Source organism: Shewanella bicestrii, from assembly GCF_002216875.1.
GTDB classification, from domain to species: domain Bacteria; phylum Pseudomonadota; class Gammaproteobacteria; order Enterobacterales; family Shewanellaceae; genus Shewanella; species Shewanella seohaensis.
In genome coordinates, this window is record NZ_CP022358.1 from 4,611,544 (window position 1) to 4,669,214 (window position 57,671).

The following is a 57,671-nucleotide window of genomic DNA, read 5'->3' on the forward strand; positions in this document are numbered from 1 at the left end:
TTGTAGCGCGAGCGACCCGCTGGCAGGGCTAAATCGGCTTGAATACTAAATTCATTGTCACTGCTCCAAGTGGGTGTTTTAGCGCCTTGCCCTTGGATATAACACATGACTTGTTTGGCCGAAATATCGCTCATATCCAGCTTAACCTTAAGCTCTGGGCGCCAATGCCCGCCCTTCAGTTCAGGATCGCTAGGCGTTTGCTCAAGCACTGGCATATTGAGGCTGTATAACTTGGCTTTTAGGCTCTTTAGATCCGCATATTGTCCCGCCACAGGGAAGCGCGGCAGCGCCGTGAGTGGCGAGTACGGCCCCGCCGCACCAGACTGCTGGCCAAAGGCAACGAAGCCATTTTCGGTCAACATATCCTGAATCGCCTGATTGTATTCGCCATAGGGATAGGCCAGCATTTTAAAGTTCTGCCCCGTCGCCTCACGAATCGCGTTTTCGGTGTCCTGAATATTGGCTTTAATTCGCGCTAGCCATTGGCTTGGGGATTCATTGTCAAGTTTGCGGATCAGATGCTCATGGGCCCAGCTGTGGTTAGCAATGTCGGCTCCTTCCTTGGAGAGCTTAATCAGATCTTCCCAGGTCATCATCTCGGTAAACTTTTGTTTAATCGGCTCAATCGCCACAAATAGGGTGTAGGGAAAACCAAATTCCTTTAGGATAGGGTGCGCTGTGGTCGCAATGCTGCGATAACCATCATCGAAGGTGATCGCCACCGTTTTTGCGGGTAAATCTTGCTTGTTTTTGATCGCCTCAACCACTTGGGATAAGGGAATAACCTTAAAACCATCGTCCGCCAGAAACTGCATTTGCTCACGAAATTGTGCAGGCGTGACGCTCGTCGCCGCCGGCGTGGTTTCTGACACATGGTGATACTGTAAAATGACCACAGCATGGGCCGAGAAAGTCATCAGCCCTAAGAGTGCCAATAACGCACGTTTAACCATAATGTGAATACCTCTGAATCAATGACTACCGCAAAATCCACCGCACTCGCGCTCCTGTTGAATGGCACCAAGAATCGCCAGCTGCTCGCGCTTGCCCTGCCGATGATCCTCTCCAATATCACGGTTCCGCTGTTAGGATTAGTCGATACGGCTGTCATCGGGCATTTAAGTGACGCCTATTATTTAGGGGGCGTTGCACTCGGGTCAACGATTATCACATTAATCATTTGGTTATTAGGCTTTTTACGGATGGCGACCACGGGATTGGTCGCACAGGCCTATGGCGCAAATGATGTTAACGCCCAATTAAAATTGCTGGTCCAAGGCGCCATGTTGGCGACAGGGTTGGGTATCGCGGTGATCCTATTGCAGATCCCGATACTGAATTTAGCGCTTAGCCTCTCCGAGGCGAGTGTCGAGGTGGAGCGTTATTGCCGAGAATATTTTCAAGTCCGAGTCTGGTCGACGCCATTCGCCCTGCTCAATTTAGTTATGCTCGGCTGGCTCCTTGGCAGACAACAACCCAAGGCGGCCATGTGGCAGCTTATCTTCGCCAACTTAGCCAACATTATCCTCGATGTACTGTTTGTAATAGGATTTGGCTGGGACGTTAAAGGAGCGGCATTCGCCTCAGTATGTGCGGATATCACCGCCTTTAGCGTTGCGCTCTACATGGTATTACAACAGCTTAAGCTGTCGTCTCAATTCACATTTGACCACTTGCGTGTCCATCTAACTTTTGGCGGTTACGGCAAACTGCTTAAACTCAATACCGATATTTTTATCCGCAGCCTATGCCTGCAAACCGCCTTCGCTTTTATGACCTTTCACGGCGCAGGCCTTGGGGATAATACGGTCGCAGCCAATGCGGTGTTATTGAATTTACTGTTATTAATCGCCTACGCCCTCGATGGCATTGCCTATTATGCCGAGGCGGAAGTGGGCAAAGCCTACGGACAAAAACGCACTCAACCACTGCGCGAAGCAGTACTCCTCGCTTGGTGTTGGTCCGCCATCTCTGCATTGGGTTTCAGTCTGATATTTTATCTTTTCGGCGACCGTATCATCGGGCTGCTAACCAATATTGATGAGGTGAGAACCACAGCGCAAATTTATCTGCCTTGGCTGATATTACTGCCGCTTTGGTCTTTTAGTTCCTATCTGTTTGATGGAGTTTATATTGGCGCAGCGCAGGGCAAAGTGATGCGTAACAGTATGATTATCGCCACATTTGGCGCCTTCTTCCCAACATGGTATTTGCTGCAATCGCTGTTGCCTTCCGAACAAGCTAACCATGCACTATGGGCGGCCATGACGGCCTTTATGCTAACGCGCAGCCTCACCCTAGCGACACATTACCGCTTTAGCAAGGCATTTATTCTTAATTAGTTCTGTAAAGACAGTAGCTTACTTAATGTTATCCCATTAAGATACGCGCCATTATTGTAATGAAATTGTGATGCGCTATGAAAAGGATTTTACCTTTGTTACTCCTGTGGCTAAGTCTGCCACTGCTTGCTCAAACCGTTCCTCAGCTACCCGTCGAGGCCTTTGCCAGTATTCCCGATGTCAGCTCAGTCCAACTGTCGCCCGATGGTAAAAAAATTGCCTCTATCGTTCGGGTAGACCAGCCCAAACTTAAGGGTACCGTTGTCAGCATCCTCGATTTAGAAACAGGTGCAAAAGACGTTGCAGTTCATACCGATAATCAGAAGTTTGTCCTGCTGTCATTACAGTGGGCAAATGACACTACTTTGCTGATTAGCGCTAAGTTTCCGGCAAACCGCTACGGCACACCAACGACCGAAACTCGCTTGGTAAAGTACGATTTAACCACACGAAAAACGACGAGTGTTCTTGCCCGCAGTGTTGTGGAGCGACTCAGTTGGATCCCCCAACATCAGGGACAGATTATCGATATGATGCCGGATGATCCCGATCATATCTTGCTCTCCCTCGATGGTATGGGCGAAGCAGTGGGAGAAGATAGCGTGCTTAGAGTCAATCTCTCTCAGGGAAAATCCGCCTTTATTCAAAACGCTAAGCGTAAAGTCATCGGTTGGATTGCCGACAGGCAGCACAAGATCCGAATTTCCATCTATAACGATGACACTGAGTACCGAATCTACGAACAGCCCGAACAAAAAACCGAGTCTCGCTTACTTTGGACCTTTAAAGCCTTCTCTGAAGACAGTATCTGGCCACTGGGGTTTGATGCAGACCCAAATATTCTGTACGTACGCGCCTATCACCAAGGATTTGAAGCCATTTTTAAGGTGAATTTGACTGATCCTAAGCTCAGCAAAGAGTTGGTGTACGCCAACGAAAATACCGATGTCGAAGGCGACCTCATCTATTCAGAATTAAAGAAAAAAGTCATTGGGATCAGTGAGGGCGATGGCGAAGAGTATACCTTCTGGGATCCTGAATATGCGGGCCTACAAAATGGGCTGAAAGCGGTATTACCCAATGCGCACAACTTCATCACCCAATTTAGCGCCAATGAACGCCGCTATATTGTCTACTCCACCAGCTCAACTCAGCCAGGCACCTATTACTTTGGTGATCGGGATGAAAAGGCACTGTTTCCAATAGCCGAGAGATATAGCCAGCTCAGCAGCGAACAACTCGCCGACACTCAATATCTGAGCTACGAAGCGCGGGATAAACTCAAAATCGATGCTTACCTTACTGTGCCTAAAGGCCTTGAGGCGAAAAACTTACCAACCATCATCTTCCCCCACGGCGGCCCCATTAGTTACGACAGTAATGACTTTGATTACTGGGCACAGTTTTTTGCTAACCGAGGCTACGCAGTATTTCGAATGAACTTTAGGGGCTCAGCTGGCTACGGCTATGAGTTTATGAAAGCCGGCCTAAAAAGCTGGGGACTCGAAATGCAAAACGATGTGGAAGATGGCACGCGTTACCTAATTAATCAAGGGATTAGCGATCCACAACGTATCTGTATTGTCGGCGCGAGTTATGGTGGTTATGCAGCGCTGATGGGCGCGGCGATGACCCCCGACCTATACCGCTGTGCGGTCAGTGTGGCTGGCGTAACAGACGTGGCTTACTTAGTAAAATCCAGTCGCCGTTTTACCAATTATGAAGTCGTTAAAGAACAAATTGGCGATGACTTTAGCGCCCTCTATGAACGCTCACCCGTCAGTAAGGCCGATAAAATCACTATCCCAGTATTACTATTGCATGGCGACAAGGACCGAGTGGTCAAGGTGCAACATAGCCGCGAAATGTTCGACGAACTGAAATCACGTAAGAAAAACGTCGAATATATTGAGCTTGAAAATGGTGACCATTATTTAAGTAACAATGACCACAGGTTAACCACGTTCAAAGCACTGGATAAGTTTTTAGCCGACAATCTGAAAACCCAGTTGTAGCATCAAAGCCAAATATAAAAAACGCGACTCAAGGTCGCGTTTTTTAATTCAGCTCAACACAAACTTAAGCGTAAGAGTGCTCACCATGTTGATGATCGGTTACGTCACGTACACCAGACAACTCGCCTGGGAACATATCCAATAGTTGCTTCTCGATACCATCTTTTAAAGTGATATCCACTTGCGAACAACCGTTACAACCGCCGCCGAACTGCAATACCGCAACGCCTTCGCTAGTGATCTCAACCAACATAATGTTGCCGCCATGGCTTGCCAGTTGTGGGTTGATTTCAGATTGGATCACGTACTCAACACGCTCAGCCAATGGCGCATCGGAAGCGACTTTACGCATTTTCGCGTTAGGCGCCTTCAGGGTTAATTGCGAACCTAATTGATCGGTCACGAAATCGATTGAAGCTTCTTCTAAGAAAGGCGCACTCTTTTCGTCTACCATAGCGCTAAAACCATTGAATTCTAATTCAATATCATCGCTTTCAACGGCGTCAGGTGGGCAGTAAGACACGCCACACTCGGCTTGTGCGGTACCAGGACTAATCACAAATACACGAATATGAGTGCCTTCAGGTTGATCTGCTAACAACTTTACAAAATGGGCTTGAGCCGCATCGGAAATCGTAATCATGGAAACCAGCTCCGTCAGGGGATACCTGAGTGTTTTAGTAAGAATTAGGCGTATGATACTCCTAGTCACTCACGCTTTGTAGTCCCTAGGGTAGCAAGTTCTGGAATTTTGCAAAATCCATCACGCTTTCAGGCTCAGATAAAGGGCTCAAATAAATGAGTAAAATATCCTTCTTTCAAGGCAAAAAAGCGACCGAAAGGCCGCTTTTACTTGCAACAAACCATACTCTACTTAGCGGCTTCTTGGCCTGCAATACGACCAAACACAATAATATCTGTGTACGCATTACCACCTAGTCGGTTTGTACCGTGGGTTAAGCCTGTCACTTCACCTGCGGCAAACAAACCAGGAATAATATTTCCTTTTTCATCTAGCACACGAGTGTGAGTATCAACCACAAGTCCCCCCATAGTGTGGTGCACAGAAGGAGTCGCTTTTAAAATCCAATATGGTCCTTTGCTTAAATCGACTAAACCAGAGCGATGGTTAAAGGCTTCATCCTTGCCAGTCGCGGCATAATGATTGACGTCTTTAATCGTTGCTAATAGCTTATCTTCAGGAATATTAAATACTTTAGCGGCTTCCTCTAAGGTATCAACCTTGTACATTAGCCCATCTTTGGTAAATTCTTTCAGTTCGCCTTGGTGCATTTCAACCGTATGGGCAACGTCCTCGATAGCTTGATTCCATAACACATAGGTATAACGTCCTGGCTGTGCCAGTATGGCCTGTGAAATCACATCTCGGCGGTCCAGTTCTTCCACAAAACGCTCACCATTCTGGTTAATTAGCACAGCTCCGAAAAAACGTGCATCGGCAATCAGCGCAATCGCACCTGATGTAGGGCTACAAATAGGGTATGACTGGATATAGCCCATGTTTTTAGCAGCCGCGTGAATCTTCTCCGCCATAACAATCCCATCACCAGTACCACCTGAATGTCCCGTACTGCCGTAGCGTTCATCTAACTCAGGGTTGTATTTCTTACGCATTTCCATATTTGATGAGAAGCCACCAGTGGCAACAATCACACCGCGTTTAGCATGATAAGTGATGGTTTTACCATTGTGAGTCGCCTCGACGCCAACAACCCGCCCCGTTTGATCTTGAAGTAATCGCTCCGCTTTGGTGTTGGTATGAATGGGTAAACCAACTTCTTCAGCTTTAATAGAAAACTTACTGATCACTTCAGCACCGGTGTGGCCTTTAGGGATTAAAGCCCGTTTAACGCTATGTCCACCAAACTGGAATAATTGGTCGGGATAAAACTCAACTTTTACATAATCCCTTAACCACTCTGCGGCCTCGACGGCATTGTCTGCCATGGTCTTCACCATTTCAGGATCGCCCTTAAAATCCCCACCTTTTAAGGTATCGCTGATAAACAACTCTTTGCTATCAGTTATACCCATGTTTTTCTGTACCCAGCTTCCGGCCACATTCATCTCAGCGCCAGAAATCAATGAGTTACCACCAACGATCGGCATTTTTTCAATAATAACAGCCGTTCGACCTGCAGCCATAGCCTCTAAGCCCGCACTAAATCCAGCCCCACCCGAACCAATCACCACAACGTCATAGGTATATTCGGTCGGTGTCACAGCTTCCGTTTTTTTTGCGGCAGCAACTGCTGCCAATGTGACGCCTGCGGCTTCGATACTTTTACTGACGGCTTCTTTAAGTGCATTCGATGTCACTGTCGCCCCAGTAATACCGTCAACATCGACAGAGTTGTTATCAATAATCGCTTGCTTCACATCACGAAATACTGCTCCCGCAAGAACTTTATTTTCCTTTTGCTTGAGTACATCAATCGCAACGATATGACCGTCTTTAAATGTGGTTTCAACCTGCACTTCGCCATGCTTACCTTGAGCCGTGCCTTGGCTTTTGACTATTTGATGTGTCACTTGACAACCCGCGACCACAATGAGTGCAGTAATAGCAAGACCTATGATGGATTGTTTATAATGCATTACAGTCCCTCTGTATTAAATGTATAGAAATTTTAAAATCAACATGAATTATAAGTAATATACTTATTTAAAATATTTAGTAGCTTATTTTATTCAAAACTGATAACCGACAGACACACCATATTCAATTCCATCATTATATTGTGCCCCCCAACTGTCATAATGGGTAAGATGCAGTTTGGTGTATATTGAATCAGTCAAACTCGTCTGCAACGTAGTTATAATTTGGTGACCATAACTTTCATAAGAAAATAGTTCCTGATGCGCCTTATCCCGATCAATCTGAGCCTCGTAATTTAGATTAAGGCTATGTTTAGCCCCTAATAGTTCAAATGGATATTTTGCATTTACAACAAGTGCGTAGCCGGATAAATCGTTAAACTTCTCTGATGTAGGAGAGAAATTGCCAAAGGTATAATTAAAGCCAACACCATAATTTAATGATAGAGACTTGAATTTTGTATTATGTGTTAAACCTAGATAAAGATTGTCTTCGACTAAGGTTTCACTAGCTGATATAAAGTTTTGCGTCCAAAAATTGAAGTTAGATTCACCTAGCTGATTTTCTAGTATCATTAATGACTTAAGTGTTGTTTTCCCATCCTTATTTTTCTGATTCTCGGCCAGTTCTGCAGGGTTTTCTAATTTTATATTCGCAAAATAGGTCCCCCAATCAGCAATCCCTAAATGATTTAATTTAACAAATGGTTGATTAAATACCCCTGGGTTATCATCTTTTGTACTCTCGGTATAAAACTTATAACCCAGATCTACACTAGTTTTAGTAACATCGGCATAGGCTGAAGCACTAATGAAAATTGTGCTTAATAAAGCGGACACCATACTTTTATTCAACATAAATCCTCCTCACCATAAAAATGATTTTTTAGTAGAGAAACCATTTAATGATATTTTTACTACAATCAAGTAAAAGGCTATGTGATCTATGATTTAAAAGTTTTTTGATTTGGAAATGTGTGTGGTTTTACGCAGTAAAACTACACTTTAAATATACTTATTTTATTTCTAACCTTGATATAAACAGATTATTTTCTGATGATATTTCAAAAATCCACCCTAATTGTTGCGCTAACCGCCTGACCAACAGTAAACCTAGCCCAAAACCACTATTGCCTTGTCCACTATACGAGTTAACTATCTCTATTGAATGTCCACTTTGAGTGATATGTATATTAGCACCACCATGCTCCATGCTATTTCTTAACAAATTACTGATAACAATTCGTAGCGGATGCAGCGGTACTAATAATCGTGTGCTATCTGTCACTAACTGTATATTTCGATCTAGTCCATGCACTCGTTTTTGCTCCTCAACAATATTAAAAAGCAAGGGATAGATAGCTACTACCTCCTTTTCCATAACAACGCATTCTTTATTCGTTAGCCAGAGTAATGTTTCAATAAGTGACTTCATTTGCCCTGTTGCTTGAGAAGCATTTAGAGTTGCACCAGTGAGTTCTCCTTGTTGCAGGGTAAGAATTTCAAATGATGACTGGCATATCGCAACGGGTGTACGCAACTCATGGCTAGCAAAGCGTAAAAAATTTAACTCTCGCTGCTGAGCTTCCTGGAGTTGTAATATCGAGTTATCTAAGGCATCAACAATTGCCCTTAACTCAGCATATTCCTGTTCGGGTAACCTTAATTTTTTCCCACCAATCCAATCATGCTGCTTTATTGCATGGCTAATCTGACGAATAGGTGTGATCACTTTACTTTGCATATAAAAAGCAAGACCAGCACTCGCAGAAAAAGTAATTAGTATCAAAAGTAAAATTGCCGTCATATTTTTGGGTGCAAATTGTAAATCATGAGTTACATTGATATGCAACCAAATATAGAGAGCTATATTATCTTTCGTGTAATACACACTTAATGCATCAACATAGGGGCCTTCAGCATGCTCATATACAATCTTATTAGTATCAGAGAGGGCTTTATTATTAGTCAGTGCCCGAATGTTCGAGGGGAGCTCATGCCAATTAGCATAGACGGTAAGATTATCCGTTTTTAGAATGGGTTGTTTAACTGAAGGTTTATGCGACTGAGTGCTTTCGGCTAATTCTAATATTAATTCAGCAGATTGCCCCGCATTATGAACCGTGATTTTATGCATCGAAATCATCCCGGCACACATCATGCAAAGAGGGATAAAGCTATTAACCGCTAATGTGATTAATAGGAAAATAACACCCCATACTTGGTAGCTTCGCTTAAGGCTAAGCTTAGGAACTTGCATCAGTGACATCTCTAAGACTTAATCCAACCCCACGAATCGTATGCAACAATTGGTGTTCGAAGGGCTTATCGAGCACTCTACGTAGAAGATGAACATGGCTGCGTAGGCTATCACTATCCGGAATACTATCAGGCCAAATCAATCGCTCAATTTCTTCTCGACTGACCGTTTCTGGGCTGCGCCGCGCTAATAACGCTAAGATCTGCCAACCCGTTTTAGATAACGTAAGCAATAGTCCTTGGCGATAAACCAGATGATTCCCAAAATCTATTTCGAGATCACCGATGGTGAGACGTTGAGGTGCAGGTCGACGCTGGGCGACCACTTTTAGTCGTGCAACCAACTCTTCCATCGCAAAAGGCTTTACTAGGTAATCGTCAGCCCCAACCGCAAACCCACTCAAACGTTCTTTAAGGCTACTGCGTGCAGTTAACATAATCACGGGTGAAGTAATGCACTGTGCTTTCCACCGTTCACACGCTTTTATTCCATCACCGTCCGGTAAATTAAGATCCAGGATAATAGCGTCAAATTGTTGCCGGCTAATGAGCATATCTGCTTGGGCTAAATTAAATGCGTAATCACACTCAATGCCACTTAACTCAAGATATTGAATGATGTTACTTGATAACAGCCGATTATCCTCAACCAGTAATATCAACATATTTAAATCAACTCATATTGGTGCGCCAAATGAACCAAGTTTGCCCTATTAGCTGCACCAAATTTTTTCCGCATGGTTTCCATATGATATTCAACTCCTCTAACACTTATCGGGAGCTGAGTAGAAATTTCATCGTTTTGCAAACCATTTGCAACCATTTGCAAAATATCTCTGGCATTTTCTTTTATCAGGGGACTTTGTAAAAATGGATTGAATTGGGGTTTGTTGAATTCAAATAGTTTGTGTTGCGCATCCTTTAACGTATCTGCTAATCCGTCTAACATTAGGTCTGAATTATTTCGGTGACTCAGTAGTATAAAACGACCAGTCCAACGACATTGGTTGTGACACGCAATAGGCCAACTCAGGACAGTCTGAATATTGTGCTTATTAAACAGTACGCTTGCCTTATTGTTTTTTTCACTTATAAATTTATATGCGTAGGGTTTTGATGTGTCGAGTGAAAAACCAAAATTAGCATCACTAGCGGCCACTTGATTTAAATAAAAGCGCTGTAATTGAGCAACCACAGGTGAAGAAGCTACGCTAGCGATCGGTTTACGCAATGCCGTTGGGGAAAATAAACTGGTATCTTTCGGAAAATGATAGTTTTCATAAGCACAGTGTGGGATCCCCTGAAACCAAAAACCACTAAAACCGTGCAGTTTCAATGAAGCACTAATTTCCTGAATAACGTCTTGTAACGTCGATACCCTATTTGCATTTGATAGAGCCTGTTTAGCTTCCATAAATACCCCCAAACCAAATAATAAAGGAAGGTATCTCAATACAAATAATAAACAAAACCTATTGATACATATACTTACATCTGATCCCAAAAATAAAACTTATTTTTTATTTGTCGTTTTTTTGACATTGTTTTGACGTAAGCAAAGGTAAAATGCATTGCCGCTTGCCTACTCCTCAAACGCTTCCAATAAACCCGGTGCTTCGGCTCTGGCGAGGCACCATATTTGTACTTGTATATATCGCGCCTCGAACAAGCGGGCGATTTCTGCCACAGTGGTCCCCGTGGTGACCACATCGTCCACCAGCGCTATCCGTTGATAGGCAAAATCTGCGTTTAACTCAAAAGCATCCTGTAGATTTCGCCGTCGCTGTGCGCCATTGAGTCCGGCTTGTGGGCGGGTATCCTGCCGCCGAATTAATCCGTCATTGACGAGTGGCAGCGAGAGCTGCTTCGATAATTCATGGGCAATTAACCATGCTTGATTAAATCCACGTTGGCGCAGCCGATTCGGATGTAAAGGGACTGGCACTATGGCCTGCGGTAGAGTGATTAAGTCTTGTTGTTCGAGCTGACCAATGCGCGCCACTAAGGCTTGGCACAATATGGGTAAAGCGGCGAGTTGCCCCTGATATTTAATGGCCGCTATCCAAGGGCCAAAGCCTTGATGATAACTGCAAGGTGCGATGACTTTTCGCGGTTGATGCCTTAGGCACTCACCGCAATATTCGAGTTCAAGCGGCATGGATTTTCCACAACCTAAACAAATTGGGCTGTGATATAAGCCCGTTTGCAGGCATATCTGGCAAAATCCGGCTTCCTTTGCATTGAGGGATTGGTGGCACAGTAAGCAGCGGTTAGGTAAACTGCCCGCCAAGTAACGCTGCCCCAAATGCGAAACTATGCGTAACAGCTTCGCCCCCTGTTGCGACCAAGTCCATTTGCTATCGCCCGACATACAACTTCCTATTAGAGGTATTTTAGTGAACTCTGCGACGCCAGCCCATCATTCCCAACTGCATATCGACACCCGAGGCCAAGGGCCGGATCTGGTCATGCTCCATGGTTGGGGTGTTAATAGCGCCGTTTTCACGCCGCTCTATGAGCAGCTTTCTGAGTATAGAGTCCACTATGTCGATCTGCCGGGCTTTGGCCTAAGTCAGCCAATCGCGGGCGATTTATCGACTTGGGTGGATGCGCTAATTCATGCCTTACCCGCCAATGCGATTTGGGCCGGCTGGTCACTGGGTGGCTTAGTGGCAACTCAAGCCGCCATAAGCTATCCATCCCATGTCAGAGGATTAATGACTATCGCCTCCTCGCCCTGTTTTATGGCAAGGGAGGAAGAAGCATGGCCCGGCATTCCACCGCAGGTGCTCAGCATGTTTGGCGAGCAGCTTGGGCAAAATTTACCGAAGACAATTGAGCGCTTTTTAGCGATTCAGGCCATGGGCAGCGAAACAGCCAAAGACGATATCAAGCAGCTGCGGGATTTAGTGCTAGCACGCCCGCTACCCGATGCAGCGGCCTTAACTCAAGGTTTGGATATGTTGAATCAAATCGATCTTAGGCCACAGCTGTCGGCGATACAGCAACCTTGGCTGCGGATCTGGGGTCGACTCGATGGACTCGTGCCCAAACGCGTTCAACCTCAAATGCCCACCGCCAGTCACATCACTGATGTCATGCTTGCCAAGGCATCCCACGCACCGTTTGTGTCCCACAGGGAAGAATTCTTGCAGGCAATCACACCTTGGCTGGCGCAATTCAAGGACTAGTGCTTTATCTTTGTGCAATAAGTGGCTAGTATTTAACCATCAAGGCCACAAGGAATTTTTCATGCTGCTTGTCAGTAACTACCCCCAAGTTCCGATAGCGACGACCAATGTCGCGACGGACTCGGCTCGGGTCGACAATCAGCTCAAGCCCGTCGTTATTCCGCCACAGGCCGCGACTAAGGGCCATGAAGAGCGCGCCTTTAATCCGCAAAATGAGCGTACCGCCGATCAAACTCAGCAACAGGCACGTTTGCTCGAGCAAAATCAGCAACAAGTTCAAGACAAACAGCAACAGCAGCAGTCTTCACAGCAGCAGAGCCAGCAACAGCAAGAGAAACAAGCGCCCATAGTTGCTGCCGATCGTGCTCAGCCTAAAACCCTTAAAGTGCCAGTGCGCGGCCCAGCGGCGCTGCAGCGTAAGGATATTCGGTTAAAGGTCGGCCAAAATACTCCCCGCCCCGCCAATACCACGGCGAAAACCACGACTGCGGCCGCGCGTCAGCCGATGCAAGGGGAATCCCCTCAGTTTTATCAACAGGTTGGCCAGCGTATTGGACAATATTATGCGCAGCAAACTCAGCCAGAAGCCGAACCAGCTATGTCAGCTTGGATTTAAAATCTGCTGGTTTAAGGATAAGTTTAAAAATAAAAATGCCGCTAATCAGCGGCATTTTTCATTCGGTTATTTACCCGAGCGATACAGCTCTTGCTGGTAGGCTAGGCTGCCCCACAGCGCCCAACCTAAGGCCTTTTTCTCCAGCGCCTGCGCCGCTGGGGCATAAGGCGTTAAGTGCTCGGTCTTTTCATCGTACTGGAAGCCCTGCGCTGCTTTTTCTGGCTGCAGGATAACCACATCTTTACCTTCCATCAGGGCAAAGTTTTTATCGTATTGCATTAGCGCACGTCCCGGCCAATCATCGCTGACCTGAGTTAAGTCACGACCAAGCATAGGATAAGAGTCTGAAATACCAATCAAAGATAACAGGGTTGGCGGCAAGTCGATTTGACTCACAATACGGTGATCGCGTTTTGGCGCAACATTATCCCCAATGATTAACCCCGGAATACGGAAGCGCGATACTGGCACCAAATCGGCACCACCAACGCGGCTATCGTGGTCGGCGACCACGATAAAAATAGTGTCCTTCCAGTAGTCGGCATTTTTCGCCAATTTGAAGAACTCACCAATCGCATAATCGGCATATTTGGCCGCGTTATTGCGAGTTTGCTTAGGTTGTTCATACAGTTCAATACGGCCATCGGGGAATTCGAATGGGTCGTGGTTACTCGAGCTAAACACCAAGCTAAAGAATGGCTTACCCTCACTGTGAAGACGCTCGAACTCACTATTCGCCTTACGCATTAAATCTTCGTCGGATGCGCCCCACGAGCCAACAAAGGCCGGAGACTTATAATCCTTCTGGTCGATAATGTCGCTAAATCCATTACCGAGGAAGAAACTTCGCATATTGTCGAAATGGCTCTCACCACCGTAGATAAATTGGGTGGTATAACCGTGGTTCTTCAGCAATTCGGCGAGGGTGAAAAAGCCCGTCTGGCTCTTACCGAGTTTTACCACGGCGCGGGCCGGTGTTGGCGTAAAACCTGTGGTGACCGCTTCGATTCCGCGCACTGAACGTGTGCCAGTGGCGTAAAGATTATCGAAATACCAGCCTTCCTGTGAGAGCGCATCGATATTCGGCGTTAAGGGCATACCGCCTAAGCTCCCCACAAAGCGGGCGCCTAAGCTTTCCTGTAACAGGATGACTAAGTTTTTCGGTTTACCACTGTAGCTGGCCTGGTTAAAGCTCAATGAAGGGATATCGCTCGAGGTAAAGGCACTCTCGGGGCGACCACTCTCTTGTCTAATGGTCTTGATGATCTCATCTCTATCTAATGAGCCATATACCTTAGAGGCGTCTTCTTCGCTGCCCATTTGCTTGATTGCAAACACTAACGAATAAGCAGAGTTAATCACGAGGGAGTTCACTAATGGATCGTCGGCAAATGCCACCATCGCTGGGTTGATTGGACGATGGCCTAAGGTTGAGCGCGCACCCAATAGGGTCACGACGATCACCAAGACAGCTAGCACCGGACGCCAATACCAACGTGGGAAACGCAGATTTTTAGTTAACTTACCGCTGAGTATCCAACCGCCCCACAGCGTCGCTAGGGTAAGCAGCACAGAGAAAATCAGCTCCAGTTTGCGTCCCGCCCACAGCATCGACAGCACTTCTTTGGGGTAAATCAAATACTCCACATACAAGCGGTTCGGACGAATGCCGTATTCCTCAATAAAGGCTGGCGTTGAAACCTCAAGGAACACAATGGCCCACAGACCTAAGGTTAGCCATAGGCGCAGCACCCATTGCCAAATGCGGCCAAGCAGGTGTTCACCCGAAAACAACGCCGTACCTAAGGCGGCGACGCCCCATAACCAACACAGGGTTGCGATATCGACACGAATACCTTGTAGTAGCAGATGCGACCAACCGTCAACAGCGGCCACACGTTCGCCCTGCCACAGACCTAAGCCGATACGGCTTGCCGTAGCAATAGCGAGTACTAACAGACTGAAAACAAGAATGACGCGAAATGGCCCATGGGCGGACTGGCGTCCACGAGCGGATGAACCTGACTGCATGTATAACCCCAAAACATTAAACTTCCACTCAGCTTTGGAGTGTCAATTTGAAAAAAATCGGTGAAAAAGTTGTGGTATGACAACCGATTTTGCTTAACGTTGCATTAAATGCCGACTTTATATTACCTAGGACAGCATATATGCAACAATTTTGTGGCTAACGAGTAAAAAATGTCGACTCGAACACAGGTGTGTATCCGAGTCGACCTGAGTCAGATTACTTTTTCAGCTTTGCGAAGGCGTCGGCAAAGGCATTGCCCATGGCCGCATTGACGGGTGCCGCTTTTGGCGCAGGACGCGAAGACTTATGCTGGGCATTGCCCTTATGAGCCTGTGGCTTACCTTGAGATGGGCCGCGTGTTTGAGCCTTGCTCTGATCGATAGCCTCATCCAGACGCATACTCAAACCGATACGACGACGCTCGACATCGACCTCCATCACCTTCACTTTCACTACATCACCCGCTTTGACCACTGTATGGGGATCGGTAATAAATTTGTCGGTTAATGACGAGATATGCACTAAACCATCTTGATGCACACCGATATCCACAAAGGCGCCAAAGTTAGTCACGTTGGTGACAACGCCTTCGAGGATCATCTCTGGTTTCAGATCCTTAAGCTCCTCAACCCCATCCTTAAACTTGGCGGTTTTAAACTCACCACGCGGGTCACGACCCGGTTTATCCAGCTCGCTGAGGATGTCGGTCACTGTCGGTAAACCAAACTCAGGGGTCGTAAACTCCTGCGGCTTGATATTGCGTAGCAGCTCAGAATTACCGATAAGGCTCGCCAACTCCACTTGCTTGGTCTTAGCAATGGTTTCGACCAGCGCATAGGCTTCGGGGTGAACTGCCGACATATCCAATGGATTGTCGCCATCACGGATCCGCAAAAAGCCCGCGGCTTGTTCAAAGGCTTTAGGGCCCAAGCGCGGCACTTTCAGCAGTTCTTTACGGTTTTTGAAGGCGCCGTTGGCATCGCGGTAGTCGACCAGGTTTTTCGCTAAGGTTTTGTTTAACCCTGCCACCTGCGACAGCAAAGGCACTGACGCCATGTTTAAATCCACACCCACACCGTTTACGCAGTCTTCGACCACGGCTTCGAGCGAGCTAGACAGCTGGCTTTGGCTTACATCGTGCTGGTATTGACCCACACCGATGGATTTAGGCTCAATCTTCACCAGTTCCGCTAAGGGATCCTGTAGACGGCGAGCAATCGAAACGGCGCCACGAATAGACACATCCAGCTCAGGGAACTCAAGCGCGGCGAGTTCTGAGGCGGAATACACGGAAGCACCCGCTTCACTCACCATCACCTTGGTCAGTTGCGGTTGGCTATCCTTAAGGCTGGCAATCAACTCACCCGCTAACTTGTCAGTTTCGCGTGATGCAGTGCCGTTACCAATCGCGATTAATTCCACCTTATGCATTTGCGCTAAGTTGGCTAAGGTACGAATCGACTTATCCCACAAATTCTGTGGCGCATGGGGGAAAATAGTCGTATGTGCGACCAGCTTACCCGTGTTATCTACCACGGCCACTTTAACGCCCGTGCGTAGACCCGGGTCTAGACCCATAGTCGCCTTAGCGCCCGCTGGTGCGGCCATAAGTAAGTCGCCTAAGTTGCGGGCAAACACTTTAATGGCTTCTGCTTCGGCGCGCTCACGCATTTGCGAGATAAACTCGGTTTCCATCTGCAGTGCAATTTTAATCCGCCATGTGGCGGTCACAACGGTCTTAAGCCATTGGTCAACACTGCTATCGCCGAGTTTTAGGCCTAAGTGCTCGCTAATGATCACTTCACAGTAACTGCCCTGACCCGCTTCGGCAGCAGGATCGGCATTCATGGATAGGGAGAGGAAACCCTCATTGCGGCCACGCAACATCGCCAAGGCACGGTGTGATGGCACTTTCGCCAGAGGTTCGCTGTGCTCGAAATAGTCGCGAAACTTAGCGCCCTCCTTCTCTTTGCCGGCGATAACACGGCTCTCTAACACACTGTTTTGGCTCAGGTGTTCACGAACTTTACGCAGTAATTCCGCATCTTCGGCGTAACGTTCCATCAGAATATAACGAGCGCCTTCCAGTACGGCTTTGGTATCGGCAAAGCCCGCTTCGAGATTCAGATAACCCGCAGCCAATGCTTCGATATCGGCATTACGGTCCGCCAGTAAAGCTTCAACAAGCGGCTCTAATCCCGCTTCAATCGCAATTTGGCCCTTAGTACGGCGCTTAGGCTTGAAGGGAAGGTACAGATCTTCGAGACGGGTCTTGCTGTCGGCGCCTTCAATTTCCCTTTGCAATTCAGGCGTTAACTTACCCTGGGTTTGAATGCTGGATAAAATGACCTGACGTCTGTCATTCAGCTCGCGCAAATAACCTAAACGAGTGTGCAGCGTACGTAACTGGGTGTCATCTAAGCCCCCAGTCGCTTCTTTACGGTAACGGGCAACGAAGGGAACGGTAGCACCATTGTCGAGCAAATCTATGGTGGCAGTGACTTGATGCTCCTGAACATTCAGTTCCTGAGCAATAATTTGGGCAATAGTCTGCATAAATAAAGTATCGTGCCTAACGGTTTGATTGATCCTAATTGCGCCCAAGATACCACAGGCGCAGTCGTTATTTCATATGATGCTCTCGATTTCAGCATGAAAATCGACGAGAGTTTGATCTACTAAAGGTTATTCTGGCTCGCCCTCGAGCGGCGTCTCGAATGGGGTATAGCGGATGTCGTTGATATACCATTCCTTTGGACCCGAGGGGGTTTGCACGACCACTTCATCATCGACCTGTTTGCCGATCAGTGCCCGCGCCATGGGAGAGTCTATGGTGATATAGCCCAGTTTAGTGTCGAGCTCATCCTTGCCGACAATACGATAACGCACGCGCTCGCCCGCTTCGTTTTCAAGCTCGAACCAAGCGCCAAAGTAAATTTTGCCTTCTTGTTGGGGAGAATAATCGACGATTTTAAGTTCTTCGAGGCGTTTGACTAAGTATCTGACACGGCTATCGATTTGGCGTAAAAGCCTTTTATTGTAAGTGTAATCCGCGTTTTCACTTCGGTCGCCCTGGGCGGCGGCCTCTTGCACTTTAAGCGTGATCTGCGGACGATATTCCTTCCACAGGTATTTCAATTCTTTATCTAAGGTCATCCAGCCTTGGCGGGTGATCAAATGCGCTTTCATAACTCACTATCCACGGGTTTAACCATGCCGAGTAGCCTTACTCGACACACAAACTAGACTATTGCGCCGGTTCGATATCGACACCAACCACTTGATTACGGCCATGATGCTTCGCCAGATAGAGTTGTTGATCCGCCACTTCGACGAGCGACTCCCAACTTAAATCGGCTAAGGGTTGAATCGTCGCAATACCAGCACTCACAGTGACTTCGCCAAAATCTGAACCCAAATTCTCTATGTGCAAGGCTTGCACCGCATCCACCATCGCCTGCGCGAGGCGCATGGCGCCAGATAACTTAGCCTCAGGCAGGATACAGATAAACTCCTCGCCACCATAGCGCGCAATAAGATCGTTGGGGCGTTTTAACATGCCCTTAGCGGCATCGGCAACCAGCCGTAAACATTGGTCACCTTCTTGATGACCATAGCGGTCGTTATAACGCTTAAAAAAGTCCACATCCAGCATGATAACGGATAAGTAGGCTTGATTCCGACAGCAAAAGCGCCAGATTTCGGGTAAGCGCTGCTCAAACTGACGGCGATTAGCGACCCCAGTCAAACTGTCGAGTAAAGCGATAGAGTGCAATACATCGGATTGGCGCTTCAGCTGATATTGGTTCTTGACCCGCGCGCTGGTGATGATGGGGTTAATCGGTTTGTGAATAAAATCCACTGCGCCGAGTTGGAAACCCTTCACCTCTTCAACCTCATCAAAATGGGCGGTAATAAAGATCACCCCGATATTAGCTGTGGTGGGTTCGGCCTTCAGTTGTTGGCAGACCTCGTAACCCGACATTCCCGGCATTTCGATGTCTAACAACACCAGATCGGGCTGCATCTTTTGGCATACCTGCAAAGCCTGCTCGCCGCTCGTCGCCATGAACATTTCATATTCTTCATGGAAAAGTTGATGCAAGATTTTGATATTCAAAGGCTGATCATCCACGATCAAAATCTTGCCCTTTACGGCCTGCTGGGTCGCCATGAGTTCACTTATATACACTACACATCCTCCAACATCATCGCCCGCAAAGTCTCCAAAGCCTGTGTAAATGCGAGTGATTGAACCAGTCCATTGAGTTCAGCCCATTGCGGGTGCTGTGATAGCGGTTTTGCGAGTTTGTCGACTAAATTCACGGCTTCTAAATTATTTTCCTGTAAGAGAGCAGCCAAGGTATCCAGCTCGGGGCGCACACTCTGCATATCCACGGCGGTACCGTTTACAGGTTCAATCGATTGAGGCTGTTTGAGCTGCCCCTTAGGTAAAAAGCCTGCAAGCTGTTCAATACTTTGATGTATTAAGGACTCCAGTGTATCCGTCCAGCGTTTTATTTCCAGCAGCTCGAGGCCTTCTTGTTTAAATTGTTTTTCTAAAAACGCCGCATGAACGGCTAAACGCCGCGCGCCAAAGTTGCTGGCAATGCCTTTAATCGCATGGCTGATCGCAGCTGTGGTGGCGTAATCAAAGGTTTTGGTAGATTGCTTGAACAAGCTAAGCTGCTTGGTCATTTCGGGGGCAAAACTGCTCGCCATTTTTTCGAAAAACACTTGGTTGCCACCAAAACGGCGCAGGATCAAACGAATATCGTCGAGCAGGGTTTCGCCCTCGAGATTGTGTTGAGAGTCGAGATGCGCAGACTCATGCTGCTCGAGGGATGTCACATCACGCCCCACTAGACGCAGAATATTCGGCAACAGCAGCTGCATATCGATAGGCTTACCGACGTGGGCATTCATCCCCGCCTCGAGGCATTCTTGTTTATCGGTTTGCGAGGCATTGGCCGTCATCGCGAGGATAGGCAACTGGGCGAATCGACCATCGGCACGGATCCGCCGCGTCGCCTCTAACCCATCGATGTCGGGCATTTGCACATCCATAATCACGGCATCGTATAAATCACCGCTTTCGAGTACCTGTGCCACCCCTTCCACACCGCCACCTGCGAGCACAACGGTGGCGCCTTCATAACTCAACAGCTCCTCAATCACCTCACGGTTTAATTGATTGTCCTCAACCACTAACAGAGTGAGCCCCGCTAACAGACGCTGTGAGCGCGGCTTAGGATTCGAGTCCATGGTCTTGCCTTCGATGGCATTGAGCACGGCTTCAACCAACACTTGCGAGGTGACAGGTTTAGTTAAGAAGTTGACGAAGGGAACGTTGTTAATGTGCTGACTCTCGGCAATCACTTCATGGCCGTAGGCCGTCAACATCACCACCAGCGGGGTATAACTGCCGGTTCCGGCGTTTTTCAGCATTTCAGCGGTTTGTAGACCGTCGATATCCGGCATACGCCAATCCATTAGCACCACATCAAACTGCTGTCCGGCTGCATTGGCCTGTTTTACCTTTTCAATGGCCTGATAACCGCCAGAAGCGGTTTCAACCAGACAGCCATAGTCGCTGAGGATTTTCGATAAGATCTCGGTCGTGATTTGATTATCGTCGACCACCAGAATGCGATATTGGCTCAAATCGGCGCGGGCGCGGGCTTCAACCTCCATCACTTGGAAGGTCAAATCGAACCAGAAGCGACTACCAACCCCGACTTTACTGGTGACTTGCAGTTGTCCGCCCATTAACTCGACAAGACGTTTACTGATAGCCAGCCCAAGTCCCGTGCCCCCAAAACGGCGTGAGGTTGAGGATTCAGCCTGCTCAAACCCAGTGAAAATCCGCTCAATTTGCTCTTCGCTGATGCCAATACCACTATCGACAATCGAAAACTGCACAGTGACGGTATCGGCCTCATGGCGAATACATTCTAGGCCGACAATCACTTGCCCGTGAGGGGTAAACTTGAGTGCGTTGCCCGCGAGGTTGATCAGAATTTGCTGCAGCCTTAATTGATCGGCCAGCAGCCAAGGAGGCAACGCCGCGTCGAGATCGAACATCACTTCCACATCGGTATTGTTGTGGCTCGCCGATAACACCACAGCCAGATCCCGCATCAATAACTCAATCGAGCAAGGGTGTGGATCGAGTTTTAATTTGCCCGCATCGATTTTTGAGAAGTCTAAAATATCGTTAAGCAGCCCTAACAATGACTTAGCCGCCGTTTGCGCCTTGTTCACATAGCCCTGCTGCTGCACCGAGAGCGAGGTATATTGCATCAACTGCAACATCCCCAACACCGCATTCATGGGGGTACGGATTTCGTGGCTCATATTGGCTAGGAACGCCGACTTAGCGGCATTGGCGTTATCCGCCTCCAGCTTGGCACTCCTTAAATTCGCCTCAATCTGCCGCTGGGCGGTAATATCGATGTTGATCCCAATCACTCGGATCACATTCCCTTGCCTGTCGCGCTCAATTTGGGCACCCGCCTGCACATAGCGCACCGCACCATCCGTGGTTAACACGCGGAAAATTGGATGATAAGGTTCATCATACTCAACCGCGCGGTTAAGCTTTTCTTCGGCCTCTTCAACGTCATCGGGATGGACACGCATCCGCCAATGTTCATAGCTAAGACCTTGCTGTTTAAGGCTTTCAGGCTGGTCATACATGGCAAACATGCGGTCGTTCCACTGCAACGAGTTATCGAGCAGGTTCCAGGTCCAAATCCCCAGTTTAGCCACTTCCGCCGCCTTACTGAGGTGATTACTCGCCGTGAGTAAGGCCTCTTGCTGGGCGACAATTTGCGAAATATCCACACCAATCCCAAGGTAACCTAGGATTTCACCGTCATTACCACGCATCGCGGTTACTGACAGTGAGATTGGTAACTGGCTACCATCCTTACGCACATAGGTCCAAGTACGAGTCTCGGAGCCCTCTTCCCGCGCCTTGTGGACAAAGGTGTCAAAACCTTGAATTTTTTGGCCGTATTCAACAGAAAGCTCGGTGGCGCGGGCGGCAATTTCATCGGCAATATGGAAAGGTGCTGGGGTGGTTTTGCCTATGACCTCTTCGGCGGAATACCCTAACATGCGCTCGGCACCGCGGTTGAAGATAGTGATAATGCCCTGTGGATCGGCGGCAATTATGGTCATTTCGGAGGCCGCATCCAGCACATTGGTCAGCAGAGTCGCTATCCGATTTTTTTCGAGCTGTGCTAATTTACGCTCGGTAATATCGGTTTGCAGCGCGACAAAACGTTCCACTTTGCCACGCTCATCGAAGACTGGGCCAATCACAGTATCGAACCATTTCAGCTGCTGATCTTTCCCTTGGTTACAGATTTCCCCATGCCAAGATTTACCGGCCTTAATCTGTTGCCACATCCGCTGCCAAAACGCGGCATCGTGCTCGCCAGATTTCAGCACTGAGTGGGTTTGACCTATTAACTCCTCCCGCGCGTAGCCACTGATCAGACAGAAGTGCTCATTCACATCTAAAATCACCCCGTCTAAGTCGGTGACCGAGTAATGTAGCTGCTGGTTGATGGTATCGAGCAGTGCCTGATTCTCGAGTAAAGCCTGCTGCAGAGCATGGGTACGCTTGGTCACCTGTCGTTCAAGGCTAGCGTTAAGGTTGAGAATATGTCGCTCGGCATCCTGCTGGGCCGTGATATCCCGAATGGTTTGACTCAAACCCACTATGTCGCCATGTTCGTCGTAAATCGGTAAGGTAGTGGTCGAGGTCGACAGGTTGCTGCCATCGGCGCGTTGATGGCGCGATACTCGATTGAGTACCGTCTTGCCGGTCAACACATCGGCCATAAGAGCCTGTTCCTCCAGCACTATGCTGGGTGGAATAATCAATTCGCTACTGGGTAAGCCCAGCGCCTGCTGCTCTGTGTAACCAAAGAGTCGTTCAGCACCTTGGTTCCAACTGGTTATATTGCCAGCGAGGTCATAACTGATAATGCCGTCGAGGGAATGCTCCAACATGCTGGCGCGGCGCGCTTGCTCGGCTAACACTTGCTGTTTACGTTGCAAGGTTAAGGACCACATAGCAATCAACGCCGCCAGCAACACACTGAACAAGCTGCCACTGAGCAACACTAAGCTGGGTTTATTGAGATGTAATGACTTGATAAAACCTGGATAGGCCATTACCTCAAACTGCCAATGCCTACCAAAAATCGTCTTATTTAACTTGTAGCTGTAATCCGATAGCGGGCTTAAATCATTGGCGTGGGTTTCGAAGAAATTGATCGGCTGCTTATCGTCCGTCACGTCGCTTAACATCAGCTTGGTCATTTTCTGATTCAGCGATAATCCCGTTAAAATTTCGGTCGTCACCAGCGGCGCATAACTCCAACCAAACCCTTGGGCCAATCGCTCTTCCGGAGTTGGAGGGACAATACCCGTTCGGTAAACAGGTAATAAAATTAAGAAGGATTGCAGCGGCTTACCCGTGGCCTGCACTAAGGTAATCGGCGCGGAAATTTGCACTTCTCCCGACAGCATGGCGCGATCGGCGGCCTCTTTTCTGTGGGCCTCTGAGGCGATATCTAAACCAACCGCCGCCTTATTGCGCTCGAGCGGTTCAATATATTCAATAAGATACTTCTCCCCCTCGTTGGGGTTGAGCTGACGAACATGGTAGTCAGGCCAATCGACCGCCTTTACCCGCGCTAAAAACTGCGCTTCGTTTTCTTTGGAGACCCGCCGAATAAAGCCAAATCCGCGTGCGCCGGGAAACTCCTCATCCACATCCCGCGTCAGACTATAGTTTTGAAACATGGGGCGGCTGATATGGTCTTCACCCGCCGTGAGGATCATGCCTCGGGCGCCCCTCAAGCCATATTGGTAGAGGGCAATCCTATTGGTGACATTCTCACTAATCTGCTGCGCGCTCGCTTCGAGCGCCAAAGAAATGGTTTGCGAATTGATACGACTCACCTGCCAAGCGAGCACGGCACTAAAAAAAAGTCCCACGAGCAAGACGAAAAATCCCCACTTGGAGGCTTGCTTGTAACTCATCGACAGGGTCATATACACCTAATAATTGATAATCATAGAGTTATGATTCTGGACTAATCAAAATACTTTTGCCATAAAGCTGATAAGTTAACTCAACAAATGCATCAAAAGTAGCTAATGCCAATTTAGTTACAATTTCAGTTACATACTAGATAAATGTGACGATTCCCATGCAATTTCATTTGCTTAGTATTAACATGAGTTGGCAATTAGCCGTATTCGGTCGACATTGGCTCACATCATGAGCTAGTCGCTCAGGTTGAATCCAGCTATATTAAGCACATTCTTGGCAGATTCGTTTTCAATTTCAGCCAGTTAATCTTTGTTGTATGACGGCATAAAGAATAAAAGCAATAATCCGAGCAATTTAAGGACATCCCATGGGACAAGAAACCTCGAAAATCCTCGTCGTCGATGATGATATGCGCCTACGAGCACTACTCGAGCGTTACCTGATGGAGCAAGGCTATCAGGTACGCAGTGCGGCCAATGCTGAGCAGATGGACCGTTTATTGGAGCGGGAAAACTTCCACCTAATAGTGCTCGATTTGATGTTGCCCGGTGAAGATGGGCTATCCATCTGCCGTCGTCTGCGCCAACAGGGTAGTACCATTCCGATTGTGATGCTCACCGCCAAGGGCGATGAGGTCGACCGGATTATCGGTTTAGAACTCGGGGCCGATGATTATTTGCCAAAACCCTTTAACCCGAGGGAGTTATTGGCGCGGATCAAAGCGGTAATGCGCCGCCAAATTCAAGATGTCCCCGGCGCGCCCGCGCAGCAAGAGGCTGAAATTAGCTTTGGCGAGTTCTCCCTCGACTTAGCCACCCGCGAGATGTACCACGGTAATGAGGCCATCGCACTCACCAGTGGTGAGTTCGCCGTATTAAAAGTGTTAGTCACCCATCCACGCGAACCCTTGTCGCGGGATAAACTGATGAACCTCGCCCGTGGCCGTGATTATTCGGCGCTGGAGCGCTCGATTGACGTACAGGTTTCGCGCCTGCGCCGTTTAATTGAGAAGGATCCCGCTAACCCAAGATATATCCAAACCGTGTGGGGCCTAGGTTATGTGTTTGTGCCCGATGGCGCCGCCCGTCGATGAGCCACTCTTGCCTGAAGTCGTCAGTGCGTTGGCATCAAGATGAAATCTAAGTTTTGGTGGCGCTTTCTTCCCCGCAGCGCCTTTAGCCAAACCGTTATGCTGATTGGTTGCCTACTGTTGATCAATCAGCTGGTTTCCTATGTCACTGTGGCAGTGTATGTATTAAAGCCCAGTTATCAGCAAATCAACCAGTTAATTGCTCGTCAAATCAATCTGTTATTTGTCGATGGTATCGATATCGGCCGTGAACACTTAACCATAGTCGATGCGCTCAATGCCAAAGTCCGCGACGATGGCATGAAAGTCTACAACCAACAACAGGCCCGCGAAGCGGGAATCGAACAGGCCACCTACTACGGTTTTTGGTCATCGCAGATGTCGGAATACCTAGGTGGTGAGGCAGAAGTTCGCGTCACTCACGGCACAGTGCTACAAATTTGGATCCGCCCGCCACAGGCGCCATCGGTATGGATTAAAGTACCGCTCATCGGCCAAAACGTTTCCGATTTATCGCCACTCACCTTGTACTTAATGGTGATCGGCGCGCTCAGTGTCGCCGGTGGATGGTGGTTTGCCCGCCAGCAAAACAGGCCGCTTAGACGCTTACAAAAAGCCGCGATCTCGGTCTCACGCGGCGAGTTTCCCGATCCTCTGCCGCTAAAAGGCTCGAGCGAACTGGTGGAAGTGACCAATGCCTTCAACCAAATGTCCCACAGCATGAAACAGCTCGAACAGGACAGAGCCCTGTTGATGGCGGGTATTTCCCACGATTTACGCACGCCACTGACGAGGATTCGCCTCGCCTCCGAGATGATGGTCGAGGAAGATCAATATCTTAAAGATGGTATCGTCAACGATATCGAAGATATGGACGCCATTATCAGCCAGTTTATTGCCTACATTCGCCAAGATCAGGAGGCGAGCCGCGAGCTAGGGCAAATTAATAAACTCATTCAAGATATTGCGCAGGCCGAAGCCAACCGCGACGGTGAAATTGAAGTCGTACTAAGCGACTGCCCCGAGGCGCTGTTCCAAGGGCTGGCGATTAAGCGAGTGCTCAGTAATCTGGTCGAAAATGCCTTCCGTTATGGTTCGGGCTGGGTGCGGATAAGCTCGCAATTTGATGGTAAGCGTATCGGTTTTAGCGTTGAGGATAATGGCCCTGGGATTGATGAGTCGCAAATTCCCAAACTGTTTCAACCTTTTACCCAAGGTGATATTGCGCGCGGCAGTGTCGGCTCGGGCCTTGGGCTAGCCATTATCAAACGGATTATCGACCGTCACCAAGGCCAAGTGACCTTATCTAACCGCACAGAGGGCGGCTTAAAAGCCCAAGTCTGGCTCCCCTTGGAGTAAATCCAAGATTCAGCATGACAACGCTGACATTCAACTTGTGTTGTCATATTTATGTCACGCGAAATTCATAAACTCTAGGCAGTTAACTTCCTAAAGTTTCCAATGAAGATTGCATCATGAAGATTTCAACGCTGTCACTCTCAGCTTCGGCGCTGTTGTTATTGCTTGCTGGACTATTAGCAGCCGTGGTGCTGTGGAGCAGCGATCAAAGACAACAGATTGAGCAACAAACCCAAGTACTTCAAGGCCTACAACAGGATTTTCTCGTAGGGGTACGCCGCGATCTCGATGGCTATTTAGCCAGTGGTAACGCGACCCAACTCGAGGAAGCCAAAGCCAAACTGAGCAAGATTAAAACTGAGCTCAGCGAGCTCAACCTCGCCGCAGCGGGCAGTGCCGATGAGGAATTACAAACAGGCCTTAGCCAATTCATTCAAGACTTAGACACTAAATACCGCGCCGCAGGCAAACTCGCGGGCAACCCAAGACAACTGCTGGCCCACGCCGAATCCGAAATGCTCGACTATAACCGCAGGCTCGGCAGTTACGCCGACAAAGGTTTAGCGATTAATGCCGCTGTGGCCGAACAATATCTGCAATTAAGTCGTGACTTACCCAGCATTGTTTATCAATTATCGCAGCTTACCGATGGCTATCTCATCGATAAAAATCAGCAACTTAAAAATATTCTCGACAGCACCAGCAAGGAGCTAAACCAGTGGCGTGACCGACTGAACGCCCTGCCGTTAATCGGCGTGTACGAGCAGGAGGAAGCCGATGAATTTGCCCTCGGCGCGAGTGAACCAGAGCAGATTGAAGTGGGTGAAAATGATCGCAGCGAGCTGTTAAGCCTTGCCAATCGCTACAATAAAGAAGTCGCCAACACCCACCAACTGCTGCAAGTCAATCAGGAGATGCAAGAGCAGTTAATTCAAGCCATTAGCAGAGTTGAACAGCAGCTTATCGCCCTCGGTGAGGCGCAGGCCGCCAAAAACCAACAGCTCAAATATGAGTTACAAGTCATTCTTTATGCGATGGTTTCTATTATGGCGCTGTTTGCTATCGGCTATTTAATCCTGCAACAGAACCGTGTGGTTAAACCCCTTAAACGCCTCAATCAAGCCTTTATGCAATTAAGCGAGTCCAACAGTCGTGAACGCTTGGACATCAATCGCCGCTGCGAAACCGGCCAAATTGCAGGCCATTTCAACCAATTACTGCACAGATTCGAGCAAGAAGACGAACTCCAGCGCCAACAAATGACTAAGGTTTCTCAATCCTTAAGTCAGTTGGTCGCGCGCATTACTCAACTGTCGCAGCACACCGAACACACTCAGACCATAGTCGCCGACACTCAGTCGCAAACCGAGCATATCCGCAGCCTCGCCAATGAGGTCAGCCACACCTCGGCCCTTGTTGAACAAAGCGCGGCCGAAACCATGCGTCAAATGCAGTCGAGCCAAACCGAGGCCGAAGCCGTGCTGAGTGCCACAGAACAAACCCAGACGGCGGTTGGCCTTTGCCATGCCTCGCTCGAAAGCCTGAATAACTCCGTGGCAGATGTCGCTAAAATCATTGATGTTATTGGCAATATTGCCGAGCAAACCAATCTGTTGGCGCTTAATGCCGCCATCGAAGCCGCCCGAGCGGGCGAGCAAGGTCGCGGTTTTGCCGTGGTCGCCGATGAGGTTCGAAGCCTAAGTCAACGTACTCAAGTGTCGTTAAATGAAATCGTGAAGATCCTGCATCAACTCACCCAATCGAACCTCGCACTCGGCGAGAGTGTCGATGGCATTGCCCAAGCGACCGATAGCCAAAAACAGCGGGCACAGAGCCTATGGCATGTGGCGCAAACCGTACAAAATCAAGCGAGTGAAATGGCCAATACCGCCAAGCAGGGTTCGCTTAACGCCAAGGAACAGGTCGATTACCTCGATGAATTTGTTCGCAGCATGGATAACCTAAAAGACCAAGCGCAAACCAGTTCGCAGCAGAGCGAAGTGATTGCCCAAGAAGTACAGCAAAGCGTGGAAGATATTGAGACTAGCCTAGGCATAGCCGACACCAACACAGTATCTGCCCGAGCGGCTTAAGCTTGATGCCAATAAAAATGGGAGCCTAGGCTCCCATTTTGTTTTTTAATCAGGCATTAAAGTGCAGCTAATACCACTTCGGCTTTGCTCACTTCAAATGACTTAGGTGCTTCTACATTCAGTAACGTCACCACGCCGTTATCGATGATCATCGCATAACGTTGTGAACGCACACCGCCAAAGCCTGCGGTATCCATCTCTAACCCGAGCGCTTTAGTAAAGCTGGCATCGCCATCGGCAAGCATCAATAACTCAGACGCATTTTGCGCTTCGCCCCAAGCTTTCATCACAAAGGCATCGTTTACCGATACACAGGCAATTAAATCAACGCCTTTAGCTTTAAATTGATCGGCCAGCACCACATAACCTGGCAAATGCGCTTCAGAACAGGTTGGTGTGAAAGCACCAGGCACTGCAAATAACACCACTTTTTTACCCGCGAACAGCTCGGTAACTTGATGATTTACCATGCCATCTTTAGTCAGTTGGCTTAGCGTCGCCGCTGGTAATGTTTGACCTTGAGCAATCATGACTCTCTTCCTTTAGTTAACGTAACTTGCCCATACTAGCCCGAATCGGAAATGATAAACACAGAGAGAAAAAGGGGATTTGTAGCAGAGGGTGCAAATTGCCGATAAATCGCAAGGTTGCTTTTGTTACCCGCATTGCGAAATAAAAAAGCAGCGTATCAATGATACGCTGCTTTTAGTATTAGCCACGCTGTTTACTCTAAATAGGCGCTGACTTAGTAAAAACCTGATGGCTTACAAAAGAGTTTATTTCAGGGTATTAAACCCATTTTTCACGCTTGCGTAGTGCAGCGAACAACCCAAGGCCAAGCAAGGCAAAGATAGACAATGCACCGCCGCTTTCTTCCACCACAATCACTTCGTCAACACGGTCACGGTCGCTACTTTCCAGCGGCAAGGCATATAAGCCATCGGTGTCATCGGCGCTAATGGTGGCGACAATATCGCTATAACCTACTTCATAAACATCGATTAATACATCGTAGTGATCCGTTGGATAACCAGTGTAGAGGGTGGTCAGCACTTCGTAATCGTCCTGCGTAGAGTCACCGTAAATGGTAAACACGTCCGTGGTGTAGTAATGCACCCAAGGACCACCGTTACGGCTGAGGTATAACTCGGCAAACAGGTCGGCGCGCTCATTAAGATATGAGCCAAACACATCCACATCGAAGGTCACGCTGAAGGTTTGATAAAACCCATCATAATCAAAGTCTTCAAACAAACGGCTGCTGGCATCAAAAATCGCAAAGCTGTGATACACGGGGGCGCGATAGGGATCTTCACTGGTCGCACTCGAGCTTGGGATAGGCTGACTCGTGTGCTTAGCAATCACTTGTTCGCGGGTCATGGGGGTCGCGCCCATCAATTGCACGCGATGAGCACTCGGACTCTTTGGCGACAACGACGGCGCTAAGGATTTAACGGCGGCCGCAGCGGCTTCACCCACGCTTTGAGCGGGTGCCGACTGCTGCAATAGGCTTAGGGCTTGTTGTTCTTGCTCTGCGGCCTGCTCGGCATCGGCTTTTTTCGCCATCCCAATACTGGCCGCGCTAAAGGGGGCCAAGTTTGACTCGTCGAAGGACTCTGCGCTCACCATGGTCGGCGCCAGTAATGCGCCTGCCAATACCATTGCCTTGATAAAGGCTGTGTGAGTTGTGCTTACGATACCTGATTGATTGAGTGTGCTCATCTTGAATACCCCATTGGATAATCCGTTCAAATTGGTGACATTAGAGGGCACTCAAGGTGAACATAAGCTGAACATTAAAAACCGTGATTTTTGGAGTAAAAAGCCGTTCAGCCTCAATTCATCTGTTTTGGTTAACACTGCTAATATGTCACAGGATATGACTCCTGTTCTGTAAAGAGGTTCGATGGGGATTAACTCGATAAAATCCCACGAATCGCAGTGAATTTTAAAGGAATTGTGTTTACCAATTGGCTGATCTCTATGTGTTTGTTATGGTGATAAGGTATTCTTAGTCGACTCGATAAGCTATCCACCTAGCTACTCACTTAAGATCGCCGAACATGCGCGGGTAACAGATATGAAACTTGGTTTGACACTGACCCTAGTCGCTTGCTTATGCACCTCCTTTGGCAGCATGGCGGGCAATGATAAACACGATGATCGTAATCAATCGCGCGGCCAAGGTGTGAAGAATGAACAGCGCCGCCTTGTGGTCAACAGTCCAGATCAAGCCGTGGCGATGGCGCAACGTCAATATCGAGGAAAAGTGCTCAGCGTGCAGTCGAGTGGCTCAGGCTATAGAGTCAAAATCCTCAATAACGATGGCCAAGTTTTTTCTGTTTCGGTGGATGCCGCCACTGGGCGTGTTTCGAGGAATTAATATGCGACTCTTACTCGTTGAAGACGATTTAGCGCTTCAAGCCAACTTAAAACAGCACTTGCTCGATGCTCACTACAGCATAGATGTTGCCAGCGACGGTGAAGAAGGCCTGTATCAAGCCATTGAATATAATTATGATGCCGCGATTATCGATGTCGGTTTACCTAAACTCGACGGCATAAGCCTTATTCGCCGCGTGCGCCAAAAAGAGCGCGCGTTCCCCATCCTGATTTTAACCGCGCGGGATAGCTGGCAGGATAAAGTCGAGGGTCTCGATGCGGGTGCCGACGACTATCTCACTAAGCCCTTCCATCCCGAAGAATTAGTGGCTCGGCTCAAAGCCTTGATCCGCCGCTCGGCCGGTAAAGCCAGCCCAGTGATTACTAACGGCCCCTTTAGCTTAAATACCAGTAGCTTAGAAGTGCGCAAATGAGATGAACTCGTCACTCTAAGCGGCTCTGAATACAAGCTATTTGAGATTTTTATGCTGCATCAGGGCGAAGTAAAATCAAAAACTGCGCTCACCGAACATATCTACGATCAGGATTTTGACCTCGACTCTAACGTTATCGAAGTCTTTATCCGCCGTTTACGCAAAAAACTCGACCCTGATAACCAATATAATCTGATCGAAACCCTGCGCGGCCAAGGCTATCGTTTAAGAGTCATCTCCCCAGATGAGTAAGCGTGCGCTTGCCTGGCAGTTATTAAACTCCCTCAAAACTCGGCTCGTCCTCAGTGCGCTGCTGTTTATTTTGGTGCTGCTGCCGCTGATTGGGGTCGCCCTCAATGACGCCTTTGCCGAGCAAGTAAAAAGCGCTGCTAAAAACGAGCTAAGTGCCTATGTGTATTCGGTGTTAGCGGTGACTGAGGTTGAAAACAAACGGATTTTTATCCCCGAATTAGTGCTCGAAAACCGCTTTAACCTCATTCAATCAGGCCTCTATGCCATTGCCACCACAGAGAATGCCGAGCATCAGCAGAGCATAGTCTGGCATTCGCAGTCTTTTATGGGCATCACGCCGCCGGCGCAGTTCACCATTCCGCCGACGGGCAAAAGTGCCTTCGATCAAATCGACCTCGCTGGCGCGCCACACCTTATCTACAGCTTTAGCGTCAGCTTTGCCAGCCTGAATGAAAACGTGCCAGTGACTATCCATATCATTAAGGATGAATTGGAGTTTCAACAGCAAATCTCCCAATTTAATCAACAGCTTTGGACTTGGTTGCTGATATTGATCTTAGTGATGCTGGTGTTTCAGTTAAGTTGGTTGATTTGGACCATTAGGCCGCTGGCGCGCTTTACCCAAGAACTGCACGATGTTGAGCAGGGTAAATCGACCCAGCTCAGTAGCCAGTATCCGAGTGAGCTACAGGAAGTCGCGCGGCAATTGAATATCCTGCTCAATACCGAGCAGACCCAGCGTAAACGCTATCGCAATGCCCTTGCGGATTTGGCCCATAGCCTGAAAACCCCGTTGGCGGTAATTAAGAGTCAGGCGGACTTAAGCGAAGCCTCGAGCGAGCAAGTGTCGAATATCAGTCGTATCATCAGCCACCAGCTTAAACGCGCCCAAACGGCGGCGGCCGCTTCCTGGAATTTAGGCATTAAGGTGGAGGAGGTCGCCGCCAAACTGCTGCGAACCTTAGCCAAGATTTATCGAGAGCCGCAGATAGATCTCAGCGGCGATCTGGCACCACATGCCGTATTTAAAGGCGATGAGGCCGATCTGACCGAAATTTTAGGTAACTTGCTCGATAACGCCTGCAAGGCCGCTAAGTCGCAGGTCAAATTAACCGTCACAGGCGACGCCTATCAGCTCCAACTTTGTATCGAAGACGACGGCCCTGGGATCAGCGAAGCCCTGCAAACTCAAATATTTGAGCGTGGGATCCGCGCCGACTCTTATCACCAAGGCAACGGCATAGGTTTAGCCATAGTGCGCGATCTAGTGGATAGCTATAATGGTCGCATTTCCGTATCCCGTTCAGAAAACTTAGGCGGCGCCAAGTTTACGGTTAACTTCACCCACTCGGCTTAAGCGTTTATTTCATCAAGATAACTAGGGCGTGTTGACGTTTCGAGATTAAATTTTGTTCGTTCTGGCAAGCACGTGCTCGCGAAACGAGGAATGATGTGTAGCTATTCTACTCAAATGACGAGTGACAAAGAGCAAGGGCTTGCCAGGCGAACCCTTCGGGCAGCATTTGGCTGGCGTTTCTGCCGCGTTATCGTCCGTTTATGTAGAATAACTACACTGCACGGACTTTGCCTTGCATAAAAGCCAGCCAAATTGCTGCAAAAATAACCCTGAAACGTCAACACGCCCTAATGAGTTAGCTAAAATTTGTGCTGCTATTGGCATTTTTACCACACAAAATACTTTCAGCTTATGTTCATATTCACGCGCCTATGATGCCAATAACATCCTCAAATAGGATTATTGGAGCGAACAATGAACAGATTACATCGATGGAAATGGCTGGTGTTATCGGCGGCATTAGTTGCCCTGCCGTTCACTGCGCCAACTCAAGCCGCAGGCGTATCAGTCAGCCAAGGTTCAAGTGCTTCACTGAGCCAAGCCGAACTCGAACAGATGCTTGCGCCCATTGCACTCTACCCCGATAGTTTATTGAGCCATATTTTGATCGCCTCCACCTATCCACTCGAAGTAGTGCAGGCGCAGCGTTGGTTAGAGGATAACCCTAAGTTATCGACCGACGAGGTGATGTCTCGCACCGAAGACAAGGACTGGGATCCGAGTGTTAAAGCCCTTATGGCTTTCCCCAACGTCTTAGAGAAAATGAGCGAAGACTTAGATTGGACCCAAAAACTCGGCGAAGCCTTTTTAGCCGATGAAGGCCAAGTGATGGATGGCATTCAATCGCTCAGACAACAAGCGGATAAAGCCAACAGCCTGGCCAATATGGACAACATGGCGGTGACCCGTGCGAACAACCAGATCATCATAGAACCCGCAAGGCGCGAAGTGGTGTATGTGCCCTACTATGATCCCCGCGTGGTTTATGGCACTTGGCGCTGGGGCGTGGCCTATCCCCCTGTTTATTGGGAGTTTGGTGGCTATGTGGGCTACCCTTACCGCCCAAGTCATAGTTACTTTTACTGGTCACCCGGGATCCATATTTCCTTTAACTACTTCTTTAGCTCGTTCCATTGGCACAGCCACAGAGTCGTCGTTGTCGATCACCGTCACTCCCACCACTATCGCCCAAGGGAGCGGTACTCAGTCAGCTATGGTGCTCAACCTTGGAAACATAAACCCGAGCACAGACGCGGCGTGGTTTACCACAATCCCGTGGTGAAAGAGCGCTACTACGGCGATAGTAAGTTCCGTGGCCGTGATTCCCACTCCAGTGGCAGTGGTCAGCACTTTACCAGCCAATATGCCAAATCGAGGGAACACCAAGACGCACGTTATAACCGCGACAACAAGGGCTATGACAAGCGCCAAGATAAGGACAGAAGTAACAACCTAAGCCGCGACAATCACTACAGCCGCGAGCGTACGCCTAGCTTCCAAAATACTCAGGCCGAGTTAAAAGAGCGCCGCGTGGCACCGACAAACTCGGCGCAAACCAAAAGAGAAGGTTACCAAAAAGATCGTAACGACAATTTCCGTCAGGATAATCAAGTAAGACAAGCGCAGGCAAAAGCGACGAGGGAGCAAACCAAGGACAGTCCACAGCGCCAGTATCAGACTCGAGAGCAGCAACCACGCAGCTTTGAGCCCCGAACTCAGCCACAGAGACCGGAAGCTCGCCCTGAAGTGAGACGCGCCGAACCGCAACGTATGGAGCAGCCCCGCCAAGCGCCGCCAAGACAGCGGGAAGAGAATCGAATCAGGCAGAATGATTCACGCCAAAATATGCAGATGGCCCGCAGCCCTGAGCATAACCAAGGCAGATCGGCACAGAGCCAAGAGCGCCGCCACAGGGAATAATCTCAACCAATAAAAAGAGCGCGAATATTCGCGCTCTTTCTTTATGTTCAAATAGCTAAAACTTGAGGGTCAAGGACTGGCCTTCTCCCATGCCCTGCCATTCGATGGTCAGCTCCATTATCTCATTGATAATATGTTCAAAGTCCGCTTGAGACACTTCGGGCAGCGCGAGTTTACGGTTGCTGCAGCTCTGCTCTAACAGGTATAAAAACCCGGCATAGGTCGGCGTGTCGGCAGACCACAGCAAAGATTGCAGGGATTCGACAATCGACTCGGTTTGCCAAATTAAGGTTTTATCCGCGACGGCTAAGGAGGCTTCATTGTGCTCAAGGGAAAAACTGATATCGGCGCCTGCGCGCACTTGGGCGAAAAATGCGCCCTGAATATGCAGTCGTTTTTCAACGACATAATGGATCATGTCATGGGGAGCTATGCCCTGCTCGGGCATTTGTGTTTGGGTTGCGCTGCCATCCATGCGCACGCAACGTAATTGTCCATAACGCTTCGAACCTTTGGTGAAGATAACTTGCATAAAGCCGTCCTTAGTTTATCCATCTTTCCATCGCCGGATTTAGCCAAGTATAGTTCTAAATGGATAAAAAACGGCTTAAAAATTGCGCTCGATAAAACGCGAACAGTCTTCGGCCGCCAAGGGTTTACTAAAGTAATAACCCTGCACTAAATCGCAGCCCATGCCCGATAACAGCACCAGTTGCGCCTCATTCTCGACCCCTTCGGCCACGACGGTCAGCCCCAACTCATGTGCCATTGAAATCGTTGCCGCACTGATGGCAGCATCGTTCGGATCGCTCTCGATATCCTTCACAAAAGAGCGGTCTAACTTGAGTCTGTCTAAGGGCAATAACTTCAAGTAAGAGAGTGACGAGTAACCCGTGCCAAAGTCATCAATCGCCAATTCGATCCCATGCTGGCGCAACTCGGCCAGTAACTTGGCATTTTGCTCGGGATACTGCATGGCCACGCTCTCGGTGATTTCAAGCTCGAGCGCCCCTTTGGGCAACTTATGCTTGGCAAGCACGTTGATGATATCGACAACGATAGTGTCCTTACGCAATTGATGGGCCGAGAGATTGACCGCCATCCGCAGCCGTTTGGCGCCCTTCTCACGCCACTCGGCTAGCTGCGCCAACGCCTGCTCTAACACCCATTGGCCGATAGGAATAATCATATCGATCTCTTCGGCGATAGGGATAAAGCGATCGGGAGCCACCAAGCCCAATTCGGGGTGTTGCCAACGGATAAGCGCCTCGACGCCGACCATTTGCCCGGTGTTGATATCGATTTGTGGCTGATAGTGCAGCCGCAGCTCATCACGGGCAATGGCCTGCCTGAGTCCAGTTTCGATTTGTTGGCGCTCGGTCACTAAGGTGTTCATGGCGGCGGTGAAAAACTGATAGTTATTACGCCCCGCCGCTTTGGCGCGGTACATGGCCATATCGGCATTTTTCATGAGCGCCTCAACACTGTCACCATCGGTTGGGAACAGGCTAATGCCTATGCTGGGTGATGAATGCAGCGGCTTGTTATCTATGGTATAGGTTTGATTCAAACCACTGCGCAGGGCTTCTGCCACCTTAGCCACCTCGTCATGGTCCGTATCGGACAACACCACCACGAACTCATCGCCGCCTAAACGTGCGACGATATCGTCGCTGCTCACAATACTCTTCAGCCGCCGCGCCACTTCGAGCAGCAGCATATCGCCGACATGGTGCCCCAAGGTGTCGTTGATATTTTTGAAGTGATCCATATCGATAAACATCACGGCAATCTGGGTCTGACTGACAAAGGCTTCTTTGAAAACCGTCTCTAACCGCGATTGCAGACTCAAGCGATTCGGCAGCAGAGTCAAGGAATCGTGGTGCGCGAGGAAGTGAATGCGCTCCTCATTAACTTTGCGTTCGCTGATATCGGTAAAACTACCGATGTAATGGCTGACAGACCCCGTCTCATCCCGCACGACAGACATCATCAACCATTTAGGGAAATCAAATCCCTCCTTGTGTCTGTCCCACACCTCACCCTGCCAGAATCCGGTCTGTTCCAGGGCGGCTCGCACTCTAGCATCATTGCTACGGTCGGTCCGCTCGGCTTCGAGGAAGCGACAGTTTTTGCCGATGATCTCATCTCGGGTGTAACCGGTAATTTGGGTGAAGGCGCTATTCACATCCACGATAATGTCATTCGCGTCCATGATGGTGATGCCTTCACCGCTTTGCTGGAATACCTGAGCCAGCAGGTTAACCCTAGCCACGGTGCGTTCCTGCTCGGTAATGTCCTCCACAATAAACAGGATAAGTTGCTCGCCGTTAGCTGCGGTAACCAAGGAGCCATTTAACCTCACTGCCACCATTTGCCCGCCCTTATGGCGATAATGCTTCTGGTAGGGGCCGTAACGGCGAGTCTGCTTAAGGCGTTCAAGCTGCTCGGTTTCACTCACCCGATAACGGATAGGCGTAAGCTCCCAAGGATCGAGTGTCTGCAACTCTTCGAGGGTATAACCGGTAATATCCATAAAGGCTTGGTTGATGGCGACAAACTGCCCGTCCTCTAGCCGTTTTAAGGCGTGGCCCACAGGCGCCTTATCGAACAGAGTGCGATACCTTTGTTCACTCTCGATCAAGGTCGCTTGGAAGGTTTGGCTACGGGCGATCTCCTTAGAGAGTGCCATGGTTTTTTCCGCCACCTTTTCGGCGATGCGGTGCCGCTCCCCGGAAGACACTAAGGTCATACCGCCGACAACCGCGCAGGTGATAAACGCCAGCAGTAGCATCAGCAGCGACAGACTAAAGGTGTCGCCCATCAGTTCGGAATAGGACTCGTAGATAACGATATGCCAATGCCTATCGGCCAGCATTAAGTTGGCCTGATAATACTGGCCCATCTTGTCGCTTTGTATGTTCCCCTGAAACTGGGGGAAGATCTTCTGGCTATTGGCGTAGAGTAAGGCTCCGCCAGCACTCATGTCCGTCAGTCGCCAGTGCAAGCCTTTGACCTGCTCCACCGCATTGATAATCGATTGCAGGTCGATCACCGCCGAGCAAAAGCCCTCAATATTGCCTAAGCGGTCGAAGACGGGGGCAATAAACAGCGTCCCGCCCGGTCCATTTGGATCCTCCGCCAATTGAATTTTTCCGGTCATGACAGGTGACAGTGTGGCGCGGACTTTGGCAATCGCCGCCGCCCTTGTCGGTTCGCCATTAAGGTCAATACCCAAGGCGGCACGGCTAGTGTTTATCGGTTGCACAAACTTAATCGGCACTAACCAACCGTCGGGATTAGCTCGCCCATTGGCTAAGTATCGAATGCGGTATGATTCGCCAATCTCGGCGCGGGTGGCGGCCTCGAAACTGTCTTTATCGGTCGCGGCAATCAGTGGTGACCAAGCCCAAGCCCGAAACCCATCTAATTGCAGTTGGTTGCGCTTACCAAACTGGATAAATTCATCCTGAGATACCTGCTCGCTATTATCGAATAAACTCGCGAGCGCAATCACTTGCTGAAGATTCGACACCTGAAAACTTTCAACATTGCTAATAATGGCATTGGACTGAATTTGAAATTTATCCTGCAGCTGCTGCCGCTGGTTCATATCCGAGTAGTAATAAATGCCGACACAGAATAAAAAGCCGACAAACAGTGGCAACCCGGTCTGAATCCGCCTTGAGCGCCAAATGGAGCGCTGATCGAAGATCAACATCGTCAGCGGAATAAAGATCACCGCTCCGAGTAAGTCCCCAAGCCACCAATTAATCGTGCGGCCAAAGACATCCTTGATGGGGATGGTGCCATGGGCGGCCAAGGCGGCATTACCAAAGAGGGTCGCAATCATGCAGGTTAACGAGAGGCTGAGGCAGGACTTAATGACAGTGTTGGGTCTATCTAAGGTCACTAAGGGGTCGATACGGCGGATCACATTGGCAGAAACATAGGCCTGTAAACTCGATGCCGCAGCAATCACTAAGGGCAGCCAACCGAGATGGATCTCACCTCCGATATTGATGTTAATCAGCCAAGAGCCGACCAAGATACCAAACCAGGGCGAATACTTGCTCCATATCAGGCAGGAGGCAATGGCAATACCCGCCGCAGGCCAAATGGCAGCCGAATAACCGGGAGGTAAGGCAATCAACAAACCGATTTTGCCAACGACAAAGTAAGCCAAGGCAACGAGTAGATTGACCTTAAGGTAGTGAGCAAATGCTTTGATATCCAATCCCTTTTTATTACTAAGCCGCAACTCAGATAGGCCACATAATGCCTTAATCTACAAATCAATCTCAAGCTTAGTAAAAGCTAATCATCAATTCTATTGTCGGGCGCCAGCGTAAACGCTTCATTAACGGTCGGTTTGCCGCGGCGAAATCTGCTAGACTCACGCCAACTCTTAAGCGCAGCCAAAGGATGGGCATTAACGAGTGAGGAGGTTAACCCCCATCAATGCGGTAAAAATAATTCCGTGAAAAGGGGCGAAAGCGCAGCGAGTTTAGGTGATTTTTCCAGCTCAAATTGTTTACATTTAACCCAAGGCGTTTTCTGACGCAGCTCACATTAACCCTATTTTTTGCGAGTGTAATGAGTATAAATTCAGTTAATTTTGTTAATTATTTGTTTTATTATGGTTTTAATTAAGGTTTTTTTAATGCAAAAGCCGTTTTGAGCCTGGGATCCACTTTCAATCAATCCCCGCTTCTTGTTATCCTCCCGCCCGCACAAAAAAGTTGCAGCTTGAATTTTTATTCAGCCAACAATTTCCTCTCGTTCAGCCGGACCTGTTAATTGAAATTCGCACTCAGCCAATTTATCGCTGAAGGATTGAATCTCGTAGCGAGGTTCTCCCACTTCAGTATGACAAACTTAGCCCTGATCTTCGGGTTACTGTTTGTGCTGCCCGCTGCTGACTTAGTGTCGGTGATGGTCGGTGGCTGTATCGACATAGGTGAGTTAATCACCCTGAGCGATGGATTTTTAATCGAGTTTTTCGGCGCCACGCTGCTGAGCATATTACTGCTCAACCCCCAGATTATTAAGCAATTGTGGAATCTGTTCGACAATGGCTTCAAGTTTTTCAACAGCTTAGATTTAACTAATGCTGCCCAGTTTTTAGCACCCCCAAGGCTAAAATCCCTCGAGCACCTTGCGCACGGTTGTCGCGCCCCACCATTGTAACTCTCTGTTTTAAAATTCAAATTTAGCATTAAGCGCTGAAAGTCGATCCTCAATCTTGCATTGGGGTGGCAGGCATTTTTTGTGCCGCGCTCGAGCCACTTTCGGATTTGCCTTCGGATAACGCCGCTCAATGCTACTGCCAATCTCTCTGGGCAGAGTTGTAAACCTTAGGGTTAGAGGAATCTTCCTTTGTTAATTCAAAATTTAAGTAAAGTAGCATTCGCGGCGATAGCCCTGATGCTCGCAGGCTGTGATGGCGGCGTATTGGATCCCAAGGGCCAGATCGGTGTCGATGAAAAGCACCTGATCATCATCGCTACCCTACTCATGCTGATTGTGGTTATCCCCGTGATCTTCATGACTTTGTTCTTCGCATGGAAATACCGCGATGGCCGAGATCATGAGGTTTACGCCCCTAAATGGTCCCATTCAAGCGCGATCGAAACCGTGGTTTGGATTGTGCCTATTGTGATCGTATTGATTTTGGGCGTGATCACTTGGGGTTCAACCCATGATCTCGACCCTTACAAACCACTCGAACACGAAGCCAAGCCAATTACGGTTGAAGTGGTTTCTATGGACTGGAAATGGTTGTTTATCTATCCAGAACAAGGTGTTGCATCGGTAAACGAACTGGCTTTCCCAGCGAACGTACCAGTGAACTTTAAGATCACCTCTGATACCGCAATGAACTCTTTCTTTATCCCGCAGTTAGGTAGCCAAATCTACTCAATGGCTGGGATGACGACTAAGTTGCACTTGATTGCCAACGAACCCGGTACCTATGACGGTATTTCCGCTAACTATAGCGGCGCAGGTTTTGCGGGCATGAAGTTTAAAGCCATTGCCACGCCAACGGCAGCCGACTTCGATGCTTGGGTAGCCAAGGCAAAACAACAGGCGACTAAGACCTTAGACTCTGCGACTTACCAAGCCTTAGCACAGAAGAGTGAAAACAATCCTGTTGAATACTTTGGCTCAGTTAGTCACGGCATGTTCGATCAAATCGTTATGCAATACATGCACATGGACTCAAACGAGCACATGGCAGGCCATGAAGGTATGGAACACATGAGTGCCGACCACAATATGGCTGGCATGCACCACGATATGGCGCATATGGCGAGCGAACAGAAGATGGCCGACATGGAAAGCTCAACCCATTCTGACACTTCATCAACAGAACACTCATCCACTCACCAAGTGGAGGCGGAGTAATCATGTCTTTTCTCGGTAAATTAAGCTTAGATGCGATCCCGTATCATGAGCCTATCATCATGGTGACCCTTGCGGTTGTTGCCGTGATAGGCCTGTACGTCGCAGCCTTGATCACTAAACACAAAAAATGGGGTGTGCTTTGGCACGACTGGTTAACTTCGGTTGACCATAAACGCCTCGGTATCATGTACATAGTGCTTGCCTTCATCATGTTGATCCGCGGTTTCTCCGACGCCATCATGATGCGTACCCAACAGGCACTGGCCACCAATGGCGCCGCAGGTTATCTGCCGCCAGAACATTACGACCAAATCTTCACAGCCCACGGCGTGATCATGATTATCTTTATGGCGATGCCATTTATGATCGGTCTAATGAACTTAGTGCTGCCACTGCAAATCGGTGCCCGCGACGTTGCCTTCCCCTTCTTGAACAACCTCAGCTTCTGGTTAACCGCGTCTGGTGCCGTGCTGATCAATATTTCATTAGGTTTAGGTGAATTCGCCCGTACCGGTTGGGTAGCTTACCCGCCGTTGTCTGAGCTGGCTTACAGTCCAGGCGTCGGGGTCGATTACTATATCTGGGCGCTGCAGATTTCGGGGATAGGGACAACCTTAACCGGGGTCAACTTTATCGCGACTGTGCTTAAGATGCGTGCTCCAGGCATGAAGCTGATGCAAATGCCTATCTTCACTTGGACTTGTACTTGGGCCAACATCCTGATCGTGGCGTCGTTCCCGATCCTGACTGCGGTTTTAGCGCTGTTAACACTCGATCGCTACATGGGTTTCCACTTCTTCACCAATGATGGTGGTGGTAACGCCATGATGTATATCAACCTGTTCTGGGCTTGGGGTCACCCTGAAGTGTACATCCTGATTTTACCTGCGTTCGGTATCTTCTCGGATGTGATTTCAACCTTTACCTCTAAGCGTCTGTTCGGCTATTCCTCAATGGTATGGGCCAGTGGCGCGATTTCGATCCTCGGTTTTATCGTGTGGTTACACCACTTCTTCACCATGGGCTCGAGTGCCAACGTCAACGCCTTCTTCGGCGTGATGACCATGGTGATTGCGGTCCCGACTGGGGTAAAACTGTTTAACTGGTTGTTCACCATTTACCGCGGCCGCCTGCGCTTAACTGTGCCAGTGCTGTGGACCTTAGGCTTTATGGTGACTTTCACCATTGGTGGTATGACGGGCGTACTATTAGCCGTACCTGGTGCCGACTACGTACTGCACAACAGCTTGTTCCTGATCGCTCACTTCCATAACACCATTATCGGTGGTGCCGTGTTCGGTTACTTAGCTGGTTTTGCTTACTGGTTCCCGAAAGCAACGGGTTTCCACTTAAATGAGCGTTTAGGTAAAGCGTCATTCTGGTGCTGGCAGATTGGTTTCTATGTGGCCTTTATGCCGCTGTATGTACTCGGTTTTATGGGTATGACTCGCCGTATCAACCACATTGATAACCCAGCATGGAACATGTGGATCTATATCGCTGCCGTGGGTGCTTGCATCATCATGGTCGGTATCATTCTGCAATTCGTGCAACTGTACGTGAGTATCCGTGACCGCGACCAAAACCGTGACACCACGGGTGACCCATGGAATGGCCACACGCTGGAATGGTCAACCGCATCACCACCACAGTTCTACAACTTTGCTAAGTTGCCACAAGTGTCTGATATCGATGCCTTTACCGATGCCAAAGAAAAAGGCACCGCCTATCAACGCCTCAAACACTATCAGCCAATCCATATGCCGAAAAATACCCCGAGCGGTATCTTAATGGCGCTGGGCATTACTGCCGCTGGTTTTGCTGCAATTTGGCACATTCTGTGGCTCGCGATTGTGGGCATGGTGGGCGCGTTTATCGTGTTCTTATTCCGTGCTTATAACAACGATGTCGACTATTACGTTCAACCCGATGAAGTGGCACGCATTGAAAATGCTCACTTAAACAATGTAGTAAGGGGCTGATATGAGTGTTGCAATCCCAGCTGATTTAGAAGTTGCTCACGCCGAGGAGCACCACGAGCACCATGATACGGGTGGCAACACCCTGTTTGGTTTTTGGCTCTACCTGATGACCGACTGCATCTTGTTTGCTTCGGTATTCGCCACCTACGCCGTGCTCTATATGAACACCGACGGCGGTGTATCGGGTAAAGACATTTTCGAACTGGACTTTGTGCTGATCGAAACCGCAGCCCTGCTGCTCAGTAGTATTACCTATGGTTTCGCGTTGATTTTCGCTAAGCGCCACAACAAGGCGGCAACCCTTACTTGGTTAGCCATTACCTTTGCACTGGGCTGTGTGTTTATCGGCATGGAAGTCTATGAGTTCCATCACCTGATCGAACATGGCAACGGCCCACAACGCAGCGCCTTCCTGTCATCTTTCTTCACCTTAGTGGGCATGCACGGCTTGCACGTGACCGCAGGGTTAATTTGGATGGCAATCATGATGATTGAAGTCGCCAAAACGGGCTTAGGCAACCGCAGCATCACTCGCTTGAGCTGCTTAAGCTTGTTCTGGCATTTCCTCGACATCGTGTGGATTTGCGTATTTACCGTTGTGTACTTATTGGGAGCATTGTAATGGGCGCACATACTCATTCGCATGATCATAGCCATGGCGCAGACGATCTGGCCGCCAGCATCAAGTCCTACTTAGTCGGTTTTGTGCTGTCAGTGGTGTTAACTGCCATCCCATTCTGGGCGGTAATGACCCATCACTTCGAGCAATCGACGACGCTTGCCATCGTCGTTGTAACGGCACTGGTGCAGATTTTGGTACACCTTAAGTACTTCCTGCACTTGGACTTCTCTAAGGAAGGCAAGATCAACACCTTCTCCTTCCTATTTACCGCACTGATCATCGTGATGGTGGTTGGCTTGTCGGTATGGATCATTCTCGAAGCTAACGCTTTGATGATGTAACGAGACACAGCAAATGAACACACAAGCTAGATTGACATCGACGCAATGGAAAGCACGCTTCAAAGGGTATGTACAGGTAACTAAGCCTGGCATCATTTTCGGGAATCTGATTTCCGTTGCTGGCGGCTTCCTATTGGCCGCTAAGGGCGATGTGGATCTGGTCTTGATGCTGGCAAGCTTAGTGGGATTATCCTTAGTCGTCGCCTCAGGCTGTGCGATTAATAACTGTATTGACCGTGACATTGACGCCAAAATGCAGCGCACCTGCAAACGCGTCACCGTCACGGGCGAAATCCCTCTAAGCCATGTCTTGCTGTTTGGCATCGCCTTAGGCGTGCTTGGATTTGGCATCTTAGCTCTGTTCACTAATGCCTTAGCCCTGCTGTTTGCCGCTATTGGTTATGTCGTTTATGTCGGGATTTATAGCCTCTATATGAAGCGAAACTCGGTTTACGGCACCTTAGTCGGCAGCTTTTCGGGCGCTGTACCGCCCGTGGTGGGCTATTGCAGCGTAACGGGGCAAATGGATATGGGCGCAGTGATTTTATTGCTGATGTTCAGCCTCTGGCAGATGCCACACTCCTACGCCATCGCGATTTTCCGCTTTAATGACTATGCAGCCGCGAAGATCCCCGTGCTGCCAGTCGCCGAAGGGATGGCCAAGGCGAAGCACCATATAGTGCTCTATATCGCAGTGTTCGCCTTGGTCAGCACCATGCTGCCACTCGCAGGTTACACAGGCACCGCCTTTATGGCCGTGACCTGTGCCACCAGCCTCTGGTGGCTAACTATGGCCCTCAAAGGTTATCGTCAAGATGTGGATATGCCACGTTGGGCCAGACAAGTGTTTGGTTTTTCAATTATTACCATCACAGCACTCAGTGTAACCATGGCGCTGGATTTTCAAGCGGTCAGTCAAACCCCACTGTTTACCTTAGTGCGATAAACATAACCTTTATTCAAAAACAAAAGCGCTAACCTAGGTTAGCGCTTTTTTATTGCCTTAATCCTCAATAACTAAGGGACAAGAGGGCGTTAAAAATGGATGAAGAGCACTACTTCATTGCCGATTTTACATAGACATCGAAGCGGTTTTTCTTCGTTTCGATAACCATGCTGGGCTTAACGCCGGCGAGGTCTTCGGCATAATCGGGGCGCTTCACCACTACACGCTTACTGGCTAGAGCCATGGCGGGTGCGAGCAATCCATCGGCGTCGAGATCCGCACCGACTAAGGTTTGAAAGACTCGCATTTCTTTTTTAACTAAGGCTGATTTGTCACGGTGAGGGTACATAGGGTCGAGGTAGACGACATCGACCTCTTGCTCTAATTTGGCGAGTGCTTCGAGGCTAGAACCATGGAAAAGCTGCATACGTTCACGCATCCAGTCGCCGATTTCGGCATCTTGATAGGCACGGCGCAGGCCATCTTCTAATAATGCGGCCACTACAGGATGGCGCTCTACCATAGTCACAGTGCAGCCTAAACTTGCCAACACAAAGGCATCGCGGCCGAGGCCCGCTGTACCATCGACCACTTTTGGGGTAACACCCTGCTTTAACCCGACAGCCTTAGCAATCGACTGCCCACGACCACCACCAAACTTGCGTCTATGGGCAACCGCGCCAGTGACAAAATCCACCACTATGCCATCGAGCTTAGGCTCATCGCGCTTATGTAGCGTCAAGGTGTCTGATTCAAAACGCACTTCAAACGGCGCATCGGCATCAAAAACCAGTTGCCAGCGGGCACAAATGTCCACAAGAGTTGGAAATTGCTGATTAAAAAAAATCGGAGTCACAGGCTATCTTCAAAGCAACAAAATGATGGCTATTATGCCTAAAAATCTGCTTCGTGAATATGTAACTCGGTCAATCATCTTGTTAATGCTCATTATTCTATGAGTCAATTTGTCTAAGCCACCTTAGGTAAACTCAAACATGAGTCACAGTGTAATTAACTGATTGATAAAGGCAAAAATCTATTTATATAACAGTTTAGCGATTTGTGTTATATGTTTTGTTCCGAGCCAACCTTGCGACTTCCATACGGAATAAGGACATTTTTTGCTTAACTGGCTGAAAGGTTTTTTGTTTATCAGGGAGCAAGACTTTTTAAACCCCGATAGAACCATATTAAAAACCAGTTTATTGCGGATTATTTTGCTAAGTGGTGCCATTCTGACCACCAGCATAGTGCTGCATAGCTCCTTGATCGCATATGAACTCAACCTCAGCTTTATTATTGGCATTACGGTCAGTTTTTTAACCGTCTTATTTCTCGCATTATGGTTTACCCGTCGGTATTTGCTGGCGAGCTCAATCAGCTTGCTGGCCATGGTGGTCGCGGCCTGCTTGGCAATACTGTTGTTTATTCCAGATTTTACCTTGTCGCAAGCAGGCATTACCTTCCTGTATACGCTACCGCTGATGGCGCTTTTCCTGTTTGGTCGAAAAGTCGCCTTCTGGATGATGTGCTTCAATGTGCTGCCTTTCTTATTGCTACTGCGTAACCAGAATCTCCCGCCTATTGTCGATGTAGATATTAGCCTGCCAGCGACCCACGCTTACCTCAACGGGCTGTTGTTTATGTTTTTCAATATTTGTATCCCGTTGTCAGCCATGCGGTTGTTAAAAACCCAGAAAGTCCATGCGCAGCAAATGATCCAGCATCAACACGCGCTGCAACGCTCTTTAGATCAATATGCTGAAATCTTTGACAATAATGGCACGGCCTCCTTCTTCTGTAATGAAGATGGAGTGATCCTCAACTTGAATAATGCGGCAAAACAAATCGCAGGAGATGTCACACTTAATCGCACTCGCCTGTGTGATATTTTTGAAGTGGACCAAGATACCAGTACGAATTTGTTGGCCGCCTCATTCCATACCCGTTTAAGGCACAATAGCGGCAGCCGATATCTACTGCAAAAAGCCTCATTAGAGCACCATGATACCTTGCTGTTTCACTGCCACGATATCACGGCACAAGCCAATCATGAGCTCGAACTCAATCGACTCAAAAAGCACCATATCAGTACCCATTTTTACGATTTAGTCACTGGCTTACCCAACGAGAACCACTGGTATAACCCGACACCAAGTACCGCCCACCAGGAAATGACAGTCGCCCTAGTTAAGATCGATAATCTAAGCCAAATTAATGCCGCCTTTGGCATCAGCGTGGGAGATGCCATCCTCAAAGCCTTTGCCTTAGAACTTAAAGAGCGCTTCGGCCATCAGGCCAAAATATATCGTTTTAGAGGTGCATCCTTTGCCCTGGAATTTACCGAACTGCCACTCATCTCGCCAGAGACGCTCGCACCGCAATTACGTCTTCGCATTCCGACAAGTTTAAAACTTAAGCAAGAACAACAGATTGAATACCATTTAGAGTGCCGCGTTGGCTGTAGTTCTGGCCATAAACCCGCTCCGCAGCAAGCCGCCGAGCAATGCTTGATTGCCATTAAACAAACCACCCAAGCCAACCCAGTTATGGTGTATTACGTTGGCTTGATTAACAATTTACTTGAGGCATCCTCGCAAGAAAGCAAAATCCGCGACGCGCTAAAACACAACCGACTGGAAATGTGGCTGCAACCAAAAGTGTTGGCAGATGGGCATATTATTAGCTTTGAAGCGCTCGCCAGAATGTTCGACAAAGACGGCAGTATGATCATGCCCAGCACCTTTATCCCCATCATAGAGTCATCGCAGTTGCAGGCGATTTTCGCCATTAAAGTGTTTAGGCAATTACTTCAATTGATCCGTGCTTGGCCCAAAAATGTCCCTATGACTAAGATTGCCTTCAACCTATCGGGACAAGATATTTTATCGGATCGATTCTTCAAGGTACTGATCCAGACATATATTAACCATCCCGAACTCATTCCAATTTTAGAAATTGAAATCACCGAAACCTCAGTGTTTTCCACCCACAAAGAAACTGGCAGACGCTTAAACACACTCGCGAGAATGGGCGTTTCCATTGCGATCGACGATTTCGGCACAGGCCATGCTTCCTTGAGCCAGCTGATTGACATAAGCGCCGATACAATAAAAATTGATCGCTACTTTGTCAGCCAGCTCGGCATTAGCGAGCGCCACACGCAAATTGTCAACGCGGCAATTCTGTTGGCAAAGAGTTTAAAACTGCATGTTATTGCCGAGGGGATTGAAACTGAAACCCAATTGATACAGCTCACAGCACTGGGGTGTGAACAATTCCAAGGCTACTTATTTGGCAAACCTGCACCAGCCTCGTTGTGGCTAAAAACCTATCAAATGCAAACCCCAACCCACTGGTTAGCACAGAAAAAAACGGCTAACTGAGGCATTCGTTTTACGCTTTAAGGCATCCTAGGTATAATTGCCCACATGCGTTTGCCTCCCTTTGCATTGTTTGCAAATAACTAGGATCCTCCATGTTAAGTTACCGCCACGGTTATCACGCCGGCAATTATGCCGATGTGCTGAAACACGCTATTTTGCTGCAAACTTTGCAGTTAATGCATAAGAAAGACAAACCCTTAGTCTATATCGATACCCATGCGGGTGCGGGCGGTTATGCGTTAACGGATGAGTTTGCTCAGAAGACGGGCGAATACCTCGAAGGCGTAGCTAAGCTTTGGAATAAAACCGATCTGCCAAAATCCCTGCAGGATTATGTAGATGCGGTGCGTCACTTTAATGAAGACAATCCAGAAGAACTCAACTTTTACCCAGGTTCTCCTGCCATTATCGATATGGAGCTTGGGCCGAAGGATCGTATGCTGCTGCACGAGCTGCACGGTACCGATCATCTGCTGCTGGATGAGTATTTCGAGCAGGATAAGCAGGTAAAAGTCATCAAGGGCGATGGCCTTAAAGGATTGATTGCTGCGGTACCGCCACTTGAGCGCCGCGCACTGGTACTTGTCGATCCCAGTTATGAGATTAAGACCGACTATCAAACGGTCGCCGAGACCTTAATCAAGGCACACAAACGCTTTGCCACGGGCGTATTTATGCTCTGGTATCCCGTAGTCAACCGCGCGCAGACGGAAGAAATGCTTTCCCGCTTAGCCGGCAGCGGCATTAAGCGCCAGTTACGTATCGAACAGGCAATCAAGCCGGACTCCAATGAATTTGGCATGACAGCCGCAGGACTATGGGTGATTAACCCACCTTGGCAACTGGATGAAATCGCGACTGAGATGCTCGATTATCTCGGCAAAAACTTAGGCCAATCCGATGGCAATGTCATCGTTAAATGGGAAGTTGGCGAATAAGCCAATCCTATTGCGTCATCACCGCATGCAACAGAGCAGCTAGACTTTGGCGCTGCGGTAACGTTTTAGCAGAATTTGCACCCGTTCCACATAGGCTTGGGTTTCAGGATAGGGAGGAATACCGTTGTATTGGGTCACTGTGGTTGGCCCAGCATTGTAGGCGGCGCAGGCCAATGCAATATCTCCATTGAACTGTTTTAGCATTTGCGCCAAATACTTACTGCCGCCGAGAATATTCTCCTCCGGCAAAAAGGCATTGGTCACGCCCATCTCTTTGGCGGTTTCGGGCATCAATTGCATCAGGCCCATTGCGCCAGTACGTGACAAGGCCCTGGCATTAAAGGCCGATTCAGCGTGGATCACGGCGCGGATAAGTGCCGGGTCTAATTGATGTTTATGAGCCGCACGACTGATCAAGCTATCGTAATTGCGGGTAAACAGCCGAATACCATTCCAGTCAATTTTAGAATCAGGACGACAGGCAAAGCAGTCATAGAGCAGGATTTGATACTCATTGGTGGTCGGCGCTTTATCGGTAAAAGCCGTCACGCCATTGGCCTGTAGATATTGATAAACTTTGACTTTTTCTTGCCCAGTGTTACTCACAATACCGCTTTCAGAATAACGGGCCACAATACGGGGCTTAGGCTTGGCTTCTTCGGCAAACGCGGCCGCAACACTTCCCCAAGCCAACCACAAACCAAGGCTAACGATGGCTATCGACTTAAGGCAAAGTGGCGAAGAATGCGTTGCTGGCATCAAAGTCCCGTGTGTTCGTTGAGTTTAAGTACTTCAATAATAGCAAAGAGTTGCTTCATCTCACGGTTTAACTGGCTAAATTCCGCCGAAAAATGAGCACTGTCGAAGATAGAGCGCATCTGAAAACGACTGCGGCGATTAGGCAAAAACAAGATCAAACGGTTGCGAAAGAAGGCGCATTGAATCTCCCCATCGAAGGACTTTGCCAATTGCTGCAAACGCTCCATAAAGGCGGTATTGAGCAAATAGCGCGACTCGATTTGATCCGTTGAAAACACATCGAACTCTTTTTCGAACAGGGGATCTTCAAGCTTAACCCTTTGCAGCCCTGAGTGGCTGTCGGATAAGAAATTGGCCAGCCCGCCGCGATCCTTTAATACCACGGTATGACCAATAAATTGCTTATGGCTACTCAGCTCAACCACAGTGCCGCGAAAGCAAGTCTCGGTGCGAGTTACGGTTCGGCGTTTATTGCCGTCCCACTCCTCCACTCGCACGTCTTTGGTCAGGGTTAACTCATTGACGACTAACTCGATGCCCTTGTACTGACCTTGAATATAATCACCAAAGCTCGCTTTATCGTAATTGGGTAGCACCTTAGCCGCAGTGAGACGATTCATGTCGAGGCGCATCTCGCGGTTGTAGATAAAATCCTCGCCAAAGTACTTAAACATGATGGGATAAATTTCTTGCTGCACTTGCCGCTTAAACTGCCGAGTCGGTGTAAAACTCCAAAAACCTAATCCCAATAGTGCGACAAACGGCAGCGGAAACAGCATGAGTCCACGGCTATGTCCCAATAGCGCTAACAGCACGAGACCTACGACTATCACCAAACTAAGATATAAGCGTTTACGCGTGGCCTTAAGGCTGTTGACGCGCTTGGTTTCATAGCGGGCGGCCAGCGGCGCCAGTTGGGTATCGTAGTACTCCTGCAGCGACGCCCTATCCGAAGCGTCCGCCGACAATCTTACCGCCTGCCGCTGAGCCTTGATGGGACTGCCTAAGATAAAGGTGAGTATATTCATTTAGTTAATATGTTTGCGGAGCCTATCTTGGCCCCGCAAATATCGAAGGATTACAGATAATCCGCCGCGTCTATCGGCGCTTTAGAGGCTTCATTCACCTCGTAGAATGGCATCACCTTAATGTTTGCCATCGACGCAATAATCGACCCGGGGAAAATCTCAACGGCAGTATTTAACTCAGACACCGCCGAATTATAGAAACGGCGGGCAGCAGAGATATGGGCTTCGACCTCGTTATAGGTTTGCATCGCCTCGAGCATAGTGTTGTCTGACTTCAGCTCAGGGTAGCTTTCAACGCTCACCATCAAGGCACCCATTTTATCGTTCAGCTTCTCGGCTTGCGCGATATGCTCTTTCACCGCATTCGGATCTGTCTTGTTGTAATTGCGGGTTAATTGCGTGCGTAGCTCAGTGATTTCAGTGAGTAATGACTTTTCATGATCCATAAATCGCTTAGCGATTTTGAGGATATTGGGCACAAGATCGGCGCGCTTGGCTAACTGCACATCGATTCCCGACAGGGCTTCGAGGGCGGTATTGCGCTTTTTGACTAGGCTGACGTACCAAAGGTAGGTGACGATAAAAATCAGCGCTAATCCTAATAACAGTTTGTCCATCTTCCATCCTTAGGGTTTGTTCTTAGTCTCAACGGGTACAGCTAAACATAAATGGCCAAGAATTTCATCTAAAGCGATAGCTAACGCAATGAAATATTAGCTTTAGCTACTCTGGTCAGAGCATTAAACAACAAAATGACCAGCGAGATTATTCAGCTTGGATACAGAAAAACTAGGCTATAGTGTATATGCACAACGTTAAGAGCAACCTTTTTGCTCGTGAATACTGGACTCCTAGTGAGTCCATTTTTTTACCCCGCATTTCCCCCATAATCCGCCGCACAGCCGCAGTTGCAACATTTAAGTTTCAATTAAAGCTTAACCATCATACTTTTCGGCCAATTTTTTAACTTTCACCTTAGCGTTAATCAAACCACTTGGGCCAGACATAGCTCTGCCAAGTACGCCGCATCGATTCTGCTCACGGGTAAAGAATGCGCTAGCAAAGGTCGACAGAGGCAAGAGAATGAGCTCGAAATCCAACGATATTCCCGTCAATTCACCACAGGCCGACGACATGAGTTCTCGCGGCTGGTTTGTCCGTTTTCTTAATATTGTCGAACGCTTAGGGAACTTACTTCCCCATCCGATTACCTTGTTCGCCCTGTTCTGTGTCGCCGTGATCTTAGTATCGGGCATTGCGGGCTACTTTGGATTAACGGTGACCGATCCGCGCCCCGAAGGCGCCCACGGCCGAGGCGCCGATGGACTTATCCACGTCGTCAGCCTGATGAATGCCGAAGGCTTGCGGATGATAGTGTCCAACTTAGTCACTAACTTCACCGGCTTTACGCCCTTAGGCACTGTGCTGGTCGCCCTACTCGGTGTGGGTATCGCCGAGCGTTCTGGGTTGTTATCCGCGGCGATGCGGGCACTCGTTATGGGTGCGTCGAAGCGATTAGTGACGTTAACTATCGTGTTTGCAGGCATTATGTCGAACACGGCGGCAGAGCTTGGGTATGTGGTATTAATTCCTATGGCGGCGATGATCTTCCACTCCTTAGGTCGTCATCCACTGGCGGGGCTTGCCGCAGCATTTGCTGGGGTATCAGGGGGATACAGCGCTAACCTATTGCTTGGTACTGTCGATCCGCTGTTATCGGGTATCACTGAGGCGGCGGCGCGGATGATCGATCCCGACTACAACGTCGGCCCCGAGGTTAACTGGTACTTTATGTTTGTCTCGACCTTTGTGATCACTTTCCTCGGCGCCTTTGTGACCGAGAAAATTGTCGAGCCGAAACTGGGCAAATATCAAGGCGATGATGCCGATGAGACCGTGCACCAATCAATGGGCAATGTCACCGAGCTGGAAAAACGCGGCCTCAAGTGGGCGGGATTATCTATGCTGGTGCTAGCGGTATTCCTTGCGCTGTCCGTCGTGCCAGAAGGTGCGCCACTGCGCGATCCGAAAACCGGTCTGGTCTCGGGTTCGCCATTCCTCAAAGGCATAGTCGCCTTTATCTTTATCTGTTTTGCTATCCCCGGTTTTGTCTACGGCAAGGTCGTTGGCAGCATTAAAAACGATAAAGACGTTATCAATGCCATGTCGCACAGCATGAGCACTATGGGGCTGTATATCGTACTGGTATTCTTTGCGGCGCAATTTGTGGCCTTTTTTAACTGGAGTAATCTCGGCGCCGTGTTAGCCGTACTGGGTGCCGATGCCCTGCAATCCATTGGCTTAACTGGGCCAATCCTGTTCCTGTTTTTTATTATGATCTGTGGCTTTATCAACTTGATGCTGGGTAGCGCCTCGGCCCAGTGGGCCATTACCGCACCGATTTTTGTGCCCATGCTGATGTTAGTCGGCTATGCGCCCGAAACCATTCAAGCGGCCTACCGTATTGGCGACTCAGTCACTAACTTAGTCACGCCTATGATGAGTTATTTTGGGCTGATTTTGGCCGTGGCTTGCCGTTACCAGAAAAACCTCGGCATAGGCACGCTTATCGCCACTATGCTGCCGTACACCTTAGTGTTTTTCGTTGGCTGGACGACGTTCTTCTTCCTGTGGGTGTTTGGCTTTGGTCTGCCAGTGGGACCGGGCGCAGCCACTTACTACACGCCTTAAGCCGGTCTAACTCCATCCCTAATAAAAAGGGCGTCGAAGCTAAGCTCGACGCCCTTTTTGATGTCCGAATTCATGCAAGGATTAACGACTTCAGTCGTACAGCCATTCCATTAAAAAACTACAGATCAGCAAGAAAACCCCCAGATTAAACACCACAGTCTGTAATTTTGCCTTAGGCGATTTATCCTCGGCCTGACTCATCACTTGGTTGAGGGGAGTAAAAAACATATTAGGGTCGAGCCCCATGCCAATAAAAAACACAGCAACGGCGAAGAGGCGAGTCAGCTCAGGAACGGCCAGCTGCTCAAGATAAAACTCATAAGCGCCATAGGCGACCGTGCCCACGGCGATACAATGGCAAACGACTGCCATGATAAGCTGCTTGGTCATAAAACCTCTCACCGATGACACCACTTTGCTCCTAAAGCCAACGTACTGTTACTCATTATGCGGCTGATAATATTCGGCGCGCAGTCTATCTCTTTTACGTTGTAGCCGCACCCAGTCAAACCAACCAAATAAAATCCCTGCCGCAGGATAAAGATAGAGTGCCCGAGCTAACTCACCCCAAAAGGATGTATCTGAGGTCAAATAATGGATAGTGGCGACCACGACTGAAGTCATACAACCCCAAAACAAGACACCAACCACTAGGATAGAAAACCACTTTCCCTTGGCTATGGCTTTATCCAGCGCTGCAAGTTCCTGTGCCGACATACCAAGCTCCCCATCATTATGATTCCGCCAATATGCCTGAATTGGTTAATGCTGGCTATCCATCGTAGTAACGATACGCTAACAAAAAGCCCTGCATGTGCAGGGCTTTAAGAGTGTTAGGTTCGATTACTCCGCCGAGGTCGGCTTTTCTTCTTTACCTTTCTTCTCGCGCTTACTAAAGATACGTTCCACAATCACGAAGAACAACGGCACGAAGAAGATACCTAGGAAGGTCGAACTCATCATACCGCCGAGTACCCCAGTACCGATGGCGTTCTGACTACCAGAACCTACACCTGTACTAATCGCTAACGGTACAACACCTAGACCGAAGGCGAGTGACGTCATCAGAATTGGACGCAAACGCACACGTACCGCATGTAAGGTCGCCTCGATAAGTCCCGCACCTTTCTCATAGAATTCTTTGGCGAATTCCACAATCAAGATGGCGTTCTTCGTCGCCAAACCGACCGTCGTCAACAGACCCACCTGGAAGAACACGTCGTTTGGCAAGCCACGACCATTCATCGCCAGCAGGGCACCGATAATCCCTAGCGGAACCACTAGGATTACTGCGAACGGTACAGACCAGCTCTCATAAAGCGCCGCCAGTACGAGGAATACCACCAAAATCGACAGAGCATACAGCGCTGGCGCTTGGTTACCCGATAAACGTTCCTCATAGGATAAGCCGTTCCACTCGATACCAAAGCCTGGTGGCAACTGCTTCACCATGTCTTCCATGATATTCATCGCCGCACCAGTACTGAAACCAGGAGCCGTTGCGCCTTGAATGTTCATGGCAGGTAAACCGTTGAAACGCTCTAGACGAGGTGAACCATATTCCCAAGCGCCCGTTGCGAAGGCCGAGAATGGCACCATGTCGCCCTTGTTGTTACGCACGTACCAAGTGTCTAAGTCTTCAGGTTGCATACGGTATTGCGCATCACCCTGTACGTAAACTTTCTTCACACGACCGCGGTCGATAAAGTCGTTTACATAAGAGCCACCCCATGCGGTTGCGAGCACGCTGTTCACGTTCGCAATCTCAATGCCTAAGGCACTCAGTTTGGCGTGGTCGATATGCAACTGATAGATTGGCGCATCTTCCTGACCGTTTGGACGAACGCCCACGAGGTTTGGATTCTGTGCCGCCATACCTAACAATTGGTTACGCGCTGCGACTAACTTGTCGTGCCCTTGGCCATTCTTATCTTGCAGGTACATATCGAAACCGTTAGCCGTACCCAGCTCGATTACCGCAGGCGGTACGAAGGCGAATACGAAGGCTTCTTTCATTTGGCTGAATACGCCCATCGCGCGGCCCGCAATGGATTGCACATCCATACCTGGCGCTTCACGCTCTGACCAATCCTTCAAGCCAACGAAGGCAATACCCATGTTCTGGCCTTGACCCGCGAAACTGAAGCCCGCCACGCTGAATACCGATCTCACGCCCTCTTCTGCCAGATAGTGATCAGAGACTTTCTCTAACACTTTCATGGTGCTTTCTTGGGTAGAGTTGGTTGGCAAAATTGCCTGCGTGAACAAGATACCTTGGTCTTCATCAGGTAAGAATGCCGTTGGCATGCGCATGAAAATCCAGCCCACTGCCACGACTAGCGCAGCGTAAATCATCATGACTCTGAAACTACGCTTCACAATGCCAGCCACGCTCGATTCGTAACGGTTGGTTAAGCGATCGAAGCCACGGTTAAACCAGCCAAAGAAACCTGTTTCGATATGGCCATGGCCTTTCTTCAACGGTTTTAACATGGTCGCACAGAGTGCAGGTGTTAAAATCAAGGCCACCAGCACAGACAGCGCCATCGCAGAAACGATAGTGATCGAGAACTGACGGTAAATAACCCCAGTAGAACCCGACATAAACGCCATAGGTACGAATACCGCCGACAAGGTCAGACCGATACCGACTAACGCGCCAGTAATTTGATCCATCGACTTACGGGTCGCCTCGAGTGGGCTTAGGCCCTCTTCTGCCATAACCCGCTCAACGTTTTCCACCACCACAATCGCGTCGTCCACGAGCAGACCAATCGCCAACACCATAGCGAACATGGTGAGGGTGTTGATGGAGAAGCCCGTTGCCGACAGAATCGCAAAGGTACCCAACAATACGACAGGCACGGCGATCGTTGGAATTAAGGTCGCACGGAAGTTCTGCAGGAAGAGGTACATGATGACAAACACCAGTACGATAGCTTCAAGCAGAGTGTGTACTACGCCTTCAATCGATTTCTCAACGAATGGCGTTGTATCGTAGGGGTAAACCACATCTAACCCAGCAGGGAAGAAGGGACGTAACTCTTCAACTTTAGCGCGAACTGCTGCCGCCGTATCAAGGGCGTTAGCGCCGGTTGCCAGCTTAATCGCGATACCCGAAGCTGGTTTGCCGTTATACAGAGACTCTACTGCATAGCTTTCTGAACCCAGTTCAACACGCGCCACATCACCCAAGAATACGTTCGCACCCGACGTATCGGATTTAAGAATGATCTTGCGGAATTGCTCAGGCGTTTGTAGACGGCTCTGTGCCGATACAGTCGCGTTTAGCTCTTGTCCAGGCAGTGATGGTGTGCCACCGAGTTGACCCGCAGATACCTGCGCGTTTTGCGCACGGATAGCGCTCACCACATCTAAACTGGTGAGGTTGTATTGGGTCAGTTTCAGTGGGTCTAACCATATACGCATCGCGTATTGGGCACCGAAAATCTGAATTTCGCCCACGCCCGGTACACGGCTCATAGGATCTTGGATGTTAGCGCCCACATAGTCGGCGATGTCACCCTTATCTA

General features: G+C 48.9%; 43 protein-coding genes and 1 pseudogene (2 of these 44 only partly in view). 20 read left to right on the forward strand and 24 right to left on the reverse strand.

Going from position 1 to position 57,671, the window contains the following annotated elements:
- On the reverse strand, nucleotides 1-953 hold the 5' portion of the coding sequence (locus tag CF168_RS20190; protein ID WP_089068795.1) for a polysaccharide deacetylase family protein. 94 nt of this gene lie to the left of the window's left edge; the window shows 953 of its 1,047 coding nt (coding positions 1-953); the start codon lies at nucleotides 951-953; the stop codon falls past the left edge of the window.
- A gap of 21 nt (nucleotides 954-974) precedes the next feature.
- Here CF168_RS20190 and CF168_RS20195 point away from each other — a divergent pair, with 21 nt between their 5' ends.
- Nucleotides 975-2,342 (forward strand): MATE family efflux transporter, encoded by a 1,368-nt coding sequence (locus CF168_RS20195; protein WP_089069013.1) that lies wholly within the window; start codon nucleotides 975-977, stop codon nucleotides 2,340-2,342.
- A gap of 77 nt (nucleotides 2,343-2,419) precedes the next feature.
- Nucleotides 2,420-4,357 carry an alpha/beta hydrolase family protein gene (locus CF168_RS20200; protein ID WP_089068796.1) on the forward strand — a complete coding sequence of 646 codons (1,938 nt, stop codon included), beginning with the start codon at nucleotides 2,420-2,422 and terminating at the stop codon, nucleotides 4,355-4,357.
- 64 nt (nucleotides 4,358-4,421) lie between these two features.
- Here the strand turns inward: CF168_RS20200 and nfuA are convergent, their stop codons facing one another.
- From nfuA to CF168_RS20235, 7 genes are all read right to left on the reverse strand, one after another.
- Nucleotides 4,422-5,000: a Fe-S biogenesis protein NfuA gene (gene nfuA, locus CF168_RS20205; RefSeq protein ID WP_089068797.1), complete on the reverse strand. Its 579-nt coding sequence runs from the start codon at nucleotides 4,998-5,000 to the stop codon at nucleotides 4,422-4,424.
- A gap of 227 nt (nucleotides 5,001-5,227) precedes the next feature.
- The gene (gene urdA, locus CF168_RS20210; RefSeq protein ID WP_089068798.1) at nucleotides 5,228-6,976 is read right to left on the reverse strand and encodes a urocanate reductase; all 1,749 of its coding nucleotides are present in this window, start codon (nucleotides 6,974-6,976) and stop codon (nucleotides 5,228-5,230) included.
- Nucleotides 6,977-7,069: 93 nt separating this feature from the next.
- Nucleotides 7,070-7,834: an outer membrane protein OmpK gene (locus CF168_RS20215; protein WP_089068799.1), complete on the reverse strand. Its 765-nt coding sequence runs from the start codon at nucleotides 7,832-7,834 to the stop codon at nucleotides 7,070-7,072.
- Nucleotides 7,835-7,991: 157 nt separating this feature from the next.
- Nucleotides 7,992-9,236 (reverse strand): sensor histidine kinase, encoded by a 1,245-nt coding sequence (locus tag CF168_RS20220; protein WP_089068800.1) that lies wholly within the window; start codon nucleotides 9,234-9,236, stop codon nucleotides 7,992-7,994.
- Entirely contained in the window at nucleotides 9,223-9,900 is a 678-nt protein-coding gene (locus tag CF168_RS20225; RefSeq protein WP_089068801.1) for a response regulator transcription factor, read from the reverse strand. The genes CF168_RS20220 and CF168_RS20225 overlap by 14 nt, the downstream gene beginning before the upstream one ends.
- A gap of 2 nt (nucleotides 9,901-9,902) precedes the next feature.
- Entirely contained in the window at nucleotides 9,903-10,649 is a 747-nt protein-coding gene (locus CF168_RS20230; protein WP_089068802.1) for a helix-turn-helix transcriptional regulator, read from the reverse strand.
- A 168-nt stretch (nucleotides 10,650-10,817) separates the two neighbouring features.
- Nucleotides 10,818-11,606, reverse strand: coding sequence for a ComF family protein (locus CF168_RS20235; protein ID WP_167373674.1), 789 nt, complete (start codon nucleotides 11,604-11,606; stop codon nucleotides 10,818-10,820).
- A 25-nt stretch (nucleotides 11,607-11,631) separates the two neighbouring features.
- Between CF168_RS20235 and bioH the strand changes: the two genes are divergently transcribed.
- Nucleotides 11,632-12,426: a pimeloyl-ACP methyl ester esterase BioH gene (bioH, locus tag CF168_RS20240; RefSeq protein ID WP_089068803.1), complete on the forward strand. Its 795-nt coding sequence runs from the start codon at nucleotides 11,632-11,634 to the stop codon at nucleotides 12,424-12,426.
- 61 nt (nucleotides 12,427-12,487) lie between these two features.
- A complete protein-coding gene (locus tag CF168_RS20245; RefSeq protein WP_089068804.1) occupies nucleotides 12,488-13,042 on the forward strand; it encodes a hypothetical protein in 555 nt (184 codons plus the stop codon).
- Nucleotides 13,043-13,108: 66 nt separating this feature from the next.
- Here CF168_RS20245 and CF168_RS20250 read toward each other — a convergent pair whose 3' ends face one another.
- From CF168_RS20250 to CF168_RS20270, 5 genes are all read right to left on the reverse strand, one after another.
- Nucleotides 13,109-15,073 carry an LTA synthase family protein gene (locus CF168_RS20250; RefSeq protein ID WP_089068805.1) on the reverse strand — a complete coding sequence of 655 codons (1,965 nt, stop codon included), beginning with the start codon at nucleotides 15,071-15,073 and terminating at the stop codon, nucleotides 13,109-13,111.
- A 217-nt stretch (nucleotides 15,074-15,290) separates the two neighbouring features.
- Nucleotides 15,291-17,630 carry a Tex family protein gene (locus CF168_RS20255; RefSeq protein WP_089068806.1) on the reverse strand — a complete coding sequence of 780 codons (2,340 nt, stop codon included), beginning with the start codon at nucleotides 17,628-17,630 and terminating at the stop codon, nucleotides 15,291-15,293.
- A 129-nt stretch (nucleotides 17,631-17,759) separates the two neighbouring features.
- Nucleotides 17,760-18,263, reverse strand: a complete 504-nt coding sequence (greB, locus tag CF168_RS20260; RefSeq protein ID WP_011624531.1) for a transcription elongation factor GreB — start codon at nucleotides 18,261-18,263, stop codon at nucleotides 17,760-17,762.
- 58 nt (nucleotides 18,264-18,321) lie between these two features.
- Nucleotides 18,322-19,266 carry a diguanylate cyclase gene (locus tag CF168_RS20265; RefSeq protein WP_086902458.1) on the reverse strand — a complete coding sequence of 315 codons (945 nt, stop codon included), beginning with the start codon at nucleotides 19,264-19,266 and terminating at the stop codon, nucleotides 18,322-18,324.
- On the reverse strand, nucleotides 19,266-24,149 hold the full coding sequence (locus tag CF168_RS20270; protein ID WP_089068807.1) for a PAS domain S-box protein: 4,884 nt from the start codon (nucleotides 24,147-24,149) through the stop codon (nucleotides 19,266-19,268). The genes CF168_RS20265 and CF168_RS20270 overlap by 1 nt, the downstream gene beginning before the upstream one ends.
- 368 nt (nucleotides 24,150-24,517) lie before the next feature.
- On the opposite strand from CF168_RS20270, the gene ompR reads away from it, so the two are divergent.
- The 3 genes from ompR to CF168_RS20285 all read left to right on the forward strand — a co-directional run bounded on the left by ompR (nucleotide 24,518) and on the right by CF168_RS20285 (nucleotide 28,692).
- Entirely contained in the window at nucleotides 24,518-25,243 is a 726-nt protein-coding gene (gene ompR / locus CF168_RS20275) for an osmolarity response regulator transcription factor OmpR (RefSeq protein ID WP_011718733.1), read from the forward strand.
- A 39-nt stretch (nucleotides 25,244-25,282) separates the two neighbouring features.
- Nucleotides 25,283-26,599, forward strand: coding sequence for a two-component system sensor histidine kinase EnvZ (envZ, locus tag CF168_RS20280; RefSeq protein WP_086902460.1), 1,317 nt, complete (start codon nucleotides 25,283-25,285; stop codon nucleotides 26,597-26,599).
- Nucleotides 26,600-26,715: 116 nt separating this feature from the next.
- Nucleotides 26,716-28,692: a methyl-accepting chemotaxis protein gene (locus CF168_RS20285; protein ID WP_089068808.1), complete on the forward strand. Its 1,977-nt coding sequence runs from the start codon at nucleotides 26,716-26,718 to the stop codon at nucleotides 28,690-28,692.
- A gap of 56 nt (nucleotides 28,693-28,748) precedes the next feature.
- Here CF168_RS20285 and CF168_RS20290 read toward each other — a convergent pair whose 3' ends face one another.
- Entirely contained in the window at nucleotides 28,749-29,222 is a 474-nt protein-coding gene (locus tag CF168_RS20290; protein WP_011624535.1) for a peroxiredoxin, read from the reverse strand.
- A gap of 259 nt (nucleotides 29,223-29,481) precedes the next feature.
- On the reverse strand, nucleotides 29,482-30,414 hold the full coding sequence (locus CF168_RS20295) for a choice-of-anchor H family protein (protein WP_011627619.1): 933 nt from the start codon (nucleotides 30,412-30,414) through the stop codon (nucleotides 29,482-29,484).
- Between the two features lie 358 nt (nucleotides 30,415-30,772).
- On the opposite strand from CF168_RS20295, the gene CF168_RS20300 reads away from it, so the two are divergent.
- The 4 genes and pseudogenes from CF168_RS20300 (at nucleotide 30,773) to CF168_RS20315 (ending at nucleotide 35,037) form a co-directional block, all read left to right on the forward strand.
- Nucleotides 30,773-31,075, forward strand: a complete 303-nt coding sequence (locus tag CF168_RS20300; protein WP_011624537.1) for a PepSY domain-containing protein — start codon at nucleotides 30,773-30,775, stop codon at nucleotides 31,073-31,075.
- A 1-nt stretch (nucleotide 31,076) separates the two neighbouring features.
- Nucleotides 31,077-31,760, forward strand: a pseudogene (locus CF168_RS20305) (response regulator transcription factor).
- On the forward strand, nucleotides 31,753-33,117 hold the full coding sequence (locus tag CF168_RS20310; protein WP_089068809.1) for an ATP-binding protein: 1,365 nt from the start codon (nucleotides 31,753-31,755) through the stop codon (nucleotides 33,115-33,117). The pseudogene CF168_RS20305 and the gene CF168_RS20310 overlap by 8 nt, the downstream one beginning before the upstream one ends.
- A 414-nt stretch (nucleotides 33,118-33,531) precedes the next feature.
- On the forward strand, nucleotides 33,532-35,037 hold the full coding sequence (locus tag CF168_RS20315; RefSeq protein ID WP_089068810.1) for a DUF3300 domain-containing protein: 1,506 nt from the start codon (nucleotides 33,532-33,534) through the stop codon (nucleotides 35,035-35,037).
- Between the two features lie 55 nt (nucleotides 35,038-35,092).
- Here CF168_RS20315 and CF168_RS20320 read toward each other — a convergent pair whose 3' ends face one another.
- Together CF168_RS20320 and CF168_RS20325 are read right to left on the reverse strand one after the other, a co-directional pair.
- The gene (locus tag CF168_RS20320; protein ID WP_023266124.1) at nucleotides 35,093-35,569 is read right to left on the reverse strand and encodes a hypothetical protein; all 477 of its coding nucleotides are present in this window, start codon (nucleotides 35,567-35,569) and stop codon (nucleotides 35,093-35,095) included.
- Between the two features lie 75 nt (nucleotides 35,570-35,644).
- Nucleotides 35,645-39,274 (reverse strand): EAL domain-containing protein, encoded by a 3,630-nt coding sequence (locus tag CF168_RS20325; RefSeq protein WP_206191650.1) that lies wholly within the window; start codon nucleotides 39,272-39,274, stop codon nucleotides 35,645-35,647.
- Nucleotides 39,275-39,906: 632 nt separating this feature from the next.
- On the opposite strand from CF168_RS20325, the gene CF168_RS20330 reads away from it, so the two are divergent.
- From CF168_RS20330 to cyoE, 6 genes are all read left to right on the forward strand, one after another.
- Complete coding sequence (locus CF168_RS20330) at nucleotides 39,907-40,227, forward strand: hypothetical protein (RefSeq protein ID WP_089068811.1); 321 nt, start codon at nucleotides 39,907-39,909, stop codon at nucleotides 40,225-40,227.
- Between the two features lie 189 nt (nucleotides 40,228-40,416).
- Nucleotides 40,417-41,445, forward strand: a complete 1,029-nt coding sequence (gene cyoA, locus CF168_RS20335; protein WP_089068812.1) for a ubiquinol oxidase subunit II — start codon at nucleotides 40,417-40,419, stop codon at nucleotides 41,443-41,445.
- 2 nt (nucleotides 41,446-41,447) lie between these two features.
- Entirely contained in the window at nucleotides 41,448-43,427 is a 1,980-nt protein-coding gene (cyoB, locus tag CF168_RS20340) for a cytochrome o ubiquinol oxidase subunit I (protein WP_023266129.1), read from the forward strand.
- Nucleotide 43,428: 1 nt separating this feature from the next.
- On the forward strand, nucleotides 43,429-44,049 hold the full coding sequence (cyoC, locus tag CF168_RS20345) for a cytochrome o ubiquinol oxidase subunit III (RefSeq protein WP_011718747.1): 621 nt from the start codon (nucleotides 43,429-43,431) through the stop codon (nucleotides 44,047-44,049).
- Complete coding sequence (gene cyoD, locus CF168_RS20350) at nucleotides 44,049-44,390, forward strand: cytochrome o ubiquinol oxidase subunit IV (RefSeq protein ID WP_023266130.1); 342 nt, start codon at nucleotides 44,049-44,051, stop codon at nucleotides 44,388-44,390. Before cyoC ends, cyoD begins: the two co-directional genes overlap by 1 nt.
- 13 nt (nucleotides 44,391-44,403) lie before the next feature.
- Nucleotides 44,404-45,336 (forward strand): heme o synthase, encoded by a 933-nt coding sequence (gene cyoE, locus CF168_RS20355; protein ID WP_011718749.1) that lies wholly within the window; start codon nucleotides 44,404-44,406, stop codon nucleotides 45,334-45,336.
- A gap of 109 nt (nucleotides 45,337-45,445) precedes the next feature.
- Here the strand turns inward: cyoE and CF168_RS20360 are convergent, their stop codons facing one another.
- Complete coding sequence (locus CF168_RS20360) at nucleotides 45,446-46,192, reverse strand: class I SAM-dependent methyltransferase (protein WP_089068813.1); 747 nt, start codon at nucleotides 46,190-46,192, stop codon at nucleotides 45,446-45,448.
- 265 nt (nucleotides 46,193-46,457) lie between these two features.
- Between CF168_RS20360 and CF168_RS20365 the strand changes: the two genes are divergently transcribed.
- Together CF168_RS20365 and CF168_RS20370 are read left to right on the forward strand one after the other, a co-directional pair.
- The gene (locus CF168_RS20365; protein ID WP_089068814.1) at nucleotides 46,458-48,722 is read left to right on the forward strand and encodes an EAL domain-containing protein; all 2,265 of its coding nucleotides are present in this window, start codon (nucleotides 46,458-46,460) and stop codon (nucleotides 48,720-48,722) included.
- Nucleotides 48,723-48,814: 92 nt separating this feature from the next.
- Nucleotides 48,815-49,660: a 23S rRNA (adenine(2030)-N(6))-methyltransferase RlmJ gene (locus tag CF168_RS20370; RefSeq protein ID WP_089068815.1), complete on the forward strand. Its 846-nt coding sequence runs from the start codon at nucleotides 48,815-48,817 to the stop codon at nucleotides 49,658-49,660.
- A gap of 39 nt (nucleotides 49,661-49,699) precedes the next feature.
- On the opposite strand, the gene CF168_RS20375 is transcribed toward CF168_RS20370, so the two are convergent.
- From CF168_RS20375 to CF168_RS20385, 3 genes are read right to left on the reverse strand one after another with little or no spacing between them, the layout of a single operon-like run.
- Entirely contained in the window at nucleotides 49,700-50,419 is a 720-nt protein-coding gene (locus CF168_RS20375; RefSeq protein ID WP_089068816.1) for a lytic transglycosylase domain-containing protein, read from the reverse strand.
- Nucleotides 50,419-51,447, reverse strand: a complete 1,029-nt coding sequence (locus CF168_RS20380) for a DUF3137 domain-containing protein (protein WP_089068817.1) — start codon at nucleotides 51,445-51,447, stop codon at nucleotides 50,419-50,421. The genes CF168_RS20375 and CF168_RS20380 overlap by 1 nt, the downstream gene beginning before the upstream one ends.
- A gap of 50 nt (nucleotides 51,448-51,497) precedes the next feature.
- On the reverse strand, nucleotides 51,498-52,064 hold the full coding sequence (locus CF168_RS20385; protein WP_011624553.1) for a LemA family protein: 567 nt from the start codon (nucleotides 52,062-52,064) through the stop codon (nucleotides 51,498-51,500).
- Nucleotides 52,065-52,530: 466 nt separating this feature from the next.
- Here CF168_RS20385 and CF168_RS20390 point away from each other — a divergent pair, with 466 nt between their 5' ends.
- Nucleotides 52,531-54,138, forward strand: a complete 1,608-nt coding sequence (locus CF168_RS20390) for an AbgT family transporter (protein ID WP_157705992.1) — start codon at nucleotides 52,531-52,533, stop codon at nucleotides 54,136-54,138.
- A gap of 90 nt (nucleotides 54,139-54,228) precedes the next feature.
- Here CF168_RS20390 and CF168_RS20395 read toward each other — a convergent pair whose 3' ends face one another.
- The 3 genes from CF168_RS20395 to CF168_RS20405 all read right to left on the reverse strand — a co-directional run.
- Nucleotides 54,229-54,528, reverse strand: coding sequence for a hypothetical protein (locus CF168_RS20395; protein WP_088212811.1), 300 nt, complete (start codon nucleotides 54,526-54,528; stop codon nucleotides 54,229-54,231).
- A 48-nt stretch (nucleotides 54,529-54,576) separates the two neighbouring features.
- Nucleotides 54,577-54,855, reverse strand: coding sequence for a hypothetical protein (locus tag CF168_RS20400; RefSeq protein WP_089068818.1), 279 nt, complete (start codon nucleotides 54,853-54,855; stop codon nucleotides 54,577-54,579).
- Between the two features lie 126 nt (nucleotides 54,856-54,981).
- Nucleotides 54,982-57,671, reverse strand: the 3' portion of a protein-coding gene (locus tag CF168_RS20405; protein WP_089068819.1) for an efflux RND transporter permease subunit. Its footprint extends 445 nt past the window's final position; the window shows 2,690 of its 3,135 coding nt (coding positions 446-3,135); its start codon lies off the right edge, out of view — the gene reads right to left on this strand; its stop codon occupies nucleotides 54,982-54,984.

Excerpts from the sequence above, each read along its gene's own strand:
- CF168_RS20195 (WP_089069013.1), top strand. The coding sequence starts at position 975 with ATGACTACCGCAAAATCCACCGCACTCGCGCTCCTGTTGAATGGCACC.
- CF168_RS20200 (WP_089068796.1), top strand. The coding sequence starts at position 2,420 with ATGAAAAGGATTTTACCTTTGTTACTCCTGTGGCTAAGTCTGCCACTG.
- nfuA (WP_089068797.1), bottom strand. The coding sequence starts at position 5,000 with ATGATTACGATTTCCGATGCGGCTCAAGCCCATTTTGTAAAGTTGTTA.
- urdA (WP_089068798.1), bottom strand. The coding sequence starts at position 6,976 with ATGCATTATAAACAATCCATCATAGGTCTTGCTATTACTGCACTCATT.
- CF168_RS20215 (WP_089068799.1), bottom strand. The coding sequence starts at position 7,834 with ATGTTGAATAAAAGTATGGTGTCCGCTTTATTAAGCACAATTTTCATT.
- CF168_RS20220 (WP_089068800.1), bottom strand. The coding sequence starts at position 9,236 with ATGCAAGTTCCTAAGCTTAGCCTTAAGCGAAGCTACCAAGTATGGGGT.
- CF168_RS20225 (WP_089068801.1), bottom strand. The coding sequence starts at position 9,900 with ATGTTGATATTACTGGTTGAGGATAATCGGCTGTTATCAAGTAACATC.
- CF168_RS20230 (WP_089068802.1), bottom strand. The coding sequence starts at position 10,649 with ATGGAAGCTAAACAGGCTCTATCAAATGCAAATAGGGTATCGACGTTA.
- CF168_RS20235 (WP_167373674.1), bottom strand. The coding sequence starts at position 11,606 with ATGTCGGGCGATAGCAAATGGACTTGGTCGCAACAGGGGGCGAAGCTG.
- CF168_RS20245 (WP_089068804.1), top strand. The coding sequence starts at position 12,488 with ATGCTGCTTGTCAGTAACTACCCCCAAGTTCCGATAGCGACGACCAAT.
- CF168_RS20250 (WP_089068805.1), bottom strand. The coding sequence starts at position 15,073 with ATGCAGTCAGGTTCATCCGCTCGTGGACGCCAGTCCGCCCATGGGCCA.
- CF168_RS20255 (WP_089068806.1), bottom strand. The coding sequence starts at position 17,630 with ATGCAGACTATTGCCCAAATTATTGCTCAGGAACTGAATGTTCAGGAG.
- greB (WP_011624531.1), bottom strand. The coding sequence starts at position 18,263 with ATGAAAGCGCATTTGATCACCCGCCAAGGCTGGATGACCTTAGATAAA.
- CF168_RS20270 (WP_089068807.1), bottom strand. The coding sequence starts at position 24,149 with ATGACCCTGTCGATGAGTTACAAGCAAGCCTCCAAGTGGGGATTTTTC.
- ompR (WP_011718733.1), top strand. The coding sequence starts at position 24,518 with ATGGGACAAGAAACCTCGAAAATCCTCGTCGTCGATGATGATATGCGC.
- envZ (WP_086902460.1), top strand. The coding sequence starts at position 25,283 with ATGAAATCTAAGTTTTGGTGGCGCTTTCTTCCCCGCAGCGCCTTTAGC.
- CF168_RS20285 (WP_089068808.1), top strand. The coding sequence starts at position 26,716 with ATGAAGATTTCAACGCTGTCACTCTCAGCTTCGGCGCTGTTGTTATTG.
- CF168_RS20290 (WP_011624535.1), bottom strand. The coding sequence starts at position 29,222 with ATGATTGCTCAAGGTCAAACATTACCAGCGGCGACGCTAAGCCAACTG.
- CF168_RS20295 (WP_011627619.1), bottom strand. The coding sequence starts at position 30,414 with ATGAGCACACTCAATCAATCAGGTATCGTAAGCACAACTCACACAGCC.
- CF168_RS20300 (WP_011624537.1), top strand. The coding sequence starts at position 30,773 with ATGAAACTTGGTTTGACACTGACCCTAGTCGCTTGCTTATGCACCTCC.
- CF168_RS20310 (WP_089068809.1), top strand. The coding sequence starts at position 31,753 with ATGAGTAAGCGTGCGCTTGCCTGGCAGTTATTAAACTCCCTCAAAACT.
- CF168_RS20315 (WP_089068810.1), top strand. The coding sequence starts at position 33,532 with ATGAACAGATTACATCGATGGAAATGGCTGGTGTTATCGGCGGCATTA.
- CF168_RS20320 (WP_023266124.1), bottom strand. The coding sequence starts at position 35,569 with ATGCAAGTTATCTTCACCAAAGGTTCGAAGCGTTATGGACAATTACGT.
- CF168_RS20330 (WP_089068811.1), top strand. The coding sequence starts at position 39,907 with ATGACAAACTTAGCCCTGATCTTCGGGTTACTGTTTGTGCTGCCCGCT.
- cyoB (WP_023266129.1), top strand. The coding sequence starts at position 41,448 with ATGTCTTTTCTCGGTAAATTAAGCTTAGATGCGATCCCGTATCATGAG.
- cyoC (WP_011718747.1), top strand. The coding sequence starts at position 43,429 with ATGAGTGTTGCAATCCCAGCTGATTTAGAAGTTGCTCACGCCGAGGAG.
- cyoD (WP_023266130.1), top strand. The coding sequence starts at position 44,049 with ATGGGCGCACATACTCATTCGCATGATCATAGCCATGGCGCAGACGAT.
- cyoE (WP_011718749.1), top strand. The coding sequence starts at position 44,404 with ATGAACACACAAGCTAGATTGACATCGACGCAATGGAAAGCACGCTTC.
- CF168_RS20370 (WP_089068815.1), top strand. The coding sequence starts at position 48,815 with ATGTTAAGTTACCGCCACGGTTATCACGCCGGCAATTATGCCGATGTG.
- CF168_RS20375 (WP_089068816.1), bottom strand. The coding sequence starts at position 50,419 with ATGCCAGCAACGCATTCTTCGCCACTTTGCCTTAAGTCGATAGCCATC.
- CF168_RS20380 (WP_089068817.1), bottom strand. The coding sequence starts at position 51,447 with ATGAATATACTCACCTTTATCTTAGGCAGTCCCATCAAGGCTCAGCGG.
- CF168_RS20385 (WP_011624553.1), bottom strand. The coding sequence starts at position 52,064 with ATGGACAAACTGTTATTAGGATTAGCGCTGATTTTTATCGTCACCTAC.
- CF168_RS20390 (WP_157705992.1), top strand. The coding sequence starts at position 52,531 with ATGAGCTCGAAATCCAACGATATTCCCGTCAATTCACCACAGGCCGAC.
- CF168_RS20395 (WP_088212811.1), bottom strand. The coding sequence starts at position 54,528 with ATGACCAAGCAGCTTATCATGGCAGTCGTTTGCCATTGTATCGCCGTG.
- CF168_RS20400 (WP_089068818.1), bottom strand. The coding sequence starts at position 54,855 with ATGTCGGCACAGGAACTTGCAGCGCTGGATAAAGCCATAGCCAAGGGA.